This is a genomic window from Pseudomonas sp. NPDC089741 (genome assembly GCF_044748825.1).
GTDB classification, from domain to species: Bacteria; Pseudomonadota; Gammaproteobacteria; order Pseudomonadales; family Pseudomonadaceae; genus Aquipseudomonas; species Aquipseudomonas helmanticensis.
Genome location: NZ_JBIVGT010000024.1, coordinates 6,872 through 64,542, shown reverse-complemented (window position 1 = coordinate 64,542; position 57,671 = coordinate 6,872). Strand labels below are relative to the sequence as shown.

Here is a 57,671-nt window from a genome sequence, read left to right as displayed (position 1 = left end):
GTCGGTGAAAAGCCTGAGCAAACTGCTCAGCCTTGGCGCCCGTCGCGGTCAGGTGCTTGAGCTGATCGCCGAACCAAGTATCGCCGCCGATGCCTTGCCGGCGTTGCTCTCGGCTATCGAACAAGGCCTCGGCGAAGAAGTCGAGCCGCTGCCCACCGTCAGTCAGCAGCGCGAAGTGCTCGCCGACATCGCCGAAATGCTGATCGCTCCGGCGTCCGGCGCTCAGTTGCAGGCGATCCCGGCAGCGCCCGGAATCGCCATCGGACCGGCGCATATTCAAGTGCAGCAAAGCATCGATTACCCGTTGCGTGGCGAGTCCGCCGCCATCGAGCGCGAACGTCTCAAGCAAGCGCTCAGCGATGTGCGCAACGACATTCAGGGGCTGATCGAACGCAGCAAAGCCAAAGCCATCCGCGAGATTTTCATCACCCATCAGGAGATGCTCGACGACCCGGAACTCACCGACGAAGTCGACACCCGCCTCAAGCAAGGCGAAAGCGCGGAAGCAGCGTGGATGGCGGTGATCGAAGCAGCGGCCAAACAACAGGAAGCGCTGCAGGATGCCTTGCTCGCCGAGCGTGCGGCGGACCTGCGGGACGTCGGCCGCCGTGTGCTCGCGCAATTGTGTGGCGTGCAGACGCCGAGCGAACCTGAGCAACCGTACATTCTGGTGATGGACGAGGTCGGCCCGTCCGACGTCGCGCGGCTGGACCCGGCGCGCGTCGCGGGGATTCTCACCGCACGCGGCGGCGCCACCGCGCACAGCGCTATCGTTGCGCGAGCCCTCGGCATTCCGGCGCTGGTCGGTGCTGGCGCAGCGGTGTTGTTGCTGGCGCCGGGCACGCCGTTGCTGCTTGACGGTCAACGCGGTCGCCTGCACGTCGACGCTGATGCCGGTACTCTGCAACGCGCCACCGAAGAACGTGACACTCGCGAACAACGCTTGAAGATTGCCGCCGAACAACGCCACCAACCGGCACACACCACCGACGGTCACGCGGTCGAAGTGTTCGCCAATATCGGCGAAAGCGCCGGGGTGATCAGCGCGGTGGAGCAGGGCGCCGAAGGCATCGGTCTGCTGCGCACCGAACTGATTTTCATGGCCCACCCGCAAGCGCCGGACGAGGCCACGCAAGAAGCCGAATACCGCCGCGTGCTCGACGGCCTCGGCGGTCGTCCGCTGGTGGTGCGCACGCTGGATGTCGGCGGCGACAAACCGCTGCCGTATTGGCCGATCGCCAAGGAAGAAAACCCGTTCCTCGGCGTGCGCGGCATTCGCCTGACCTTGCAGCGTCCGCAGATCATGGAAGCGCAACTGCGCGCGTTGCTGCGTTCGGCGGACAACCGGCCGCTGCGGATCATGTTTCCGATGGTGGGCAGCGTCGAAGAATGGCGCCAGGCTCGCGACATGACCGAGCGTTTGCGTCTGGAAATCCCGGTCGCCGATCTGCAAATGGGAATCATGATCGAGGTGCCGTCCGCCGCATTGCTCGCGCCGGTATTGGCCAAAGAAGTCGACTTCTTCAGCGTCGGCACCAACGACCTCACGCAATACACCCTGGCCATCGACCGTGGTCACCCGACCTTGTCGGCTCAGGCGGACGGCTTGCACCCGGCCGTACTGCAACTGATCGATATCACCGTGCGCGCCGCCCATGCCCACGGCAAATGGGTAGGCGTCTGCGGCGAACTGGCGGCGGATCCGCTGGCGGTGCCGGTGTTGGTCGGCCTCGGTGTCGATGAACTCAGCGTGTCCGGGCGCAGCATTGCTGAAGTGAAGGCGCGCATCCGTGAACTCAGCCTGACTCAGGCGCAAACCCTTGCTCAACACGCCCTGGCCGTGGGCAGCGCCAACGAAGTGCGCGCATTAGTGGAGGCCCTGTAATGGCCAAGATTCTTACCCTGACCCTCAACCCGGCGCTCGACCTCACCGTTGAGTTGCCGCGTCTGGACGCCGGTCAGGTCAATCGCAGCGACGAGATGCACACCCACGCCGCCGGCAAAGGCGTGAACGTCGCGCAGGTACTTGCCGACCTCGGCCATCAAGTAACGGTCAGCGGCTTTCTCGGCGAGGACAACCTGCAAGCGTTCGAAACCCTGTTCGCCAAGCGCGGTTTTGTCGACGCGTTCGTCCGCGTGCCGGGCGAGACGCGCAGCAACATCAAAGTGGCAGAGCAGAGCGGACGCATCACCGATATCAACGGCCCGGGGCCGGTGGTCGATGCGGCTGCACAGCAGGCGTTGCTCGATCGTCTGGTGCAGGTTGCGCCGGGTCACGACGCTGTGGTGGTCGCCGGCAGTTTGCCGCGCGGGGTCACGGCGCAGTGGTTGCGTGAACTGATCGAACGGCTCAATCAGCTCGGCTTGAAAGTCGCCCTCGACAGCAGCGGTGAAGCATTGCGTGCGGCGTTGCAGGCCAGTCCATGGCTGATCAAACCGAACACTGAAGAACTCGCCGATGCGCTCGGTTGCGAGGTGGTTTCTCACGCCGCCGAAGCGCAAGCAGCGGCGCAATTGCACGCGCAAGGCATCGAGCACGTGGTGATCTCCCACGGTGCCGACGGTGTGAATTGGTTCAGCGTCGGTTCGGCCCTGCACGCCACGCCACCCAAGGTCAGCGTCGCCAGCACGGTCGGTGCCGGCGATTCGTTGCTGGCCGGCATGCTCCACGGTTTGCTCAGCGCCGACACGCCTGAACAAACCCTGCGCACCGCCACCGCGATTGCCGCGATGGCGGTGACCCAGATCGGTTTCGGCATCAACGACCGCGCGCAACTGGCGCAGCTCGAACAGGGCGTGCGCGTGCGCCCCCTGACAGAACAATAAGAGGGTTTGTCATGAAGTTAGCCATTGTTACGGCTTGCCCGAACGGCATGGTCACCAGTGTGCTGTGCGCGCGTTTGCTCGATGCGGCGGCGCAGCGTCAGGGCTGGAGCACCAGCGTTGAAGTGGTCGATGCAGCGCACCCTGAGCGCGAATTGTCGGCGGCGACGATTGCGGCGGCGGAGTGGGTTTTGTTGGTCGCCACAGGTGCGGTCGACATGACGCGCTTTGTCGGCAAACGGGTTTTCCAGATTGCCCCGGCGCAGGCGTTGCAGGATGTTGAAGCAGTGCTGCGTCGTGGTGCTGAAGAGGCTGAAGTTTACGTTGCCAGCGAAGCTAAACCGCTTGCTGATGCGCCGCGTGCGCCACGCATCGTCGCCATCACCGCGTGCCCGACCGGTGTCGCCCACACCTTCATGGCCGCCGAAGCCTTGCAGCAAACCGCCAAGCGTCTGGGCTATGAACTGCAGGTCGAAACCCAAGGCTCGGTGGGCGCGAAAACCCCGTTGAGCGCAGCGGCGATTGCTGAGGCAGACGTGGTGTTGCTGGCGGCGGATATCGAAGTCGCCACCGAGCGTTTCGCCGGCAAAAAAATCTATCGTTGTGGCACCGGCATCGCCTTGAAGCAGTCCGAAGCGACGCTGAAAAAAGCCTTGGCCGAAGCTGTTGTGGAAAGTGCGGCAAGTGACGGCAAGGCACCGGCCAGGCAAGAGAAGACCGGCGTCTACAAACACCTGCTGACCGGCGTGTCGTTCATGCTGCCGATGGTCGTGGCCGGTGGTTTGATGATCGCGTTGTCATTCGTGTTCGGCATCACTGCGTTCAAGGAGGAAGGCACGCTGGCCGCTGCGCTGATGCAGATTGGTGGCGAGACCGCGTTCAAATTGATGGTGCCGTTGCTGGCGGGTTACATCGCCTATTCGATTGCTGATCGCCCAGGCCTGGCGCCGGGGATGATCGGCGGTTTGCTCGCGAGCACTCTGGGCGCCGGATTTATCGGTGGTATCGTCGCCGGTTTTATCGCCGGTTATGCGGCGAAGGCGATCAGTCGATATGTCGCGTTGCCGCAGAGTCTTGAAGCGCTGAAACCGATTCTGATCATCCCGTTGTTCGCCAGCCTGTTTACGGGACTGGTGATGATTTATGTGGTCGGTAAACCGGTTGCGGGCATGCTCGCGGCGCTCACGCATTTCCTCGACAGCATGGGCACCACCAACGCGATTCTGCTCGGTGTGTTACTCGGCGGCATGATGTGCGTCGACCTCGGCGGGCCGATCAACAAAGCCGCCTATGCGTTCTCGGTGGGGTTATTGGCCTCGCAGAGTTATGCACCGATGGCGGCGACCATGGCGGCGGGCATGGTGCCGCCGATTGGCCTGGGCATCGCCACGTTCATTGCCCGGCGCAAGTTTGCCCAGACTGAGCGCGAGGCCGGTAAAGCGGCGCTGGTGCTGGGGCTGTGCTTTATCTCCGAAGGGGCGATTCCGTTCGCCGCAAAAGACCCGTTGCGGGTGATCCCGGCAAGCATCGCCGGCGGGGCGTTGACCGGTGCATTGTCGATGTATTTCGGCTGCAAGCTGATGGCGCCGCATGGTGGCTTGTTTGTGCTGGCGATTCCGAATGCGATCAACCACGCGTTGCTGTATCTGCTGGCGATTGTCGCGGGGAGTCTGTTGACCGCCGTCGTCTATGCCACGGTCAAACGCCCCGAAGCCGTCGAGTTGGCCCTGGAACCCACCAAGGCCTGACCGCCCCCACAAATCCCTTGTAGGAGTGAGCCTGCTCGCGATAGCGGTCTGTCAGTGACATGAATATTGGCAGATAGACTGCTATCGCGAGCAGGCTCACTCCTACATTGGATTTGTGGTGTGGCAGGTGTCATTTGCGGGTAATGATGGCGTGCTTAAGTTTTCCTTTTTTCAGGGAGAACAGCATGAGCGATTTCAACCCCGGTCGCCGGCGTGTCATGCAGGTTGTCGGCGCCGGATTACTGATGCCTGGCTTGGCGCCGGCGGTGATTGCTTCGGTCAAGGATCGGCCGCAACTGACCGATGGCGTGCAGTCCGGCGACCTGCAAGGGGATCGCGCGATGATCTGGAGTCGCAGCGATCGCCCGGCGCATATGGTGGTCGAGTGGGACACCCGCAGCCAGTTCCGCAATCCACGCCGGCAGGTCTCGGCGCTCGCCGATGCCCGCAGCGATTTCACCGCCCGCGTAGAGCTCACCGGGCTGCCCGCCGATCAGGCGATTTTCTATCGCGTGTATTTCAAGGATGCCCGCACCGGTGTCGCCAGCGAACCATGGCTCGGCCACCTGCGCAGCGCACCGACGGCACGGCGCAATCTGCGTTTCGTCTGGAGCGGCGACACCGTCGGCCAGGGCTTCGGCATCAACCCGGACATCGGCGGCATGCGCATCTACGAAGCCATGCGCCTGCGTCTGCCGGACTTCTTTATCCACAGCGGCGACACCATCTACGCCGACGGCCCGGTGCCCGCTCAGCTCACCGCCGAAAACGGCCGCATCTGGCGCAACCTCACCACCGAAGCCAAGAGCAAAGTCGCGCAGACCCTCGACGACTATCGCGGCAACTACCGCTACAACCTGATGGATGAAAACATCCGCCGTTTCAACGCCGAGGTGCCGCAGATCTGGCAGTGGGACGACCATGAAGTGGTCAACAACTGGTCGCCGGGCAAGCAGCTCGACGAGCGTTATCAGGAGAAAGATATCCACACCCTGGTCGGTCGCGCGCGAAAAGCCTGGCTGGAATATTCACCGATGCGCCTGCAAGCCGCCGACGGTGGCGGACGGATTTATCGCAAGCTGAGTTACGGGCCGATGCTCGATGTCTTCGTGCTCGACATGCGCAGTTATCGCGGCGCCAATGACGACAACCTCGGCGCGGCGAAACCGTTCCTGGGGCGTGAACAACTGGACTGGCTCAAGCGTGGCTTGAAGCATTCCAAAGCCCAGTGGAAGGTCATCGCCGCCGACATGCCGATTGGCCTTGGCGTTCCGGATGGCGAGGTCAGCCCAGGTGTCGCGCGCTGGGAAGCGGTGGCCAACGGCGACCCCGGACCGGCGCAGGGGCGCGAACTGGAAATTGCTGAGTTGCTCGGATTCCTGCGCGCGCAGCAGGTACGCAATTTCGTCTTCCTCACGGCCGACGTGCATTACTGCGCAGCGCATCACTATCACCCGGACCGTGCGGCGTTTCAGGATTTCGAACCGTTCTGGGAGTTTGTCGCCGGGCCGTTGAACGCTGGCAGTTTCGGACCGAATCCGCTGGATAAAACCTTTGGCCCGGAAGTGGTGTTCGAGAAGGCGCCGCCGACGCAGAACGCATCACCGTTTGCCGGTTTCCAGTTTTTTGGCGAGGTGAATATCGAAGGGCAGAGCGGGGAGATGAGTGTGGTGTTGCGCGATTTGAATGGCATAGCCGTTTTCGAACAAAAACTACAACCGGTATGACCACCCCTGTAGGAGCTGCCGCAGGCTGCGATCTTTTGATTTTTTTTAAGGGCAAGATCAAAGGATCGCAGCCTGCGGCAGCTCCTACAGGGGTGTTTTCAGTAGACGTCGCGGCGGTAGCGGCCCTGTTCGATCAGGCGTTCGACTACGGCGCTGCCGAGGACGTCGTTGAGTACCTGGTCCACGCCTGAGGCCATGCCTTGCAGGCTGCCGCAGATATAAATCACCGCACCGTCCGTCAGCCATTTCTTCAGCTCGTCAGCCGACTCACGCAGGCGATCCTGCACGTAAATCTTCTCGGCCTGATCCCGCGAAAACGCCAGATCCAGTCGCGCCAGATCACCATTGACCAACCACTCTTCCAGCTCCGCACGGCAAAGGAAATCGTGCTCACGATTACGCTCGCCAAACAGCAACCACTGACGCTGCTGACCATCGGCAATCCGCGCCTTGAGCAGACTGCGCAGCCCGGCCAGACCGGTGCCGTTGCCCAACAGAATCATCGGCACCGGCGTGTTTGGCAGGTGGAATCCACTGTTGCGGCGCACGCGCAGGCTGATACTGCCGCCCACTGGCGCGTGTTCGGTCAACCAGCCAGAACCGATGCCAAGCGTGCCATCGGCGTGTTGTTCCTGACGCACGATCAACTCCAGCACACCGTCGGCGGCAATCGAGGCGATCGAGTATTCGCGCATGGCCAGCGGCACCATCGCATCGACCAGCGCCTGCGCGTGCAGACCGACCAGATGTGCGCGATGTTCCGGTAACTGACGCGAAGCCAGTGCGACTTCCAGCGGCTCGTCGAGGCCATTGATTTTCACCGGGGTCTCGCCACGAATGCCGAGGCCGTCGAGGAAATGTTCAATGGCCCACGGGCAGTTGCGCGGCAGCACTTCGACCAGATCACCGGCCAGCCAGCTGCTGGTGTTCGGTGCGCTCAATGCCAATAGATAAACCGGTGCACCGCTGCTGTCCGGGTTCATCAGTTCGCGGCGGGTCAGCGTCCAGTTGTCGTAGCTCGGCGCTTGCCAGGTATCGACCGGCGCTTGTCCGGTGAGCAGACCGAGTTGCGTCTGCCAGTGGCGCAGCGCGTATGGATCGCCGCTGTCGACTTCTACGGGGGCAAACAAGGTCTTGCCGCCGTGTTCGCTCAACCATTGATGCAGGCGTTTGGCGAAGCCGCAGAAGTTCTGATACTGACGATCACCGAGACCGAGTACGGCGTAGTTCAAGCTGCCGAGTGTCGAGGCTTTGCCCAGCACTTTGCGCTCGAAACCACGGGCGCTGTCCGGTGCTTCGCCGTCGCCAAAGGTGCTGACCACAAACAGCGCGTTGTTCGATTCACGCAGATCCTGCTCGCTGACATTCGCCAGCGGCTGCACTTTCACCGGCAACCCGGCGGCCTGCAATTGCCCGGCAGTCTGCCACGCCAATTGTTCGGCAAAACCGCTTTGGCTGGCGAAACCGATCAGCCACGCTGAAGCATCACCGGCCGGTTGTTCGAGACCTTTGCGCGCATCCTTGATCTGCTTTTTCTTGCGTCGGCGATCGAGATACAGCAGCCATCCGGTGATGAAAAACAGCGGCATGCACACCGCCGCGATCGAGATGATGATCCGTCCGACGAGGCCGAAATAGCTGCCGACGTGCAGCGCATAAATACTGGTCAGCAGTTGCGCCTTGAAGCTCTTGTCGGCGTAGCGGTCGACGCGTTTGACGATGCCGGTGGCCGGGTCGAGGGTGATCTGGTTCAACGCGCGATCATGCGGCGAGCTGTCGAGCAGGTAGAAGACCGTCGCCGGTTGGCCGGCGACTGGCGGCATGCGGATGTTGTAGGCAGACAGGCCCGGGCCGGCGGCGCTGTAGATGCTGCTCCACATCGCTGCGTAATCGGCGGTGGGTGCCGGGCCTTCCGGCGCTGGTCCGCGACCGCCGCGTACACGTTCGTTTTGCGGTGCGTCGGAAAGCAGTTTGGTCAGGCCCTTGTTGTACCACTCGTACGACCACGACAACCCGGTCAACGCCAGCAGCAGATAGACCAGCAGGCACCAGGTGCCGGCCACCGAGTGCAGATCCCAGTTGAACGCACGGCCGTTTTTCTTCCTGTCCAGCGTCAGCCACACGCGCCAGCTGTTCCACTGACGCGGCCAGCGCAGGTACAGGCCGGAGAGGCAGAAGAACAGCAGGATCAAGGTGCAGGCGCCGGTGATGTTGCGGCCGGTATCGCCCATCGCGAGGAAGCGGTGCAGTTGCAGCATCAGGCCGAAGAAATCCTGGCCGACGGCATCGCCCATGAACTCGCCGGTGTACGGATCGAAGTAGCGCATCTCGCCGCGACGTTCACCCTTGGGCGGCGTGAAGTAGACGCGCGCGGCGTTGCCGCTGTCGGTCTCGACCCAGAGCATCGACACGGTCTTGCCCGAGGTGGCTTCAATGCGCTCCACCAGCTCTACCGGAGGCAGTACCCCGGCAACCTGTTTTTCCACTTGCAACACGGACGGGTTCAGCGCCCGCAGGATCTCGTCCTGAAACGAATAGGTCGCGCCGGTGATGCCCATCAGGGCCAGCACCAGCCCTGCGGTGATGCCAAAAAACCAGTGCAACTGGAACAGGGTTTTCTTCAACACGTCACTCGCCGTCCGTTCGAAAATAGTCTTCACGGCGCGCATTATGCCGTGGGTTATCGAGAAGCGTTCTTTATTACGCAGAAAAGCCCCGTTCAACTGAATGAACGGGGCCGACTGTTTTTGTAGGAGCTGCCGAAGGCTGCGATCTTTTGATTTTGCTTTTAAAGATCAAGATCAACAGATCGCAGCGTGCCGCGGCTCCTACAGGATCAGAAGTGGAAGTTGGTGCTCAACAGTGCCGTACGGCCCGCCGCCTGGTTGGCGAAGTGGGTCGAGAAGGCTTTGTCGTAGTAGGTTTCGTTGGTCAGGTTCTGCACGTTGAGTTGCAGGTCGACGTTCTTGGTCAGCTTGTACGCGGCCATCGCGTCGTAACGAACATACGAATCGACCATGGTGGTATTGGCCACGCTGCCGAATACGTCATCAACATAGAACGCACCGCCGCCGATGGTCAGCTTCGGCGTGACCTGGTAAGTGGTCCACAGGCTGGCGCTGTTTTTCGGCGTGTTAGGCAGTTCATTGCCATCGTTGGCCCGGCCCAGTGGACCGCCGTCGACTTGTTCGCTGTCCATGTAGGCGTAACCGGCGAACACTTGCCACTTGTCGGTGATCTTGCCGCTGGCCGACAGTTCGACGCCTTGTACGCGGGTCTTGCCGGCGTTTTCGTAGGAAGTCGTATCGACTTGCACACGAGCGTTTTCTTTCTCGGTGCGGAAGATGTCAGCGGTCAGCGACAGGCGATCGTTGAGCAGATCCCACTTGGTACCGATCTCGTAGTTCTTGGTGGTTTCCGGCTCCATGTCGCTGCTCAGCAGGTTGCCGTTGCGATCCGCAGTGCCGCCCAACGGGTTGCCGTCCATGCCTTCGCCCAAGGTGTTGCCCGGCGGGGTGGCCGAGGTGGCGTAGGAAGCGTAGATGCTGCCGTTTTCCGCAGGCTTGTAGACGACGCCGAACTGGCCGGTGACGAACTCGCTGGTGTCAGCACCTTTGGAGGTGGTGTTGCCGGCGTTGTTGTAGCTCTTGTAGTCGGTGTCGAAGTGGTCGTAACGCAGGCCCATGTTCAGCAGCCATTGCTGGTTCAACTCCAAGGTGTCGAACACGTACAGCGCGTAAGTGTCGGCCTGAGTGTCGGTGCCGGCGTAATTGCGCGAGATCGCGCCGTTCCACGGATCGTTCGGGTTCGGGTTCGACAGCGAGGTGCAGTTGTAGCCACTGGCTGCGCCAATCAGCCCCGGGTTGCAGTTGGTGGTCACGGCGCTGGTGCGCGGCGTGGTGTCGGTGTTGACGTTGTACGAGGACTTCTGGCTTTCCTCACGGGTGTACTCGACGCCCGTGGAGAAGCTGTTCTTGAAGCCGGCCACGTAGAAATTGCCGAACAGATCGGTCTGGTTGGTGGTGGTCTCGGTGTTGCTCACCCGAGTGTTGGCACGACGCCAGACGCTGCCGTTGTTGACGTTGCCCTTGCTGTCGTCCGGCTGGGTGAGGATGTAATCCTGCATGCTGGTGCCGTGACGCAGGGTGTTCTTGATCGTCAGCGAGTCGCTCAGGTCATGCTCGATGGCGAAGGTCGCGGTGTCGGTACGACCCTTGCGGAAATCGCGATCCAGACCGTAGAAATTGCTGTGGTCGCCACCGGCGTAAGGCTTGTCCGGATTGGACTTGGTGCGTGCCGCAGAGCCGCCGGTCGGGATGGTGTAAGGGATGCCCGAATCCGGGGTGTCGTTGCTTTCGAGATGGTAGTAGTCGAGGTTGACGCGGGTGTCGGTGCCCAGGCCAAACGCCAGCGATGGTGCAATGCCCCAGCGGTCGTAGTCGACGCTGTCACGACCGGCGACGTTGCTTTCGTGGCTCATCAGGTTCAGACGGCCGGCAGCGGTGTCGCTGAACTGGTAGTTGCCGTCGAGGGTGTAGCGCTGGGTCTGGTCGGAACCCCAAGTGAAACCGCCGTCGAACGAGTTGCCCAGGTGCGCTTTCTTGCTCACCAGGTTGATGCTGCCGCCTGCCGCGCCACGCCCACCGATGGCGGAGTTCGGGCCTTTGCTGACTTCGATGTTTTCCACGGCGAAGATCTCGCGGCTCTGCGAACCGGTGTCGCGCACGCCGTCGAGGTAGGTGTCGCCCTGCGCGTCGAAACCGCGAATGAACGGACGGTCACCCTGCGGGTTGCCGCCTTCACCGGCGCCGAACGTGATGCCCGGTACGGTGCGCAGCGCGTCCTGCATGTTCAGGGCGCCAGTGTCTTTCAAGACTTGTTGCGGAATAACCGTCACCGAACGCGGTGTGTCGACCAGCGGTGCGGTGTACTTGGGCGAGGAGGCTTTCTCGACCTGGTAGGACGTTGGGTCCTGCGCTTCGCCGTTGATGGCGGTGGCGTCCAGTGCGATGGCATTGCCGGAGGCTTTGCTGTCGGTTTTTTCGGCAGCGAAGACCATGTGCCCGGCGGAGCCGGCGGTAATCGCTACGCCAATAGCCGAGGCGAGCAAACGTGGTGAACTGACCGGTAATTGTGCTTGTTGACGTGCCATTGTAATTCCCCTCCCCAAGGATTTGAGGCGGCGGAATATAGGTTAAACAGGTATCTGTATCAATTGCGAAATATTGCTAACTGCACTGAATTTACATTCTTTACAATTTAACCTTACGGTTTTTGCCAGTTCATTCGTCTCTCGGGTTTTACACGGCCAATAAGAATCAATACCATTGCCGCCTCTTTGCCATCAGGTGACATCGCCATGCTGCTGCACATCCCCGCACTGTTCGCGAAAGACGAGGTGCAGCGCATTCGCCAGGCACTGGAGCAGGCGGATTGGGCCGATGGCAAGATCACCGCTGGCTTTCAGTCGGCCAAGGCCAAGCACAATTTGCAATTGCCTGAAGGCCATCCGCTGGCCAAGGAAATCGGTGCGGCGATGCTTGAGCGGCTATGGAAAAATCCATTGTTCATGTCCGCCGCATTGCCGCATAAAGTCTTTCCGCCGTTAGTAAACTGTTACACGGCAGGCGGCAGCTTCGACTTCCATATCGACAACGCCGTGCGGCAGCCCAAGGGCAGCATCGAGCGCGTGCGCACCGATCTGTCGGCCACCCTGTTCTTCAGCGAACCTGAGGATTACGACGGCGGCGAGCTGGAAATCCAGGACACCTACGGCACCCAACAAGTGAAATTGCCCGCCGGCGACATGGTCTTGTACCCCGGCACCAGCCTGCACAAGGTCAACGCGGTCACTCGCGGCGCGCGCTATGCGTCGTTCTTCTGGACACAAAGTCTGGTGCGCGAAGACAGTCAGCGCGCGCTGCTGTTCGAGATGGACGGCGCGATCCAGCAACTCACGCACGACCTGCCCGATCATCCGTCGCTGATTCGCCTCACCGGCACCTATCACAATCTGTTGCGTCGCTGGGTCGAGGTATGAGTTTTCAGATTCGTCGTGAGGAAGTCCTCGACGGCGCGCAACTCAGCGCGATGCTCGAAGAAAGCCCGGCTCGCGCGGCACAGGCGATTTTGCTCGCAGCGGGTGAGGGCGTTGTCGAAGCGCAGGCTTTACTCGGACAGATTCTGCTGGATGGCCAAGGCATCGCGCAGGATCAGGCGCTGGCGCTGCGCTGGTTTGGCATCGCGGCCGGGCGCGGCCATCTGATGGCGCGCAACATGCTGGGTCGTTGTCATGAACATGGCTGGGGTTGCGCGGCGGATGCTGTGGTTGCGGCAGCGCATTATCGAATAGCTGCAGACGGTGGGCTGGATTGGGCGATGTACAACCTGGCGAATCTGCTGGCGACCGGTCGCGGTGTGGCGGTGGATCAACTTCAAGCGCTGGCGCTGTATCAGCGTGCCGCTGAAAGCGGGCATGCGAAGTCGATGAATCTGTTGGGGCGTTATCTGGAGGAAGGGCGCGAGTGCCCGGCAGATCCCGTCTGCGCGCGTGACTGGTATCGGCGTTCTGCCGAAGGTGGGGACTTTCGCGGGCAGTTCAGTCATGCGGCAGTGTTGGCGGACGACGGCCGAATCGATGAGGCGCTGCACTGGCTGCGCCAGGCACTTGAGGGCGGTAACCTGAACTTTTTGCGGGTCGGCAGCGATTCGCTTCTGGCTTGTGCGCATCCTCAAATGCGTGAAATGGCACACGCCTACCGCCGGCGGATGCTGCTGCTTGAGGCCAGCAGCGATGCCCTTCAAGAGCAATGAAGGGCATGCACTCTGATCAGCCGCGCAGCCAGCGTCCCTGTAGCTGATTGAGGTAATTGCGCAGCGCCTGGCTGTGTTTCAGCAGGTGTTCGCCGCGGATCAACAGTTCATCTTTGCTCGAAGTCTTAACGGCCGTGAGAAAGCTCGACAGCGCTTCAATCAGTTTGTTGACTTCACTGAGATAAATCTGCCGATGGGGCAACACTTTCTGCGTGTCCTGCAACTGTCGGGTCTTGTTGGCGTTTTCCTGCAATTGCTTTTTCAGTGAGATCACGCGTTCTTCACGTTGGACAATGCGTGTCTGGATGATTTGTCGGGCACTGATCAAGTCTTTGTATTTGATCAGCTCGTTAGCCTCGTCGAGAAACTTGTTGGCAACCGCCAGGCCGGCTTCCAGTGCCGCAGCTTCAGGAGTTTTGGGCTTGTTGCCGATCATCGAGCGCAACTGCTCGAGCAGTGGTTTGATCCGGTCAATGAAGCTCAGCTTTTCAAATTCGGTGATCGCCACATTCAGGACGGCTTCGTCTTGTTGCAATTCCGCCAGCGGGATTTGTTCGGCTGTGTGCTCGCGATCAAGATCGATTTTCGCGCTGGCCAGTTCGTCGATCCTGAAGCGATTGTTGCTGATGGTGACGCTTTCTACACCAAACACACTGTCTTTAAATGTCGAGTGCAGTTTTATCATTTGATCGGTACTCAGCTTCATCAGTTGCGTGACGGCTTCTGAGTATAACTTTCGGGCATTTTCAATTTTGGCAGTCGACTCACTTCCCTGAAGGCTGGCCAGAGACTGCAGGTTATCCTCCAGGTCATCTGTGTCGAGCGCAGTTATTGCCGAAGTGATGCTGTTGGCAGCCGTTTGGTCCATATCGTTGATCGCAGCGTTCAGACTGATCAGTTCATCGCTCAACGCTTTAATGTAGAGGTTGGCCGAGCCAGTGATTGCCTGATAACGAATAGCCTCACGGCTTTCTCGAACACGGCCAAGGTCAGGGAGTACGTAGTTAGTATTAGTCATGGAAGTATTTTCTTGATCAGGTAAATAAAGTTAATCAAATGCAATGATTAGCTGGTTGGCATTGAGTTGGACGGTTTTCCAGTTTTTTAGTACGACTTTTAAACTCGAGACGAAGCTTCTTAGGGTCAGGAAGTCATGCATGCTGATTATTTTGTTTTGTGAAGCCTTGATGTAATCGGTGATGGAGAGCCAGAGGGTCTCGAGTTGCGAGGTACTCTGGATTGCGCCATCCACGTAGATCGAAATACTGTCCAGTCCCGCCTGAAACTCCAGCAGAGTACCGGCGAGTACGTTTTTCTGTTTGACTTGTTCGGTCAGTAGCTCGCGCTGGGCAATCAGCGGTCTCAAGTGTGTTTTCTGTTGCATCTCAAGATGACGGTAATATATCGACGGAGGCGCGTTGATTCCGACGATAAAGCCAAGAATATTTTCGAAGAAGCCAGGATCGGTTTCCCGAGTCTTTTCTTCAATACGTTTTTGCGCTTCATCAATGGCGCGATTCAATTCGCTGATCTGTTGATTGATCTGCTCGTCGCCAGCCAGTTTCAGTTTTTCACCAATGCCCGGTGCAACCTTGTCGTTCAGCTCGGCCTTGAAATTCTTGAGTCGAGCGGCGACCTCCATACTGCTGAGTTTTTTATCGTCAATTGAAATTGCAATGAAACCGAGGAACTCCTGGATCGAGCCGAACCGGTTTTTCTCTTCTCTGCCAATCTCCAGCGGCGGCAGGCTGTTGATCTCTTCCTCTGTCAGCGTATCGATAGTACCGAGATAATTGATATAGCCAGGCATCGTCACGATCGCATCGATAACATCCTGGCCGAAGCTTTCCAGGTCTTCCGAAAATGTTGCCAGGCTTCCGGCCAGTTGCTTCATCGAATATTCGATATCGTTCCAGGAATTGGCATTGTTAATAATTGTGTGATTGAGTGTGACGATGTCAATCAGCTCAAGCCCGACAATACCGGTGTGCGTTGTTTTTAACTGGATCGCTACGTCTTCGACTGTGCGAGGCAAGTTTCTGGAGGCGCTGACGTAGTTTTTTATTTTACGAATGTCGTCTCTGGTGATAAGCGGGGTTGAACTCGATTGCACTTTATAATTCCTTTTTTAAGTGTTGTTTGAGTTCTCAGGTTATTCGTAGTTTTGCTCTTGAGTAAAATGATTGAGTGTGACTTGTTGTTGATGTGGGGCTTGTATTTTTCTTTAATGTTTTAGTGCTTGTGCTGGGTGATTTTTTACCACTAGGTTGTTTGCGGCGCTGATTAAGGATTTTCAGGTGATGAGAACTTCAGTGTCATGAGTAAATAATCAATATTAAATTTCCAAGAAGACAAGGAGTCTCCATGGACATCAAGATGAATAACAAGGTGATCGAAGCCGCCACCAAAGCCCCGATGATTTTTGTAAGTGCCTCTTTGGGTGAAGGTGAGGAGTACAACCGGGAAACCGGCATACAGCTGACGAAAGAACAAATCATCAGCCTCAGAAAATATGAAACTCTGGGCTTGTCCCTGCCGATTCAACTCGACGATGTTGCTGCTTACTTAAATTATGGCGCCGGTGATGACGGCGGCACAGGGCGTACTGCCCGCGATTTTCTGCGCACCTTCAGCATGACTTATCAGCATGCGCGACGCTGGTCGCCCTTGCGCGAGAAAATCATGCTGACGGGAACCGATCTGAAGATATTTGCCGGCAGCATTATTCGTACCGGTACAGCCATTGTAGAAGTGTATGAAGAGTTGAAAGTTTCGAAATACCTTGAAGCGCATGATATTTCCTCCGCTGAAGAATATCTGAAACTGCAACGACAGATCCCGGGACTTCCTGATCTTGAACTTGCACCAGGTGATGTCACCGACATCCGCAGTTATCTCAATGATCTTTTGAGCAAGATTCGGCTTTGTCACCAGAAAGCTCAACAAGTCCGCGGGGAGCTGGACAGCTTCGGCATCGATATGCGTGAAACCGTCCTGCCGGAAATCAAGCTGCGCCTGGAGTTCGTTTCGAGGAACACCTATGCGGCCGATATCAAAGCGCTGCAGGGGCAAATGGATCAGCGTTCTGCTGGAATCGATGAGTTGAACAAGCAGTACGAAAAGCTTGTTCAGGAAGCGATCAAGGCTGCGGCAAGCTTCAGCATTCCCGGCTTGGTCATGGGCATCTATCAAGGCGTCAAGGCAGAACAGATACGCCGTGAACGCAATGCGTTGAAGCTGCTGCAGCAAGCAGATAACCAGAAGATGGCCAGCAGGAATCAAACGCTGAGCTCTTTAAACAAGGTCCGCGACGATCTTCAAAACCTGAGTTATGTCGCGATCGAAGCCGAAGTGGCCACCCAGAATCTCATGCTGGTCTGGAATGCACTCAGTGATTATGTAAGCGGCTCTATTGCTGAGGTCGCAAAAATCGACGAGGCCGCGTCGTTGCGTCGATTCAAGAATCAGATCATCGATATCGTCGCGCCTTGGGAGCAGATCAAATCCAGTGCCGATCAGTTGCTTGCGGTGTTTGCAGAGGCCGATAAGGAGTACGAAAAAAATAATCTTGGAATTCGGAGTCGAACAGCAATGTATGGTTTATCAGTCAGCGCCGCTCAGCCAGTGTTCAATATGGGCAAGCTGCGCGGGAACAATGCTTCGGTGCAGCAACTGAATACTTCTGTGCAGATGCTTTACGAACAATTCGATTACATGCCGGGCATTGTTGGCTCCATGAATGGTGTGGCGCTGGCAGTGGGCAAGACGACTTTCGAGTTGCGCGACAAAGCTCAGAAAATCAGTATCAACATGGTCAACGCCGAAAGAAAACTGAAATCCTATCAGGCGGAACTTGGCTCCCCCGAAGATGCGGAGGAGGTGCGTGAAGATATGGAGGCGGAACTAAAAAACCTCTCCGCTAAAGTCAAAACGCAAACTCAGGATTTCCAAAGTATCCACAAGAGTTTTGGCGCACCCTATGATCGTAACGCCACGGCGGGACACCTGATTACCCTGGCCAGTGAACTTGCGGACACTGAGGAACTCAAGAGCGTCTCCGAGGATAAACTGGCAAAACTCGCTACCGAAATGAAGTCTGTCTCGGAAGCGATCGATCTGATCTCCAAAGCCGGCATCGAAAAAATCGGTGCGGAAGCCCGATTGTCGCTCGATAGTCTCAAGGCGCTCGGTCTGGCTCCGCCGCAGGTCCAAATCGCCCTGTTGGCTATCGATACCTTGAAAAAGTTGATTGCCGGTATTGGGGAGGCCATCTCCTTTCTGAACATGCTGGCCGCCTATCGCAGGCTCAACGAAAGAGCACTTGAACTGCGCGCGCAATTGCAAAAACACGACAACGATATGGCCCGCATTGCCGGGCGCATTGAGTTGGTCAATACACTGGACGAACTCGACGATGGGCGTTCGAAGTACGCCTCTGAATTCGCCAATCTGGTTGATGACTTCGAACTGCTCACGCTCGATTTCAGTCAGGACACTGCATTGCCGGTGGAAGATCGTGCGGACAAGGCCATTGCAAAAATCGCCGAGGCCGTTGCCTTTCTGAAGACCATTTCTCAATAACCAGGAGATGAGGAGGTGGGTGTTCAGACTTCCACCTCCTGCATAGGGAATAGGTTCAATGAGCTATGAGTTTTCTGCGCAGCAACGACGCGTGTTCGACCGCTATAGCCGCTGGCTCGGCATGTTGGTAGCGACGTTCGACAAGACCCCACAGGTATTTGAAGCACGCAGGCAAAGCGGCCACCAACGAGGTGCCTTGTCTTGGGATACGCGCCTGAACCGCGTGCACTTTTATGAGGAAACCCTGCAAGGGCACTGGAAGCGTGTTGGAAATATAAGGACTCTGGTCAGTCGTTACGTCGATGATCTGACGACATTTCGACGCGAGTCTTTGGAAATTACGCAGAGGAGCTCCAGAAGCGAGCCTCTCGCTCAAGTCGACTGCAGAATTTACAGCCTCTATCGCTCGACGAACTGGGGTGGAACTCCACCCAACAGCGTGAGATCTCTGGTCCAAGAGTTGGGTAGCCGCTTCTGGAGTCTGAGCGGACAGACAACGCCGACGCATGGCATGATCGACACGATGGGTGAGGCCATATTCGGATTGAATGCGGCATTTTTGCGAATCATGGATTCGCCGTCGTGTGCGTGTCATTCGCAACCGACTGTCGCACAAGAGTTGTTCAGGAATACTGTCACGACACCTGCCTGGGACATTGCTTACTCTTCTGCAGACCCTTCAATCAGAGCGAGGGAGTATCAAGCCGATGTGGCGCGGCTGTTCAACGATTTTGTATTGTTGAATACTCAAATGGGCGTGTTCGTCAAGGAGATCACCCTGCGCGCGACGGGCTTGGGCAATGAACTGTCGCAAACTGAAAATATGACCACCATGGGCATGCTGAACTTCAAGAACGAATCAGCTCTGGTAGGTGCGCAAGAGCTTTTGCAGATGTTGAATCACTTCGAAAACTGGTTCAAAAAATAAAAAAGGCCCAATCATGGGCCTTTTTTTCAAGCGATACCGATCACACGTAATACGACTTCAGCGGAGGGAAGCCATTGAACTCGACCGCGCTGTAACTGGTGGTGTAGGCCCCGGTCGACAACCAGTACAACCGATCACCGATCGCCAGGTTCAGCGGCAAACCGTACTTGTAGTTTTCGTACATGATGTCGGCGCTGTCGCAGGTAGGGCCGGCGATGACCACTTCTTCCATCTCGCCTTTCTTCTCCGTCCAGATCGGAAACTTGATCGCTTCGTCCATGGTTTCGATCAGGCCGGAGAACTTGCCCACATCGGTATAAACCCAGCGCTCGACGGCAGTGCGCGACTTGCGTGCAACCAGTACCACTTCGCTGACCAGAATACCGGCATTGGCGATCAACGAACGGCCCGGCTCGAGAATGATTTCCGGCAGGTCATCACCGAAGTCTTCTTTGAGGAAACGGATGATTTCTTCGGCGTAGGTTTCCAGGCTGTTGGTGCGGGTGATGTAGTTGGCCGGGAAGCCACCGCCCATGTTGATCAGCTTCAGATGAATGCCGTCTTCTTCTTTCAGTCGTTCGAAGATCACTTTGACCTTGGCGATCGCTGCGTCCCAGACGCTGATGTCGCGCTGTTGCGAACCGACGTGGAAGGAGATGCCGTAAGGCACCAGGCCCAGGTCGCGAGCAAGAATCAGCAAGTCCATGGCCATGTCGGTCTGGCAGCCGAATTTGCGCGACAGTGGCCAGTCAGCCGTGGTCGAGCCTTCGGTGAGGATGCGCACATAGACTTTTGAACCCGGTGCAGCCTTGGCGATGTTGCGCAGGTCGGCTTCGGAGTCGGTGGAGAACAGACGCACGCCCTTCTCATAGAAGTAGCGGATGTCCTTGGATTTCTTGATGGTGTTGCCGTAGCTGATACGGTCGGCGCTAACGCCGCGATCCATCACCTTGTCCAGCTCGTAGATCGAGGCGATGTCGAAGCTCGAGCCTTTGTCTTTGAGCAGGTCGATGATCTCGACGGCCGGGTTGGCCTTGACCGCGTAGTAGACCTTGGCGAATTCGAAACCGGCGCGCAGGTCATCGTAAGCCTGGCTGATCATCGCGGTGTCAATCACCACGAACGGGGTTTCCTGTTTGTCGGCGAACGCCTTCATTTTGTCAAAAGTGGCGCGCGCGAAATAGTCTTCGACATTGATCGACATGTTGGGAGCTCCTATGGGCAAACTCGTAAAAACAATGGGTGCAAATGAACGCCCTCCGTATCCCCACTTTGGTTCGCCTACTTCCCAAGGCATGTCGCCGAAAGCAAAAAGGCCATGGGGCGTAGCCCTTGGCCTTGCTGTCTCGTCGTCAGTACTTGAGCCGGATGGATCGTTTCCAGCATGGACGTTCGGCGCGAACTTTAGGGCGTGAGGGGCCTGAGATCAACTAAAAATGTCGCGTTTTTGCACGCTTCTGACGTGCGTCGCGTTCAGCACTCTTTGTAGCCGACCGAGATGACGGGCAGATGTTCCCCGAGAATTTTCCAGTGTTAAAAATACCTGCACGTTCGCGGATTATGTCGGCTAAGTCGTGGGTAAGTGTGATGGCGGCAACATCGGCGACGTTGGCGGCGAGGGGAGGGTGTGAGGGGGATTTTGATGGTCTGGACGGCCATCCAAGGCATGCTCTCCTGTTCTCAGGTGTTGAGATTCTTTTCCGCCTTGTGAATGACTGGGTATCGCCCTCGATCCTGTAGGAGTGAGCCTGCTCGCGATGACTTTTTTTCAGCCGACATCTTCATTGACTGATATTGCGCTATCGCGAGCAGGCTCACTCCTACAGGGTTTTGTGTTTTTAGCGGGTAATCAGGCGACTACGGCTTCAGCCGGAGAAACGATACTGGTCTTCATCCCGCGCGAACGGCCCGAGCTCAGATAAGCCGCAATCGACTCCTGCGTCACCTCACCGAGGAACACCCGTTCGGCATCCATCACCGGCAACCACGACCGATTGAACTCGTACATCCGCGACAGCAGGATGCGCAAATGCTCGTCGTATGCCGCCGTGGCGTTGAACTCACGCAGGAATTGCGCGCAAGTGCCGGTCTGACGGTGCAGATCACGGCGACGCACATACCCCAGCGCCTTGTTATCGGCACAGGTGACGACGACATAACGACGGTCATGCTCGTCCATCAACTCCAGCGCATCGGCCACCGGCGTTTCCGGGCTCACCGATGGCGCGTTGTCCGCCGCATCTTCTGCCTTCACCAACAGCAGACGCTTGAGCGTACTGTCCTGACCGACGAAGTTGCTGACAAAGTCGTCGGCCGGGTGCGCAAGCAACGTGTCCGGGTGATCGATCTGCAACAGTTTGCCGGCGCGGAAGATCGCGATCTTGTCGCCGAGTTTGATCGCTTCGTCGATGTCGTGGCTGACCATGATCACGGTCTTGTTCAGCGCGCGTTGCATCTCGAAGAATTCGTTCTGGATCATCTCGCGGTTGATCGGGTCGACCGCACCGAACGGTTCGTCCATCAACAGCAGCGGCGCGTCCGCCGCCAGTGCACGGATCACGCCGATGCGCTGTTGCTGGCCACCGGACAGTTCGCGCGGATAACGATGCAGATACTGCTTGGGCTCAAGCTTGATCATGCTCATCAATTCGCGGGCGCGGTCGTGGCATTTCTGTTTGTCCCAGCCGAGCAGTTTCGGCACGACAACGATGTTTTCTTCGATGGTCATGTTCGGGAACAGACCGATCTGCTGGATCACGTAACCGATGTTGCGACGCAGGGTCACTTCGTCGAGATCGGTGGTGTCTTCGCCGTTGATGAGGATCTTGCCCGAGGTCGGTTTGATCAGGCGGTTGATCATTTTCAACGTGGTGCTTTTGCCGCAGCCCGATGGCCCGAGGAACACACAGATTTCGCCTTCATTGACGGTCAGGCTCACCGAGTCCACGGCTTTGACGTCTTTGCCGTTGCTTTGGAAAGTTTTGCTGAGGTTTTGAAGTTCGATCATTTGAGCAGTCCTTTTGGAGTCAACGAGCGTTGCAGCCATTGGAGAAACAGGTCAGCGAAAATGGCCAGAAGACTGACCAGCAGCGCGCCGACGATGAGCATCGACATGTCACTGCGGCTGATGGAAGCGAGGATCAACACACCGAGGCCACCGGCGCCGATGGTCGCGGCGATCGTCATCACGCCGATGTTCATCACCACGGCGGTGCGCACGCCGGCGAGGATCACCGGCACCGCAATCGGCAATTCGACCATGCGCAGGCGTTGGCCGAAGGTCATGCCGATGCCGCGTGCGGCTTCACGGATGCCCGGTTCAACGCCGGTGAGGGCGAGGTAGGTGTTGCGCATGATCGGCAGCAGCGAATAGAGGAACACGGCGGTGATCGCCGGCATCGGGCCGAGGCCTTGGCCGAACTTGGAATAGAACGGCAGCAGCAGGCCGAACAGGGCAATCGACGGCACGGTCAGCAGCACCGTGGCGCTGGCTTGCAAGGGACCGGCGAGGGTCGGAAACCGCGTCATCAAAATGCCCAACGGCACGCCAACGACAATCGCCAGGGTCACGGCGATGCCGACGAGGGTGATGTGCTGCCAGGTCAGGTGCATCACCTGCTGCCAGTCGAGATGGGAAAAGGCGTTCAGGAATTCCATGACTTCTCCTCTCTTAATTCAACGGATGTTGGCGCAGGAAATCGGCGGCAACTTTCGATGGGCTTTCGTGATCGACATCGACCCGCGCGTTGAGCTGGCGCATGGTTTCGTCGTCGAACAGTTCGGCCAGCGGTTTGAGTTGTTCGGCCAGTTGCGGGTGTGCGTCGAGATAGGCCTGACGTACCACGGGTGCGGCGGTGTAGTCGGGGAAGTAATGCTTGTCGTCTTCCAGCAACTTCAGACCGAAGGCGTTGAGGCGACCGTCGGTGGTGTAGACCAGACCGGCGAACACCTGGCCGTTGCGCAATGCCGTGTAAACCAGCCCCGCGTCCATCTGGCGGATGTTGTTGCGGGTCAGGTTCATGCCGTAGAGATCGACCATGCCGATCAGGCCGTCGGAGCGGTTGGCGAACTCGGTGTCCAGCGCCACCAGATGATTGGTCTTGGCCTCGGCGCGCAGCACGTCGTTCAGCTGGCTGATGTTGTTGATCTGCGGATATTCCTCGGCGACCTTTTTTGGCAGCGCGAGGGCGTAGGTGTTGCTGAATTTCGACGGTGTCAGCCAGATCAGGCCTTTCTTCGCGTCGAGTTCTTTCACTCGGGCGTAGGACTGGGCGCTGTCGAGTTTCTCGGTGACATGGTTGTAAGCCACCAGCGACACGCCGGTGTATTCCCAAAGCATGTCCAGTTGCCCGCTTTCATGGGCGCTGCGGGCGAGGTTGCTGCCCAGACCACCGGTGATCTGCGCGTCGTAGCCTTTGCTGCGCAGGTACTGTGCGGTGATTTCGGCGAGCAGGGTCTGCTCGGTAAACACCCGGGCGCCGAGGCGGATAACCGGTTTTTCAGCGGCTTGGGCGACGCCTGCGAACAGCAGAATGCAGCCCAGAATCAAACTAAATCGTTTCATAGGTATTCCTTCGCAAAAGCCTTAAGACGTGCGCAAACCGCGTTCCAGCCAGAGTCGGCTGGCGAGGGTGACGACGCCATCGAGCAGCAAGGCCAGCAGCGCGGTGCACGCGGCGCCGAGCAGCAGTTGCGGCTGATTGTTCAGGGCGATGCCAGGGAAGATCAGGCTGCCGAGGCTGTTGGCACCGATCAGGAAGGCCAGCGGCGCGGTGCCGACGTTGATCGCCAAGGCCACGCGCACACCACCGACAATGATCGGCACGGCGTTGGGCAATTCGACTTTCCACAGCACTTGGCGCGGCGTCATGCCGATGCCGACGGCCGCTTCTTTCAGCGAGCCTTGGACATTTTTCAGGCCTTCGTAGGTGTTGCGCACGATCGGCAACAGGGAGGCGAGGAACAAAGCGAAGATCGCCGGGCCACTGCCGATGCCGAGGACGCCCAGGGCAATCGCGAGCACGGCCAGCGGAGGCACGGTGTTACCGATATTGAAGATCTGCATGAAGCGTTCAGCGCGGCCGACCATGGTCGGGCGACTGAGGAAGATGCCGGCGGGGATGCCCACGACAAGGGCGGCCAGCATTGAAGCGAGGACGAGAATCAGATGAGCTTGCAGGTAAAACAACAAATCGTCGCGGTAGTGTTCGATCGTGTTGATGCCGATCCAGTGGACCAGCAGGGCCAGGAGCGCGATCACCACCGCACCTCCCATCAGCCCTTTGCCATAGCGGATAGCCACAGGCGGACTCCTTTTTTTGTAGTCGGCGAGCGCAGTCCCGTGTGGCATGCCAAGCCTTGGCTGCCGGGAGCGTCGTTCGCGAAAAGTAGCCGTTTTTCAGGACCGGCAAAGCGGTCTGAAAGCGAGCCATGAGCGCAGCCTCGTCAGGCTAACTTGCTGATTTTTCAGCCCCTGACGAAAATTCGTAACAGGGGATGGACGTCTCCGTGCTTTAAAAGGTTCCCATCTGCGGCAGCATTTGGCCACCCTTAATGTGCTCAACGGTTCGGTTATTGCATCGAGTTGGGCTATAATCGCGGCCCTTTTTTGAATCACCGCCAGGCGATTTCCCATGACCAACCAGGCCGCCGAAGTCGCGAAACGCCGCACTTTCGCCATTATTTCCCACCCCGATGCCGGTAAAACCACGATCACCGAAAAGCTCCTGTTGATGGGCAAGGCGATTGCAGTGGCCGGTACGGTGAAATCCCGTAAATCCGATCGCCATGCGACATCCGACTGGATGGAGATGGAGAAGCAGCGGGGTATTTCCATTACCACGTCGGTCATGCAGTTCCCGTATCGCGAACACATGATCAACCTGCTCGACACCCCGGGCCACGAAGACTTCTCCGAAGATACCTACCGCACCCTGACGGCGGTCGACTCGGCATTGATGGTTCTCGACGGCGGTAAAGGTGTCGAGCCACGGACCATTGCGCTGATGGACGTCTGCCGTCTGCGTGACACGCCGATTGTCAGTTTCATCAACAAACTCGACCGTGACATCCGCGACCCGATCGAACTGCTCGACGAAATCGAAGCGGTCCTGAAGATCAAGGCTGCGCCGATCACCTGGCCGATCGGTTGCTACCGCGACTTCAAGGGCGTGTACCACCTGGCTGACGACTACATCATTGTCTACACCGCCGGTCACGGTCACGAACGCACCGAAACCAAGATCATCGAGAAGCTCGATTCGGACGAAGCCCGCGCGCACCTGGGCGACGAATACGAGCGTTTCATCGAGCAGCTGGAACTGGTTCAAGGCGCCTGCCACGAATTCAACCAGCAGGAATTCCTCGACGGTCAGCTGACTCCGGTGTTCTTCGGTACGGCTTTGGGCAACTTCGGTGTTGACCACGTCCTCGACGCCGTCGTTGATTGGGCGCCGCGTCCTCTGGCCCGTGTGGCCAACGAACGTACCGTTGAGCCGATCGAAGAGAAGTTCTCCGGCTTCATCTTCAAGATTCAGGCGAACATGGACCCGAAGCACCGCGACCGTATCGCCTTCATGCGCATTTGCTCCGGCAAGTACGAAAAAGGCATGAAGATGCGCCACGTGCGCACCGGCAAGGACGTGCGCATCGGCGATGCCCTGACGTTCTTCTCCTCTGAGCGTGAGCAACTGGAAGAAGCCTTTGCCGGCGACATCATCGGTCTGCACAACCACGGCACCATCCAGATCGGCGACACCTTCAGCGAAGGCGAAACCCTCGGTTTCACCGGCATTCCGCACTTCGCCCCGGAACTGTTCCGCCGCGTTCGCCTGCGTGACCCGCTGAAATCCAAGCAACTGCGTCAGGGCCTGCAACAGCTGGCCGAAGAAGGCGCAACGCAGGTGTTCTTCCCGGAGCGCAGCAACGACATCATCCTCGGCGCCGTCGGTGTGCTGCAGTTCGACGTGGTCGCCAGCCGTTTGAAAGAGGAATACAAGGTCGAGTGCTCCTACGAGCCGATCACCGTGTACTCCGCGCGCTGGATCGAATGCGGCGACAAGAAGAAGCTCGAAGAATTCTCCAACAAGGCAGTAGAAAACCTTGCGGTCGACGGCGGCGGTCACCTGACCTACCTCGCCCCGACGCGGGTCAATCTGGCGTTGATGGAAGAGCGCTGGCCGGACGTGAAATTCCGTGCGACGCGTGAGCATCACTAAGCGCTGAACCGCTGTACCCAAAACCCTCGAAGCGAAAGCCTCGAGGGTTTTTTATTGCCTGCCAATAACCCGCTGCAAAAATACTCCCTGTAGGAGCTGCCGAAGGCTGCGATCTTTTGACGTTGGTTTTTAAAAACAAGATCAACAGATCGCAGCCTGCGGGAGCTCCTACACGGGGGGGGTAGGGCGGCTCTGTTTTTCTGGTGTCAGGCATTTTGATGCGCGACAACGGCAGTGTTGACCGTTAGTGTTCCGGTTCCACGCCAGCCGCTTTCAGAGGTCAACGGAATGACGGGTCGATTGATTCACCTGCTACGTCTCGACGGCTATTTCAGCCTGATGGCCTGGGTGCTCGCCGCGTTGCTGTTCATCAATCGCCTGAGCAGCATGGTCAAGCTGTTCATGGCGTTGTATCTGCGTCAGGAGCTGGGGCTGGCGATCGAGACGGTTGGCTGGTTGCTGGCGACGTATGGCGCCGGTTTGCTGATCGGCTCGATGCTCGGTGGCTGGCTCAGTGATCATGTGCGCACCGCGCGGCTGACGGCGGCATTGTTCTTCGTTTCGATGTGGGTGCTGATCCTCCTCGGGCTGGTGACGCAGGTGCCGCTCTTGGCCGGGTTGCTGTTGCTTAGCGGCACCGTCGATGGCGCGATTCGTACGTTGCACCAGCGCTTGATCATGGAGTATTGCGAGCCTGCGCAGCGCCCCCGCGCTCAGGCTCTGAGCCGGGTGGCGCGGAACCTCGGCATGGCTGCCGCCGGTATTGCCGGCGGGGTGTTGGCGCAGACGGATTTTCGCTGGGTGTTTTTTGCCAGTGCGGCGATGACGCTGCTGGCGTTGCTCTGGTTTGTGCGCACCACCTGGCGCCGGCCCGTGCTGAAATCTGACGAGGTAGCCGAGGCGGGCACAGGCACTGGAGCGCCGTTACGTGACACCGCGTTTCTCTGGCTACTGGCGGCGGCGGTGTTGCTCGGGATGGCTTTCGACACGGTCTACAGCACGCTGGGCAACTACCTGCGCGACTACTATCACCTGAGCACCGAAGCCATCGGTTGGCAGTTCGGGCTCAATGCGATGCTGGTGGTGGCGCTGCAAATTCCACTGACGCACTGGGGCGAGCGCTGGGGCGCACGGCGGCAACTGCTGGCAGGTTGTGTGCTGCTGGCGATCGGCTTGGCAATGCTGCCGTTTGGCTCCGGTTTGCTTTACGTCTGTCTGTCGACGGTGATCTGGACACTGGGTGAAGCTTTTTTCATGCCGCCGATGAATGTGCTGGTCATGCAGCATGCGCAGGGCGGTAAAAGCGGCCAATATTTTGGCCTGTTCTTTATGAGCTGGAGCGCGAGCGCACTCTTGTCGCCGGTGCTGAGTGGTCAGCTGTATGGGCGCTTCGGCGGGCACAGCGTGTGGTTTGCCAGTGCGACGCTGGCGCTGATGACGTTGCCGCTGATCTATCTGGCGACCCGTTCATCTGTCCAAGCCAAGGCGCTCGATACCCGCAAAGGAAGGCCTTCACTTAGCTGATTCGGTTATAGCGGTTATTCACAAGTGATCTGCCAAACCGGGGCATTTACCCGCGCTCATTAGCGTCCTATCTGGTGAACCCGGCTGATCGGAACTAGATTTCATTCAGCGCCGGATCGGCACTCCAGGCTTCAATCACGAAAGGATGGAAATGGCTATGAGCATTTTTCAACGCATTGTGCTGTTGCTGAAGGTTTTGGTGATGCTGTCACTCGGTACGTCTGCAGCCTGGGCGAGTACTGCCGGTCCAGCGCAGGGTTTTAATGCGCCACATGGTCACGGCGGTGTGATCGTGCTGGCCAAGTCCGAGTCCGAACCGGGCGATCAGGATCAGGGCGGCAGCAAGGATGATGATGACTCGACCACGGACGAGCCGGACACTGACGATGACGACGGCGATAGCCAGACGTAGATCGCAGGCAAAAGAAAAAACCCCTCTGCTGCGATTGATTCACCAGCAGTGGAAGGGGTTGTTATTTGTGGATGTGGAATCACACGCAGAGGCCAGGTTTTACCGGTACCTTGATATCTACTGATTCTATCGTAAGGCTTGTTTCTGGTTCATATGCTTTTTTACAAGGCTAATTAATATATTCAGTTCAATTTGATCGGTGGTACCTGTCAGAAGTGACAGTGGCTGACTCGTCTTGGCGATGGTTTAATTTTATGGCTTTTAAATTAAACAGAGAGGAGCTAGCCATGACTGCGCAACAGAATGTTACGACGGGTAAGTTTAAAGTCAAAGTAAGCGGGGACAAGGGGTTTGTTTCTGAAATAGTGCGTTGTGATATGCATAGTCCGAGGTCTCTTGTTCTTCAAAGTTGGGGGGATGAAGGTCTGGAGTTGAAAATACATATCGCAGAGGAGCATGCAATTGAGCAGGGCGTCGATTATAAAGTTGATGGGTCAAATCAAAACAGCGCCTATTACAAAAACCAGCACGGACAATTTAAGGTAAAGAGTGGGAGCGTCAAACTCACGACTTTTGACCTGAAAGAAAAAACTGTCCTTTTCAGTTTCAATTTTACAGCTTCAGACAATAACGACGTATTGAAGATTTTGAGTGGTGACGGGGCTTTTCAAGGCATCAACCAATTGTCATGAAATACCGCGGCGGTCTGCAGCAGTTTCGTAATTTGCAGGCAAAAGAAAACCCCTTCTGCCTCGACTGATGCGCAATCGAAGTGGAAGGGGTTGGGTTAACACATCATTTGCGGATAAACACGATCCCTGTAGGAGCTGCGGCACGCTGCGATCTTTTGCTCTTGATTCTGAAAATCAAAAGATCGCAGCCTCGTTGCACTCGACAGCTCCTACAGGTTTTATAGCTACTCGACAGCTGCTACAGGTTTTGTAGCTTACGCGGCGCCGTCGAGGAACTGCTCGGCGTAGTGGCAAGCCACCTGGCGACGGTCAAGCAGGCGCAAGGCCGGCTCTTCCGTGCTGCAACGCTCGGTCGCATACGGGCAGCGCTTGTGGAAAGCACAGCCCGATGGCGGGTTCAGCGGGTTAGGCAGTTCGCCGACAATCTTGATTTTCGGCTTGTTCGGGTCCGGGTGAATGGTCGGGGTCGCCGACAACAGCGCCTGGGTGTACGGGTGCAGCGGACGCTCGTAGATATCGTTCTTCGGCCCCATTTCCACCGGGCGACCGAGGTACATCACCATCACGTCATCGGCCACGTGTTGCACCACCGCAAGGTTGTGCGAAATGAACACGTAAGCGGTGTTGAACTCCTGCTGCAGATCCATGAACAGGTTCAACACCTGCGCCTGAATCGACACGTCGAGCGCCGAGGTCGGTTCGTCCGCCACCAGCACCTTCGGTTGCAACATCATCGCCCGGGCCAGGGCGATACGCTGGCGCTGACCGCCGGAGAACATGTGCGGATAACGCTGGTAGTGTTCAGGGCGCAAGCCGACCTGCTTCATCATCGCCTGGACTTTCTCGCGACGTTCGGCAGCGGACAGGTTGGTGTTGATCAGCAAAGGTTCGCCGAGCTGGTCACCGACTTTCTGCCGTGGGTTCAATGAGGCGTACGGGCTTTGAAAAACCATCTGCACGTCTTTGCGCAATTGCTTGCGCTGGGACTTGTCAGCGCCAGTCACTTCCTGGCCAGCGATTTTCAGCGAACCGGAAGAAGGTTCTTCAATCAGCGTCAACGCACGGGCCAGCGTGGATTTGCCGCAGCCCGATTCGCCAACAACCGCGAGGGTCTTGCCGGCTTCCAGTTCGAACGACACACCGTTGAGGGCGCGCACGGTCGCATGGCCCTTGAACAGGCCACGGGAGACTTCGTAGTGACGGGTGAGGTCGCGGGCGGTAAGTACGACGGCCATTACGCCACCTCCTGGTTCAGCGGGTAGAAGCAGCGGGCGAGGCTGTGGGCTTTCGGATCAAGGCCTGGACGCTGGGCGCGGCAGCTGTCCTGCACGTACGGGCAGCGCGGCGACAGCAGGCAACCCTGCGGACGGTCGTAACGGCCCGGGACGATGCCCGGCAACGTCGACAGGCGTGAGGCGCCGAGGCTGTGCTCGGGAATCGCCTTGAGCAGCGCTTCGCTGTACGGATGCGCCGGGATGTCGAACAGTTGCGGCACCTGACCGACTTCAACGGCCTGGCCCGCGTACATCACGCAGACGCGCTGGGCGGTTTCCGCCACGACTGCGAGGTCGTGAGTGATCAGCACCAGGCCCATGTTCTGTTCTTTCTGCAACGCCAGCAGCAGATCCATGATCTGTGCCTGAATCGTCACGTCGAGCGCCGTGGTCGGTTCGTCGGCGATCAGCAGTTTCGGCTCGCCGGCAATCGCCATGGCGATCGCAACGCGCTGGCTCATACCGCCGGAGAGTTGATGCGGGTAGGCGTCCATACGGCTGGCGGCGCCGGGAATTTCGACTTTTTCCAGCAGCTCGATCGCACGTTTGCGCGCTTGCTTGCCGGACATTTTCAGGTGCAGGCGCAGCACTTCTTCGATCTGGAAACCGACGGTGTAGCTCGGGTTCAGCGCGGTCATCGGATCCTGGAAGACCATCGACAGATCTTTGCCGACGATTTGCCGACGCTGACGGTTGCTCAGCTTGAGCATGTCTTTGCCGTCAAAGTTGAGTGAGTCGGCGGTGACGATGCCCGGATGCTCGATAAGGCCCATCAGGGCCATCATGGTCACGGATTTGCCCGAGCCCGATTCGCCAACGATGGCCAGCACTTCGCCTTTGTCGACTTTCAGATCGAGGCCGTCGACCACCGGGGTCGCGGTCTTGTCGCCGAAGCGAACGTTGAGATTCTTGATTTCTAGCAGTGACATGGGAATCTCCTCAGGCGGCGTTCTTGAGTTTCGGGTCCAGCGCATCGCGCAGACCGTCGCCCATCAAGTTGATTGCCAGCACGCTGAGCAAAATGGTCAAACCAGGCAGACTGACTACCCACCAGGCACGTTCGATGTAGTCGCGGGCCGAGGCCAGCATGGTGCCCCACTCAGGGGTTGGCGGTTGTACGCCAAGGCCGAGGAAGCCCAGTGCGGCAGCATCGAGAATCGCCGAGGAGAAACTCAGGGTTGCCTGCACGATCAGCGGCGCCATGCAGTTGGGCAGCACGGTGATGAACATCAGGCGCGGCAGACCGGCACCGGCCAGGCGCGCGGCGGTTACGTAGTCGCGGTTCAGTTCGCCCATCACGGCGGCACGGGTCAGACGCACGTAGGACGGCAAGGACACCACGGCAATGGCGATCACGGTGTTGATCAGGCCAGGGCCGAGGATGGCGACAATCGCCACCGCCAGCAGCAGCGACGGCAGGGCCAGCATGATGTCCATCAGCCGCATGATGGTCGGGCCGATCATCTTCGGGAAGAAGCCGGCGAACAGACCCAGAAGGATCCCCGGAATCAGCGACATCACTACCGACGACAAGCCGATCAGCAGCGACAGGCGCGAACCCTGGATCAGGCGCGACAGCAGGTCACGACCCAATTCATCGGTACCGAGCAGGAACTGCATCTGCCCGCCTTCAAGCCACGCCGGTGGCGTCAGCAGGAAGTCGCGGTATTGCTCGCTCGGGTTGTGCGGGGCGACCCATGGCGCGAACAGCGCGCAGAAAATCACCAGCAACATGAACAGCAGGCCGGCAACCGCGCCCTTGTTCTTCGAGAAGGCTTGCCAGAACTCTTTGTACGGCGACGGATACAGCAGGCTTTGATCCGCGTTGGAGGCGGAAGTCGCTACTGAGGAAGTTGGAGTGCTCATTGAATTGGACCTCAGCGCTGATGACGGATGCGTGGGTTGGCAAAGCCGTAGAGGATGTCCACTACGAAGTTGACCAGAATCACCAGGCAGGCGATTAACAGGATGCCGTTTTGCACAACCGGATAGTCCCGGGCGCCGATGGCTTCGATCAGCCATTTACCGATGCCGGGCCAGGAGAAAATGGTTTCGGTCAGAACCGCACCGGCGAGCAAAGTGCCGACTTGCAGACCGACCACGGTGAGGACCGGAATCAGCGCGTTACGCAGACCGTGAACGAACACCACGCGCGACGGCGACAGGCCTTTGGCCCTGGCGGTACGGATGTAGTCTTCGCGCAATACTTCGAGCATCGACGAACGGGTCATCCGCGCGATTACCGCCAGCGGGATGGTGCCGAGCACGATGGCTGGCAGGATCAGGTGATGCAGGGCGTCGAAGAACGCACCGACGTCATCGGCCAGCAACGTATCGATCAACATGAAACCGGTGCGCGGCTCGATGTCGTAGAGCAGGTCGATCCGTCCGGAAACCGGGGTCCAGCCCAAGCTCACCGAGAAGAACATGATCAGGATCAGGCCCCACCAGAAGATCGGCATCGAATACCCCGCGAGGGAGATGCCCATCACCCCGTGGTCGAACAGGGATCCTCGCTTGAGTGCCGCAATCACCCCGGCCAGAAGCCCGAGAATGCCGGCGAACAGCAGGGCGGCCATGGACAGTTCCAGGGTCGCCGGGAATAGGGAGGTGAACTCGGTCCATACGCTCTCACGCGTACGCAGGGATTCGCCGAGATCGCCGTGGGCCAGTTTGCCGATGTAGTCCAGATACTGGGCATACAGCGGCTTGTTCAGACCTAGGCGTTCCATTGCCTGAGCGTGCATTTCGGGGTCGACCCGACGTTCGCCCATCATCACTTCCACGGGGTCGCCAGGGATCATGCGAATCAACGCGAAGGTCAGCAAGGTGATGCCGAAAAACGTGGGGATCAACAACCCCAGTCGGCGGGCAATAAAACTAAACATCTTGTGTGGTACCTCATCAGCCGGTTAGGCGTGCCCGGCGTCTCTGGAGTCAGGGACGCCGGGAGTTTCTTATCTACTTCACCTGGGTGGTGGCGAAGTTATTAGTGGTGAGAGGGCTGATGTGATAGCCCTCTACGTTGTTGCGCATTGCAGTGAACATCCTGGTGTGAGCCATGCTGATCCATGGCTGATCCTGATTAAACAGTACCTGAGCCTGTTCGTAGAGCGCGGCGCGTTCGGCCGGATCTACTTTAGCCCGTGCTTCATCCAGCAGCGTCTGGAATTTCTCGTTGCACCAGCGTGCGTAGTTTTCGCCGTTCTTGGCCGCTTCACAACTGAGCATAGGCGTCAGGAAGTTATCCGGGTCGCCGTTGTCGCCCGCCCATCCGGCAGACACCATGTCGTGCTCGCCGTTCTTGGCGCGTTTGAGCATCTCGCCCCATTCCATCACGCGGATGTCGATCTTGATCCCGACTTTCGCCAGGTCAGCCTGCATCATTTGCGCACCGAGCATCGGGTTCGGGTTGGTCGGACCGCCGCCGTTACGGGTGAACAGGGTAAACACGGTGCCGTCCGGAACCCCGGCTTCCTTGAGCAGGGCGCGGGCCTTGTCGAGGTCACGTGGCGGGTTCTTCAGGTCGTGGTTGTAGCCCAGCAGCGTCGGCGGGTACGGGTTGACCGCGACCGAAGCGTTGCCTTTGCCGAACAGGGCGTTGACGTAGGCTTCCTTGTCGAAGGCGATATCGATCGCCTTACGTACGCGCACGTCACTCATGTATTTGTGCTGGGTGTTCATGGCGATGTAGGACACGGTCATCGCGTCCAGTTCGTCGACTTTCAGGTTGCTGTCTTTCTTGATGCTCGGGATGTCATCCGGTTTCGGATACAGCGCGACCTGGCACTCGTTGGCCTTGAGCTTTTGCAGGCGCACGTTGTTGTCGGTGGCGATGGCCAGGATCAACGCGTCAGCCGGCGGCTTGCCACGGAAATAGTCCGGGTTGGCCTTGAAGCGTACCTGGGCGTCTTTGGCATAACGCTGGAAGATGAACGGGCCGGTGCCGACAGGCTTGTTGTTGAGGTCGCTGGTCTTGTTGGCCTTGAGCAACTGGTCGGCGTATTCGGCCGGGTAGATCGAGGAGAACGCCATCGCGATGTCGGCCAGGAACGGCGCTTCGCGGCGGGTCAGGGTGAACTTGACCGTGTTGTCGTCGACTTTTTCTACGCTTTTGAGCAGTTCCTTGAAGCCCATTCTTTCAAAGTACGGGAAGCCCACGCTCGACAGTTTGTGCCACGGGTGATGCGGGTCCAGCTGACGCTGGAAGCTCCAGACCACGTCGTCGGCGTTCATGTCGCGGGTCGGCTTGAAATATTCGGTGGTGTGAAACTTGACGCCTTTGCGCAGGTGGAACGTGTAGTTCAGGCCGTCTTCACTGATGTCCCACGACTCGGCGAGTGCCGGGATCACTTCAGTAGTACCGGGCTTGAAGTCCGCAAGGCGGTTGAAGATGGTTTCGGCCACCGCATCGGCAGTGACTGCAGTCGTGTACTGGACCATATCGAAGCCTTCCGGACTGGCTTCGGTGCAGACCACCAAGGGTTTGGCCGAGACGCCAACAGCGACACTCAGCAACGCAGCCGCGATGGCCGCACGTAGGGGAAGCATTTTCATCGATAACCCTCTGCAATCGGTTGAAGACAAAAAACCGTACGGCCGACTCCTCATGAGTCAGCCGACGGTTGGAGTTTTTACAGAATGTTGAATGGAATCGTGGTCACGAGACGGAACTCGTTGATGCTGCCGTCAGCCTGGTTTTCGCTGGCACGGTGAGTGGTGTAGGTCGCGCGAACAGTGGTGGCCTTGAGTGGACCACTCTGCACGGCGTACGAAGTACCGATGCCGTATTCGTAGTGATGTTCGCCGTCCATGTTGCGTACGTCGTATGCGGTGCCGACGTAGTGAGTACCGTCGATGCCCCAGCCGCGAGCGGTGTAGGCGTTGAACTTCAGGCCCGGGATACCGTATTCGGCCATGTTGATGCCGTAGGCGATCTGGAAGGATTTCTCGTTCGGTCCGTTGAAGTCGGACAGCAGGGAGTTGGCCAGGTAGATGCCGTTGGTTTCGTGCAGGTAGTCGAAGTACTCGTTACCGTTCACTTCCTGATACGAGAAGGTCAGGGTGTGTGCCTGGTGAGTCAGACCGAACGACAGCGAGTAGGTGTCGTTGTCGATGTTACCCATCAACTTTTTGCCTTCGTCGACGGTCTTGTAGTAGTTCAGGCCGGTGGTCAGGCTCAGCACCGAGCTGTCGCCCAGTTCGTGAGTCGCGCCGAAGTAGTACTGGTTCCAGAAGTCTTCAGCCTGGGTCGCGTAGAGGCTGGTTTTCAGGCTCTTGAGCGGCTGATAGTTCACGCCGGCAGTGTTGACGTGATCGGTTTCGACACCGGTGTTGCTGTATTCCGTGCGGAATTTCGACAGGCTCTGTTCGGTACGTGGCGACACGCGGTCGAAGGTGGCGAGGTCGAACGACAGGTTGTCGAATTCTTCACTGTGGATCGCCACACCTTCAAAGCTCGAAGGCAGCGGACGGTTGCCGATGACGTCGACGATCGGGCTGCTGAAGTTCATGCGGCCGGCGGTCAGGGTGGTGTTGGAGATACGTGCCTTGACGTTGGCCAGGCCGAGTTTGCTCCACTGGTCGACGGCGTCACCGTTGGAGTGGGCGAGGGTACGGTTGGAACCGCCCTTGATGTCTTCGCGGCTGCGATCCAGTGCGATGGCGTTGTAAGCCGCAACTTCGGTGCTGATCCCCACGGTGCCCTCGGTGAAGCCCGAGGTGTAGTTGAGGATGGTGCCCTGAACCCAGTTGATCCGGCGCGAACCGGTCAGGGTTTCGCCATGGCGCTCGTATTTGAAGGTACCGCCGCGCTGTTTGTCTTCGTTGGCGTACCAGTTACGGGTCGAACCCGACAGGCTTTGACCGTCGATGAAGCCTTTGGCTTCGGACTGGGCGCTGGTGCTGGCCAGTTGAGTCGGGACGAATTCCTGGCTGACGCTTTCAGCGTGGGCTCCGGCGGTGATGCTGCTGATGGCCAGGGCCAGTATCGCGGTGCTGCTCAGTTTCATGGGTGAAGCTCCTTTACTTTCTTTTTATGCCGGCTTTTTTTGGTATGCCGGTTATTGGTTTAGAACTCATTCACACATCGCAAACGTTTGCTAAAGGCCGGACTGGCGAATTTCGGCAAAGCGCTTGCGTGAGGGGCTAGACAGCGCCCCTCAGCGTTGCGGCTAATCGGTTGGGTTAATCGATACTGACACCCGAGAACACGTTGCGACCGAACGGGCTGACCTTGAACCCTTCGATCCTGGTGCTCAGTGGCTGGTTGACGGTCGAGTGGGCGACAGGCGTGATCGGCACTTGCTGTTTAAGCAATTGCTGGGCCTGTTTATAGAGCACGGTGCGCTGGTCGCGGTCGGTGACGACCTTGGCCTCTTTGATCAGCTTGTCGTAAGCCGGATCGCACCACATGGAGTAGTTGTTGCCGCCGATGGCGTCGCAGCTGTACAGCGTGCCGAGCCAGTTGTCCGGGTCACCGTTGTCACCGGTCCAGCCGATCAGGCTGATGTCGTGCTCGCCATTCTTGGTGCGCTTGATGTACTCGCCCCATTCATAGCTGACGATTTTCACCTTCAGACCGATCTTGGCCCAGTCTGCCTGGAGCATTTCGGCCATCAGCTTGGCGTTCGGGTTGTACGGACGCTGCACCGGCATCGCCCACAGAGTGATTTCGGTGCCTTCCTTGACCCCCGCAGCCTTGAGCAGCTCTTTGGCTTTTTCCGGGTTATAGGCAGCATCTTTGATGCTGTCGTCATAGGACCACTGGGTCGGCGGCATGGCGTTGACGGCCAGTTGCCCGGCGCCTTGGTAAACGGCGTTGAGAATCCCTTGTTTATTCACCGCCATGTCCAGCGCCTGACGCACTTCGAGCTGGTCGAAAGGTTTGTGGCGCACGTTGTAGGCGATGTAACCGAGGTTGAAACCCGGCTTGGAGATCAGTTGCAGCTTCGGATCGCTTTTCAGCGCTTCAACGTCGGCCGGACGCGGGTGCAGCGTGATCTGGCACTCATTGGCCTTGAGTTTCTGCACGCGGACCGAGGCATCGGTGTTGATCGCGAAGATCAGGTTGTCGAGTTTGACCCGGCTCGGATCCCAGTAATGCTTGTTACCGGTGAAGCGGATGTTCGAGTCTTTCTGATAGCTCTTGAACACGAACGGCCCGGTGCCGATCGGCTTCTGATTGATATCGCTCGGCTTGCCATCGGCCAGCAATTTGTCGGCGTATTCGGCGGACAGGATGGCGGCGAAGCTCATGGCGAGGTTCTGGATGAACGCGGCGTCGACGCTGTTGAGCGTGAACTCCACGGTCAGCGGCCCGGTCTTTTCGACCTTGGCGATGTTCTTGTTTAGGCTCATCCCGTTGAAATACGGGAACTCGGTGGGATAAGCCTTTCGGAATGGCTGCTGTGCATCAAGCATGCGGTTAAACGTGAACAACACGTCGTCGGCGTTGAAATCGCGACTCGGCTTGAAGTACGGCGTTGTATGAAATTTCACACCTTCACGCAGGTGAAAGGTGTACTTGAGACCATCCTCGGAAATGTCCCACTTGGTGGCCAGACCCGGTACTACATTGGTTTCGCCTTTTTCGAACTCGACCAGACGGTTATAGATCGGTTCGGCGGCGTCGTTATCGGTCGCTGTCGTGTACTGCGCGGTATCAAAACCCGCCGGGCTGCCTTCGGAGCAGAACACCAGGCTTTTACTGGCGGCGAAACTGGCGGACGAAGCCAACAGGCCGGCGCCCAGCAATGCGGAAAAAACCAAGGTATGGCGCATGACGCTCCCTCTTATTTTTTAGTGTTGTGCAATGCGCCGCGTCTCATCCCTGGACGTTGTGGTCGCATTGAGCTCAATCCAATACGTACGGCAAACCGGTGGCCCACGCAGAAACTGGTCAGAACCCGACGGTAAGTTCCGCGGGACCGGCAGTAAATGCGTAATTGCCTGAAACTGCGTAGGAAAAGTCGACACGCCTATACCGCTGCAGTTACCTGCAATGGCATTGGCTGAAGGAAATTTCCTGACTTCCCGGCAGGTAAGGCAACGGCGACGTCAAAAACGTCGCCGTTGCCGTGCCTTATTTGCTGACGCTGACGCCGTAGAAGGAGTTCAAGCCGAATGGGCTGATCTTGAAATCCTGCACGTTGGCGCGCATGGGTTGATACACCGTCGAGTGAGCGATAGGTGTCATCGGGACTGCATCTTTGAGGACGTGTTGTGCCTCTTTGTACAGTTCGGTGCGCTTACCTTGGTCGGTTGTGCGCTTGGCTTCCTTGACGAGGCCGTCGAACTTCTTGTCGCACCACTTGGAGAAGTTGTTGCCGCTGAGCGAGTCGCAGCCGAACAGCACGTTCAGCCAGTTGTCCGGATCACCATTGTCACCGCTCCAGCCAATGATCATGGCCTGGTTCTCGCCACCTTTGGAGCGTTTGATGTACTCGCCCCACTCGTAGCTGGTGATCTTCACTTTCAAGCCGATCTTGGCCCAGTCGGACTGGAGCATTTCGGCCATCAGTTTGGCGTTCGGGTTGTATGGACGCTGAACCGGCATCGCCCACAGCACGATCTCGGTACCTTCCTTGACGCCGGCTTCCTTGAGCAGCTGTTTGGCTTTCTCAGGATCGTACTTGGCGTCTTTGATGGTGGTGTCGTAAGACCACTGCGTCGGCGGCATGGCGTTGACGGCCAACTGGCCTGCGCCCTGATAAACCGAGTCGATGATTTGTGGCTTGTTCACCGCCATGTCCAGCGCCTGGCGGACGCGCAGGTCAGCCAGCGGGTTGGCCTCGTTGCTGCCCTTGACCTTGTCCATCACGTTGTAGGCGATGTAGCCGAGGTTGAAGCCAGCCTGGTCAGGCATCTTCAGGGTCTTGTCTTCTTTCAGCGCCTTCAGGTCGGCCGGACGCGGGAACAGGGTGACCTGGCACTCGTTCTTTTTCAGCTTCTGAATACGTACCGACGGGTCGGTGGTGATGGCGAAGATCAGGTTGTCGATCTTGACGTCTTCAGGCTTCCAGTAGTCCTTGTTGCCGGTGTAACGGATGTTCGAGTCTTTCTGGTAGCTCTTGAACACGAAAGGACCAGTGCCGATCGGCTTCTGGTTGATGTCGGCAGCCTTGCCTTCCTTGAGCAGCTGGGCCGCGTACTCGGCGGACTGCACCGAGGCGAAGCTCATGGCCATGTTCTGGATGAACGCGGCGTCGACTTCTTTCAGGGTGAACTTGACGGTGTGGTCGTCGACTTTATCGATCTTGGTGATGTTGGTGTCCATCCCCATGTAGGTGAAGTACGGGAATTCGGTCGGGTACGCCTTACGGAACGGGTCATCCTTGTTAATCATGCGATTGAAGGTGAACAGTACGTCGTCGGCGTTGAACTCACGAGTCGGCTTGAAATACGGGGTGGTGTGAAACTTGACGCCTTCGCGCAGATGGAAGGTATACGTCAGGCCATCGTCGGAAATGTCCCACTTGGTCGCCAGACCAGGAATCACGGCGGTGCCGCCGCGCTCGAACTGGGTCAGACGGTTGAACATGGTTTCAGCTGAGGCGTCGAAGTCGGTTCCGGTGGTGTACTGGCCCGGGTCGAAACCGGCCGGGCTGCCTTCAGAGCAGAACACCAGGTTAGTCGCAGCGGATGCGAAAGGTGCGGAGGCTAACAAGCCTGCGCCGACTAGAAACGGAATGACCGCGTGTTTAAGCATGTTGGCCTCATGATTTGTTGTCATTTTTTAGTTGTGAGGTACGACCTCGTGAGTCGTGCCTGCGGATACTTATGCAGGGGCCATACCCATTGCAAGATCCAGAGTGTGAGCGAGCGTTAAACGGTGGCACGTACGTACCTTAATGTCGCATCTGTATAACTTTTGACGCATTTGACCGTTTGCGAGTGATTTTTACGGTGCAAACGAAGCCCCAAAACGGTGCGCCGGTCACGTTGTGCGCGCCGCCTTGGGGCTCGGTGTTACTTATTTATACCGACGCCGTAGAAGGGCGTCAGACCAAACGGGCTGATCCGGAAGTCAGTGACTTCCTTGCGCAGCGGCTGGAACACCGTGGAGTTGGCGATCGGGGTGATCGGCACTTGCTGTTTAAGAATCAGCTGGGCCTGTTGATAGAGTTTCACCCGCTGCGTCTTGTCGGTGGAGACCTTGGCCTGTTGCACCAGCTTGTCGTACGCCGGGTCGCACCACTTGGCGTAGTTGCTGCCTTTGACCGCCGCGCAGCTGTAGAGCACGCCAAGCCAGTTGTCCGGGTCGCCGTTGTCGCCTGTCCAACCATAGATCATGGCGTCGTGTTCGCCATTTTTGGCGCGCTTGATGTACTCGCCCCATTCATAGCTGACGATGTTGGCCTTGATGCCGATTTTCTCCCAATCCTGCTGGATCATCTGCGCCGACATCCGCGCATTCGGGTTCGAAGCGCGCTGCACTGTCATCGCCCAGAGGTTGATGGTTGTACCCGGTGCAACCCCTGCTTCTTTAAGTAGCACCCGCGCTTTGACCGGATCGTAAGGGGCGTCCTTGATATTCGGGTCATACGACCATTGCGCCGGCGGCAGGGCGTTCTGCGCCAGTTGGCCGGCACTTTGGTAGACGGCTTTGATGATTGCCGGTTTGTCGATGGCCATGTCCAGCGCCTGGCGTACCTTGAGCTGATCGAGTGGCGCGTGGGTGGTGTTGTAGGCGAGGAAACCAAGGTTGAAACCGGCTTGCTTGAGCACGCGCAGATTCGGGTCTTTTTCCATTACTTCGATGTCGGCGGGGCGCGGGTAGCCGCTGACCTGGCATTCGCCGGCCTTGAGTTTTTGCAGACGCACGGCGGCGTCCGGGGTAATCGAGAAGATCAGGTTATCGATTTTGACGTCTTCGGGTTTCCAGTAGGCCGTGTTGGCGGCGTAGCGGATCTGCGAGTCCTTCTGGTAGCGCTTGAACACGAACGGGCCGGTGCCAACGGGTTTCTGGTTGAGGTCGGCGGCTTTGCCTTCCTTCAACAGTTGCGCTGCGTATTCGGCCGATTGCACCGAGGCGAAGCTCATGGCGAGGTTTTGCACGAACGCGGCGTCGACGTTGTTGAGGTTGAAGCGCACGGTTTGCTCGTCGAGTTTTTCTACCGATTTGATCGTGGTGTTCAGGCCCATGTCGGTGAAATACGGGGATTCGGCGGGGTAGGCCTTGCGGAAGGCGTTCTCCGGGTCGAGCAGGCGCTGGAAGGTGAAGAGGACGTCGTCGGCGTTGAAGTCGCGGGTCGGGGTGAAGTATTCGGTGGTGTGGAATTTCACGTTTTGGCGCAGGTTGAAGGTGTATTGCAGGCCATCCGGGGAGACGTCCCATTTTGTCGCCAGGCCGGGTTCGATGTCGGTGCCGCCGCGCTGGAATTGGGTGAGGCGGTTGAAGACGGTTTCGGCGGAGGCGTCGAAGTCGGTGCCGCTGGTGTATTGGCTGGGGTCGAAGCCTGCCGGGCTGGCTTCGGAGCAGTAGACCAGGGTGGTGGCGGCGTTTGCCAGCGGGGCTATGGCTGTTAGGGCGAGGGAGATCAAGAGCGGTTTTAGGGTGGATCTTGGCATGGAGTCCCCGGAGGATTTGGAGGTGGTTGTTGGTTGAGGGTAGCGGGGATTTGGGGGTGTTCGGAAATATCGTTTTTCCTGTTGGAGTGTCTATCTCGGTATATGTGGGGGGCTTTTGTCGGGGGCATATCCGTTGCTGCGGTGATGGCGGCTTAGGGTTCCGCCCTTACGGCGGGTCACTTTTGACAAACGCCTCAAAAGTAACCAAAAAGGCTTGCTCCTACGTGCGGCCCGCTCGCTGGGGCTCGGGGTTCCTTCGCTGCGGGATCGATCCGGGGGGCAGCGCCTACGGTTTGCTTCGCTGCACCTCCTCTCGCTGTGTTTGGCTGCGCCAAACGGTCGCTGCGCTCCCACCCCCGGATCAATCCCTCCACTCAGCCTTCCGACGTCGCCCTACAGATCAAGATCAAGATCTGCAGCCGAGCTTGCGCTCATCCTGCGAGTGGTGCGGCTGCGCCGCGGGATTTATGTAGGAGCTGCCGCAGGCTGCGATCTTTTGATCTTGCTTCTGGTGTTGAAAGGTCAACGTCAAAAGATCGCAGCCTTCGGCAGCTCCTACAGGGGGGTGTTTAAAAGTGTTTCGAAATGGGTGAACCTTCCCACAAGGTTTTCAGGTTGTCCGTCGGACGTGGGCGCTCTAGGCTCTGGGTGTCGCTGAATGATCAGCGGACGGGTGTGAGAACCCGCCGACTTGAAACTAGCACCAGTAAGACCATAATTGCGGCCGGCTTATTAGCTGTCGCAATGCCTTATGGCGGCTGTGTGCGGGCAGACTTCGGTCTGGCCGGTTTTCTGCTCACCGGTTTCTCACTCCGCACATAGCTGCCACCCTTTGCCACGTGAGAAATGGCTGAGGGCGGCTCGAATGACGAGCAGATTTTTATGAAAGATAAAATTGTCCCCGATCCACCCCTCGAATCCACAACCCCGCTCGAAGACGCCCTCCGCGCCGACGATCAATTCAAAAACCGCGAAGCGATAAAACGCGCCCTCGATTTCTACCTCAGCCCCGATCCCTGCAAACCGCGTCTGCCCAGCACGATGTTCCTTGTTCATCCGAACATCGACACGGAAAGTCTGCTCGCGCATGCCTGCGAATCACTCGCCTCGGCCAATGTCATGGCGGGCGATTTCGCTGATCAGCTCAGTCGCCCGCAACGCAGTACGGCGTTGGCGATTCAGCAGATTGTGATGCTGGCGGAGCTGGCGGTGAATCGGGCGCTGGATCGGGTTGATCCGCGTACCTGATTCGTCGGGATACCATGTCATCGTTCATCGCGGGCAAGCCCGCTCCCACAGGGTTACAGGCAGTTTTCAGAACCACTGCAGAACCTGTGGGAGCTGGCTTGCCAGCGATGGCGGCAGATCATTCACCACAAAAATCAGGCACAAAAAAACCGGCGATCATTCACTGATCGCCGGTTTTTCATTCAGCCAAAATTCAAATCACTGCATCAGCACTTCAATCGAGCCATCAGCCGTCATGCTCACCTGGCTGGTGCCCGCTTCAACGTCCGGCGTCACTGGTGCCGAGTCCATCGCTGCCGCTTTCATCATCATCGGTGCGCGCAGGTACGGTTGTGGGTAACCGTTGCTGTTGAGGTTCAGGTTGACGATTTTGTAGCCCTTGCCACCCAGTGCATCGGTGGCCAGTTGCGCGCGGGCCTTGAACGCGGTTACGGCTTCTTTGAGCAGGGCGTCTTCGCTGGTTTTGCGGGTCGGGTCGGCGATGGCGAAGTCCATGCCGCCCATTTTCAGATCGCCCAACAGTTCGCCAGTAAGTTTGGACAGGGCGGCGAAGTCGGAGCTTTCCAGGCGCAGTTCGGCGCGTTCACGCCAGCCGGTGATCTTCTGGCCTTTGGTGTCGTAGATCGGGTAGCTGTTGCGGCTGCCCTGGCGCAGGGTGATGTCTTTGACTTGCTTGGCCTGGGCCAGGGCCTTGTTCATGGTGATGCTGACGTCGGCGGCGAGTTTGGCCGGGTCGGTGTTTTGTTCTTCGGTGTAGAGGGTGACGATCATCAGATCGCGGGCAACTTCCGTGCTGACTTCGGCGCGCAGGGAAATCTGGTTGTAGTGCAGCTCATCGGCGGCCAGGGCCGGAAGGCTGGCGACGCTGCCGACGGTCAGGGCGAGAAGGGCGGCGCTGCGGCGGAATGTGTGCATGAAAGCTCCTTGATGAGGGCGCAGGTGATGGTTCGGGGGCCTGCGTGAAACCATCAGACTCTAGCTTTAATGATCCGGTTCGCCCAGTTACAACTTCTATACAGATACCGCGTCCCACAGAACCTGAGTCGAATGAGCTTTTGTGGCGAGGGGATTTATCCCCGTTCGGCTGCGTAGCAGTCGCAAATCCGGCTGATGCGGTATGTCTGGTTAAATGAGGTCGCATGATTTGGGGCGGCTACGCCACCCAGCGGGGATAAATCCCCTCGCCACAATTGATCTCCGGTAGCCCCGGAATTTTTTTCAACTCAGATGAATTCTCCATCGTCGCCATGTGGTCGTTTGCCGCACTTTCGCCTCTCAAGGGCGCGGCTTGGTTATACTCCGTGCGATCCGCCTGGAGCGCTCATCAGGAGAGCTCATGCTCGCCCCCGTACAACTGACTTCCGCCACTCGCCAGAACCTCTGGCGGCTGACTTTCATCCGCACGCTGGTGCTCGCCGCGCAGGCCGGTTCCGTGGGCCTGGCCTACTGGCTGCAACTGTTGCCGTTGCCGTGGGTGCAACTGGCGATGACCCTCGGCTGTTCGATTCTGCTCTGCGTGTTCACCGCCGTGCGCCTGCGCACTTCGTGGCCAGTCACCGAGCTTGAATATGCGCTGCAACTGGCCTGCGACCTGGTGATCCACAGTGCGCTGCTGTATTTCTCTGGCGGTTCGACCAATCCGTTCGTTTCCTATTATCTGGTGCCGTTGACCATCGCCGCCGTGACGCTGCCGTGGCGCTATTCGGTGATCCTGTCGGGCATCGCGCTGGCGCTGTACACGGTGATGCTGACGCGTTTCTATCCGCTGGAAACCTTGCCAGTCGCCCGCGAGAATCTGCAGATCTACGGCATGTGGCTGAGCTTTGCGCTCGCCGCTGCGGTGATCACGTTCTTCGCCGCGCGCATGGCTGAAGAGCTGCGCCGTCAGGAAGAATTACGCGCGATCCGCCGCGAAGAGGGCCTGCGCGATCAGCAGTTGCTCGCCGTCGCCACCCAGGCCGCTGGCGCTGCGCATGAGTTGGGCACGCCGCTGGCGACCATGAGCGTGTTGCTCAAAGAGATGCAGCAGGATCATCCCGACCCGCTGCTGCAGGACGATCTGAAGGTGCTGCAGGATCAGGTCAAGCTGTGCAAGCAAACCTTGCAGCAACTGGTGCGCGCCGCCGAAGCCAATCGACGTCTGGCGGTCGAGATGCAGGACGTCACCGACTGGCTCGACGAAGCACTCAACCGCTGGCACCTGATGCGCCCGGAAGCCAGTTATCGCTTCCACCGTCTCGGCCAAGGCACGGTGCCGCGCATGGCGCCGCCGCCGGACCTGACCCAGGCGCTGCTGAATCTGCTGAACAATGCCGCCGATGCCTGCCCGGAAAATCTTCAGGTCACGCTCGACTGGGACGTGGAAAACCTGACCATCAGTATTCGTGACCACGGCGCCGGTGTGCCGCTGGCCATCGCCGAGCAGATCGGTAAACCATTTTTTACCACCAAGGGCAAAGGTTTCGGCCTGGGCCTGTTTTTGAGCAAGGCCAGCGTGACACGCGCCGGCGGCTCAGTGAAACTCTATAGTCATGAGGAAGGCGGCACGCTCACCGAGCTGCGCCTGCCCCACGGCGCCCGAGGAGACCAACATGAGTGAAGAAATCCAAGTCGAAGGCGAAGAACTGCCGCATTTGCTGCTGGTCGACGATGACGCAACATTCACCCGCGTCATGGCCCGTGCCATGGCTCGTCGTGGCTTTCGCGTCAGCACCGCAGGTTCCGCCGAGGAAGGTCTGACCATCGCCCAGGCCGATTTGCCTGATTACGCCGCGCTCGACCTGAAAATGGACGGCGATTCCGGCCTGGTGCTGCTCCCCAAACTGCTGGAGCTGGACCCGGAAATGCGCGTGGTGATCCTCACCGGTTATTCGAGCATTGCCACCGCCGTCGAAGCGATCAAGCGCGGCGCCTGCAACTACCTGTGCAAACCGGCCGACGCCGACGACGTGCTGGCTGCGCTGCTGTCCGAGCACGCCGACCTCGACAGTCTGGTGCCGGAAAACCCGATGTCGGTCGATCGCCTGCAGTGGGAGCACATCCAGCGCGTGCTCACCGAACACGAAGGCAACATCTCCGCCACTGCCCGCGCCCTGGGCATGCACCGCCGCACCCTACAGCGCAAACTGCAGAAGCGCCCGGTTCGTCGCTGAAGATTGATGGCTCGGGTCAATCACATGAGTGCCATGAGACTTTGAATCAAAAGCCGCTACCCGGTGCTAAAGGGCAGCGGCTAGGGTTCAAGCTACAACGGTAAAGAGAGTTTTTGGCGAAGTGATAACGTCGCCATTTTGAATCGCGTTGCATTGTGCGAAGAGTTGCAGCCCTAACCAGGTCTCGATAACGGCTTTTGAAATCGTAAAAGAGACTTCACTCTTTTTAGTCTATTGCTCTTCGATTTTTTGTTCGTTGGCTTGTTTGATCCAGAAGCTTCCGATATGGACTTTCGGATCATTGGATGAAAGCTTGAAGGTCGCACCCGCTGCATCCAGCTTGCTGATGGACAGTTTTCCGTTTTCGATGGATTCGCTGGCTGGCGCGTTGAGTGGATTTTTTGCTGCAGTCATGATCAATTCCTTTCGATGCCAAGGTTGGGTAGGGTTCTCCTGACGCTCACGGAAGTTGAGTGCAGGAGGCCACGGCAGTTGATCATCGAGAGCAGCAGGTCTCTACTGTCAACTCTGACAGTCACGACGAACGGTGTTGCCCATATGCCTGATACGTTTCTGAAGCTGAACATTTCCTGAATGGGCCGGACTAGCCCTCGCGATAAAACGCACCGATCAACTATGATCGGTGCGTGTCTGTTCTTTTCTATATCGAGCCTTATCCATGAATCAGAACGCTGAATACTCCGCGGTCAACGATGCTGTGCGCGGGCAGTTTTTTCGCAAGGTGTGGGCGATCATCACGCCTTACTGGCGCAGTGAAGAGAAGGGCAAGGCCTGGACGCTGCTGATTGCGGTGATCGCACTCTCGCTGCTCAGCGTGGGCATCTCGGTGTGGTTCAACACCTGGTACAAGGATTTCTACAACGCCCTGCAAAAGAAGGATGAAGCGGCGTTTTGGCAGTTGATCCTGTACTTCTGTGCGATTGCCGCCGTGGCGATTATCGGCGCGGTGTATCGGCTTTATCTGACGCAGATGCTGACGATTCGCTGGCGTGCCTGGCTCACTGAAAAGCATTTCTCCCGTTGGCTAGCCGACAAGAATTACTACCAGCTGGAGCAGGGCGGTTACACCGATAACCCGGACCAGCGGATTTCCGAAGACCTCAATAACTTCACCTCCAACACCCTTGAACTGGGGATCGGGCTGCTGCGCAATATCGTCAGTCTGGTGTCGTTCTCGATCATCCTGTGGGGCGTGTCGGGCAGCATCGAAGTCTATGGCATCACCATTCCCGGCTACATGTTCTGGTGCGTGCTGCTTTATGCGGTGGTGGGCAGTTGGCTGACGCATTTGATCGGTCGTCGCTTGATCGGTCTGAACAACCAACAACAACGCTTCGAAGCGGACCTGCGTTTTTCCATGGTGCGGATTCGCGAGAATGCCGAAAGCATCGCCTTGTACAACGGCGAGCCGAATGAAAATCGGCGCCTGAGCGGCCGCTTCGGCAACGTCTGGCACAATTTCTGGGACATCATGAAAGTGTCCAAGCGTCTGACATTTTTCACCGCCGGTTACAGCCAGGCAGCGATTATTTTCCCTTTCATTGTTGCGTCGCCACGTTACCTCGCCGGCAAGATCGAGCTGGGTGAGCTGATGCAGATCAGCTCGGCATTCGGCAACGTCCAGGAAAGCTTCAGCTGGTTCATCAGCGCCTACCAGAGCCTCGCTTCGTGGCGCGCCACCTGTGATCGTCTGCTGAGTTTCCGTCAGGCGATGACCGATAACGAGCAGCGCGTGCCAGCGATTGATGTGCAGAATCAGGGCAGTGAATTGCAGGTGCATAACCTCGGCCTGGACCTGGCCGACGGTCGTCATCTGTTGACCAGCGCCGACATGACCGTCGAGCCAGGTGATCGCGTGATGCTCAGTGGCCGTTCGGGCAGTGGCAAGTCGACGTTGCTGCGAGCGATGGGGCATCTGTGGCCGGCGGGCCACGGCAACATCCGCTTGCCGGCGGCGCGTTACCTGTTCCTGCCGCAGAAACCGTATCTGCCGATCGGCACCCTGCGCGAGGCATTGAGTTATCCGCAACCGGGCGACACCTACGGGCCGGAGCGCTACGAACAGGTGCTGGAAACCTGCCGTCTGCCGCATCTGGTCAAGCGCCTGGACGAGGCCAATCACTGGCAACGCATGCTCTCGCCGGGTGAGCAGCAACGCCTGGCTTTCGCCCGCGCGCTACTGTATGCACCGCAGTGGCTGTACATGGACGAAGCGACTTCGGCGATGGATGAAGAGGACGAGGCGACGTTGTATCAGGCGCTGATCGATCAGTTGCCGGGGCTGAGTATCGTCAGCGTCGGCCATCGCAGCAGCCTCAAACGTTTCCACCCACGGCATGTGCGAATCGACAGCGGTCACCTCGTCGAACAACCCGTCACCGCCTGACCACCTCCACTGTAGGAGCTGCCGCAGGCTGCGATCTGTTGATCCTTCTTTTGATTTAAAAGACAAAGTCAAAAGATCGCAGCCTGCGGCAGCTCCTACAGGGGGATGTGTGATCGTACAACCTGCTTGCGCTATGATGCCCCCACGCCGAATTTTCGAGACAAGACGCACACCATGGAAAACCTGATCGACACCCCGCGCCTTCCGCGCAAGCGCCGCAGCCTCGCTCAGGAGCTGGTGACGGTGCTCAGCGAGCAGATCCGCGATGGCCTGCTCAAGCGTGGCGACAAGTTGCCCACCGAGTCGGCGATCATGGAAGCCCATGGCGTCAGCCGCACCGTGGTGCGTGAGGCGATTTCCCGTTTGCAGGCTGCAGGCCAAGTGGAAACCCGCCATGGCATCGGCACCTTTGTGCTCGACACGCCGAGCCCGAGCGGTTTCCGTATCGACCCGGCGACCGTCGTGACGCTGCGTGACGTCTTGGCGATTCTCGAATTGCGCATCAGCCTCGAAGTGGAGTCTGCCGGCCTGGCCGCGCAACGCCGTAGCGCCGAGCAACTGGCAACCATGCGTGCCGCCCTCGATGCGTTGAAGGAAAGCGCCGCGCACGCCAGCGATGCTGTCGCGTCGGACTTTGCCTTCCACCTGGAAATCGCGCTGTCCACCGGCAACCGTTACTTCACCGACATCATGACCCACCTGGGCACCAGCATCATTCCGCGCACCCGGCTGAATTCTGCGCGACTGGCGCATGACGACCAGCAGCACTACATGAATCGCCTGAGCCGTGAGCACGAAGAAATCTACGAAGCGATCGCCCGTCAGGATTCCGATGCGGCGCGTGCGGCCATGCGCTTGCACCTGACCAACAGCCGCGAACGATTGCGCCAGGCGCATGAAGAGGCTCAGGCGCAGCGGGGCTGAGTAATGTATTGACTGACACATCGCTATCGCGAGCAGGCTCACTCCTACAGTAATTGATGTCGTGCACAAGATCTGTGCTCAACAAATAACCATGTAGGAGTGAGCCTGCTCGCGATGGGGCCTTTAAATTAACTCTGCAATATCGAGCGATCAACCCGCACCGCCAACGCCACTTTCCCCGGCTGCACTGCAAACACAACATCCCCGCGCTTATCCACAACCCCGCGCGCAATCGCCTTGCCATCCGCCAGCAACTCCAGCGGCGCACCTTCCAGCGACTGTCCCGACGCCAGTTCCAGTTTCAATTTGATCGTCATTTGAACTCTCCTTGGTTGGTGTTACCGGTTGGCTTGTAGTCCTTGAGCAACAGATAAGTGCTCCAGCCCCACCAGTCATCAATGGTCGCGGTGTCGTTGAGGTTATTCACATCCTTGCGCCGCAGCACCTTGCCGCCCTCGACCCGAAACAGCGGCGAGAAGTTGTTGGAAATATTCAGCACGGCGCTGAGATCCGGCAGTCGTTGCAACGCGGCGAAGCCCGATGGTGCGGGCACAGTGCCGCTCAAGTAAGCGGCAAACACCTCATCCGCCGATGCTTGCACGGCTTGACTGACCTGACTCCGGTTGTCGGCATCGCTGGCCTCGAAGTAGCGTTTGTCGCCGAACGCGCGCCACTGAGCACCTTGGCTGTTGCGTACCTTGAGGCCGAATTTGCTGTCCTCGTCGTGCATGAAGCGGGTCACCAGCGAACCGAGATCACTCGGCGTCACCACCGCGGCCATTTCCTTGCGAGGGACGCGCAAGTGCCCGGAGGAAAACAGGTCGGTGAGAAAGTGGTCGGCAAACGCGTTCATCGCATAGGCGCGTTCCAGCAGTTGTAGATCCTGACGGGGACGTGCGGCGACAGCGGTTTGCAGGGCAGCGGTGTGGCCGGCGATGTAGGCGAGTTTCGCCCATTCGCCGAAGTGGTCGGCGTTGTTCGCTGCCAGTTTCAGATAGCGACCGAGGGGAAACAGCGCGGAGACGAAACTGCCGCCGCCGGTGATTTTGTTCCACTCTTCGGACAACGTATCTCCCAATGCATCGTAGGCTTCATGCGCGGGCTTACCGTCTTTGATGGCCTTCTTCACGGCATCGATTTCTTTCTGCATGACCGCAAGAATCTGCGTCGCTTCAGCACGTGAGGCCGGGGTCACTGCGAGCGAATCGAATGCGGCATTGAAGCGTTGCAGGCGATCGACCGGGGTCGCGCCTTCATTGATTGGTCGGTCGACGATGCCATAGAAGTCGCCGCCCAGTGACAGGACCTGGCCGTAGGTGAGGCCCAGCCCGTTCGGCAGGTGCAAAGGTACGTTTTGCGCCAGCAGCGGCTCGGCGTCTGTAACGAAGCGCAACAGGGTGTTATCGCCGATCGCCGTGTGTTCTGCGCCTTCGAAGCGCAGCGACGGCTTGCCTTTGCGGGCTGCAATGGCCGGCGCGGAGGCCGGTTCGACATCGCTGTGGGAGTCGGCGATGTGCAACAGCAGATGAGCATTGTCGGCGCTGAAGGTGATGCCGCTTTCGCTGAAAAGATCATCGAAACGCGCGATGACCGGTTTGGGTTGTTCCTGAGGTTTTGCCTGTAGACCGGACATTTCTGGCTCCTTGATATGTCGTCGGTGGTTTTTTATTTAGCTGTATGTATATACAGCTAAAAAGACCTTAGCCGAGAATCTTCCTACGTCAAGAAACGATCTTGTCCGACAAAAAAGCCCAGTCAGCGATGAAATGCAGTTGACGGTTATCTTTTAAGTTGTACGATGACCTACAACTTCAGCGAAGGCTGAACGGTCCAATCACAAAAAACGTTGCTACCAGGGTGTTCGAATAATGAATCCACAAGAACTGAAGTCCATCCTCTCTGCCGGCCTGCTTTCTTTCCCGGTGACCGATTTCAACGCGCAGGGTGATTTCAACCGCGCGGGCTACATCAAGCGTCTGGAATGGCTGGCCCCGTATGGCGCTTCAGCTCTGTTCGCCGCTGGCGGCACTGGTGAGTTCTTCTCCCTGGCGGCCAGCGAATATTCGGAAATCATCAAGACTGCCGTCGACACCTGCGCCACCAGCGTGCCGATTCTCGCCGGTGTCGGCGGTTCGACTCGCCAGGCCATCGAGTACGCTCAAGAAGCCGAGCGCCTGGGCGCAAAGGGTCTGTTGTTGCTGCCGCACTACCTGACCGAAGCGAGCCAGGACGGCGTTGCCGACCACGTTGAAGCAGTGTGCAAATCGGTCAACATCGGTGTGGTCGTCTACAACCGCAACGTTTGCCGCCTCAACGCGACGCTGCTGGAACGTCTGGCCGAGCGCTGCCCGAACCTGATCGGCTACAAGGACGGACTGGGCGATATCGAATTGATGGTGTCGATCCGTCGCCGCCTCGGTGATCGCTTCAGCTATCTGGGCGGTCTGCCGACCGCCGAAGTCTACGCCGCGGCCTACAAGGCGCTGGGCGTGCCGGTGTACTCCTCGGCGGTGTTCAACTTCATCCCGAAAACCGCGATGGATTTCTACCACGCGATCGCTCGTGAAGATCACGCCACCGTCGGCAAGATCATCGACGACTTCTTCCTGCCATACCTCGACATCCGCAACCGCAAGGCCGGTTACGCCGTGAGCATCGTCAAGGCAGGCGCAAAAATCGCCGGCTATGACGCCGGCCCGGTGCGGGCGCCGCTGACTGATCTGACGCGTGAAGAGTACGAAATGCTCGCCGCGCTGATCGACAAGCAAGGTGCGCAGTAACACCCGATTAAAGCGAGGCCGCTGAGCAATCAGCGGCTTTTTGCGTGAAGGCTTTGAGATCTGAGGGCTGCCCCTGTGACAACTGCAAAACGCTACGACAACTACATCAACGGCGAATGGCTTGCCGGTGCCGACTACTCGGCCAACATCAACCCGTCCGAGCTGAGCGACACCATCGGCGACTACGCCAAGGCTGATCTGGGCCAGGTTCACGCCGCCATCGACGCCGCCCGCGCAGCCTTCCCGGCGTATTCGACGTCGGGCATTCAGGCTCGTCATGATTCGCTGGACAAAGTCGGCACGGAAATCCTCGCCCGTCGCGAAGAGCTTGGCACCTTGCTGGCGCGGGAGGAGGGCAAGACCCTGCCCGAAGCCATCGGCGAAGTGACCCGCGCCGGCAATATCTTCAAGTTCTTCGCCGGTGAATGCCTGCGTCTGTCCGGCGACTATGTGCCGTCGGTGCGTCCGGGCGTCAACGTCGAAGTCACCCGTGAAGCGCTCGGCGTGGTCGGTCTGATCACCCCGTGGAACTTCCCGATCGCCATTCCAGCGTGGAAGATTGCTCCGGCGCTGGCCTACGGTAACTGCGTAGTCTTGAAACCGGCCGATCTGGTGCCGGGCTGCGCCTGGGCTCTGGCGGAAATCATCTCCCGCGCAGGCTTCCCGGCCGGCGTGTTCAACCTGGTGATGGGCAGCGGTCGTGTGGTTGGCGATGCGTTGGTGCAGAGCCCGAAAGTCGACGGCATCAGCTTCACCGGTTCGGTCGGCGTTGGCCGGCAGATCGCGGTCAGTTGCGTCTCGCGTCAAGCCAAAGTGCAACTGGAAATGGGCGGCAAGAATCCGCAGATCATTCTCGACGACGCCGACCTCAAGCAAGCGGTCGAGCTGTCGGTGCAGAGCGCGTTCTACTCCACCGGCCAGCGTTGCACTGCCTCCAGCCGTTTGATCGTCACCGCCGGAATTCACGACAAGTTCGTTGAAGCCATGGCCGAGCGCATGAAGTCGATCAAGGTCGGCCACGCGCTGAAATCCGGCACCGACATTGGTCCGGTGGTTTCCCAGGCGCAGCTTGAACAGGACATGAAGTACATCGACATCGGCCAGTCCGAAGGTGCGCGTCTGGTCAGCGGCGGTGGTCTGGTGACCTGTGACACCGAAGGTTACTTCCTCGCGCCAACGCTGTTTGCCGACAGTGAGGCGTCGATGCGCATCAGCCGCGAAGAGATCTTCGGGCCGGTGGCCAACATTGTTCGCGTGGCCGATTACGACGCGGCGCTGGCGATGGCCAACGACACCGAGTTCGGTCTGTCGGCGGGTATCGCGACCACCTCGCTGAAGTACGCCAACCACTTCAAACGTCACTCGCAAGCCGGGATGGTCATGGTCAACTTGCCGACCGCTGGCGTCGATTACCACGTTCCGTTCGGTGGCCGTAAGGGTTCATCCTATGGCTCACGTGAGCAAGGCCGCTATGCGCAAGAGTTCTACACGGTCGTGAAGACCAGCTACATCGGCTCCTGAATGCAGCACCCGGTGTCGACCCTGACACCGCAATCCCTGTAGGAGCTGCCGCAGGCTGCGATCTTTTGATCCTGTTTTCAAGGTCAAGATCAAAAGATCGCAGCCTTCGGCAGCTCCTACAGGGAACCCAAAGTACGGATACCCAGGGACACCCGGAAAACCGGGGACCAAAGAAGATTCACCCGCGCATAAAAATAATCAGTGGGAGTACATCTACATGCAATCGTCCAAGCCGACTCACGTCCGCTATTTGATCCTGCTCATGCTGTTTCTGGTGACCACGATCAACTACGCCGACCGCGCCACGATCGCCATTGCCGGCTCCAGCCTGCAAAAAGATCTGGGCATCGACGCAGTCACCCTCGGCTACATTTTCTCCGCGTTCGGTTGGGCCTACGTCGCCGGGCAAATTCCTGGTGGCTGGTTGCTCGATCGCTTCGGCTCGAAAAAAGTCTATGCCCTGAGCATTTTCACCTGGTCGCTGTTCACCGTGCTGCAAGGCTTTGTCGGTGAGTTCGGCATGTCCACAGCGATTGTTGCGCTGTTCATGCTGCGCTTTCTGGTCGGTCTGGCTGAAGCGCCTTCGTTCCCCGGCAATGCGCGCATCGTTGCCGCATGGTTCCCGACCGCTGAACGCGGTACCGCTTCTGCAATCTTCAACTCGGCGCAATATTTTGCCACTGTGCTGTTCGCGCCGCTGATGGGCTGGATCGTTTACTCCTTCGGCTGGGAACATGTGTTCATTGTCATGGGCGTGTTCGGCATCGTCTTCTCGGGCATCTGGCTGAAGGTTATCCACAGCCCGCGCCAACACCCGCTGGCCAACGAAGCGGAAGTGCAGTTCATCGCCGACAACGGCGGCATGGTCGACATGGACGTCAAGCAAGGCAAAAAAACCGACGGCCCGAAATGGGATTACATCCGTCAGTTGCTGACCAACCGCATGATGCTCGGTGTTTATCTGGGTCAATACTGCATCAACGGCATCACCTATTTCTTCCTGACCTGGTTCCCGGTGTATCTGGTGCAAGAGCGTGGCATGACCATTCTCAAGGCCGGTTTCATTGCCTCGTTGCCGGCAATCTGCGGCTTCATTGGCGGCGTGCTCGGCGGGGTGATTTCCGATTACCTGTTGCGCAAAGGCCACTCGCTGACCTTCGCCCGCAAAGCACCGATCATCGCTGGCCTGCTGGTGTCGAGCAGCATCGTTGCCTGCAACTATGTCGATGTGGAGTGGATGGTGGTTGGCTTCATGGCGTTGGCGTTCTTCGGCAAAGGCGTTGGCGCACTGGGTTGGGCGGTGGTTTCCGACACCTCGCCAAAACAGATCGCCGGTCTGAGCGGTGGCCTGTTCAACACCTTCGGCAACATCGCTTCGATTACCACGCCGATCGTGATTGGCTACATCATCAGCTCCACCGGTTCGTTCAAATGGGCGCTGGTGTTCGTCGGTGCCAACGCACTGGTCGCGGTGTTCAGCTATCTGGTCATCGTCGGCCCGATCAAACGTGTGGTCCTCAAAGAGCCGCCAACCAACGGCGGTACTGAAGCCACCGGTAAATTGTCTCAAGCGCATTCCTGAGGAGCGGCGTCATGCAGTTGATTGAACATTCCGACTCGCCGCGCTACATCCGCCTGCACGAGCGGGACAACGTAGTGGTAGTGGTCAACGATCAGGGCGTGCCGGCCGGCACTGAATTCGCCGATGGCCTGGTGACGCTGGATTTCGTCCCGCAGAGCCACAAGGTCACCCTCGAAGACATTCCCGAGGGCGGCCAGGTGATTCGTTACGGTCAGGTGATTGGCTACGCGTTGCAGTCGATTCGCCGTGGCAGTTGGGTCAAGGAAGATCAACTGCGCATGCCGACCGCGCCGCCGCTGGACAGCCTGCCGCTGTCGACCGAGGTGCCGGCCGCGCAGGCACCGCTGGAAGGTTTCACCTTCGAGGGTTATCGCAACGCTGACGGTACCGTCGGCACGCGCAATATTCTCGGCATCACCACCACCGTGCAGTGCGTCACCGGCGTGCTCGATCATGCGGTGAAACGCATCAAGGACGAGCTGCTGCCGAAATACCCGCACGTCGATGACGTGGTGGCGCTGACCCACAGTTACGGCTGCGGTGTGGCGATCACCGCCACCGACGCCTACATTCCGATTCGTACCGTGCGCAATCTGGCGCGCAACCCGAACCTCGGTGGCGAAGCGTTGGTGATCAGCCTTGGCTGCGAGAAATTGCAGGCCGGGCAGGTGATGCACGAGGACGACGCGTCGGTGGATCTCAGCGATCCATGGCTGTATCGCTTGCAGGATTCCAGTCACGGTTTCACCGAGATGATCGAACAGATCATGCAACTGGCTGAAGTGCGCCTGAAGAAACTCGACCAGCGCCGCCGCGAAACCGTGCCGGCGTCCGAGTTGATTCTTGGCATGCAATGCGGCGGTAGCGATGCGTTTTCCGGGATCACCGCCAACCCGGCGCTGGGCTATGCCTCGGACTTGTTGTTGCGCGCGGGGGCCACTGTGATGTTTTCCGAAGTCACCGAAGTGCGCGATGCGATTTACCTGCTGACTTCGCGCGCCGAGACCAAGACCGTCGCCGAGGAACTGGTGCGCGAGATGGACTGGTACGACCGTTACCTGGCCAAGGGTGAGGCGGATCGCAGTGCGAATACCACGCCGGGGAACAAGAAGGGCGGGCTGTCGAACATCGTTGAGAAGTCGCTGGGGTCGATCGTCAAATCCGGCAGCAGCGCGATCAATGGCGTGCTCGGTCCGGGCGAGCGCTTCAAGCAGAAGGGTTTGATTTTCTGCGCGACGCCAGCGAGTGATTTTGTCTGCGGCACGTTGCAGTTGGCGGCGGGGATGAACCTGCATGTGTTCACCACCGGGCGTGGCACGCCGTATGGGTTGGCGATGGCGCCGGTGGTGAAAGTCTCGACGCGTACGGAATTGGCGCAGCGCTGGCCAGATCTGATCGACATCGACGCCGGGCGGATTGCCACCGGGCGCGCGACCATCGAGGAGTTGGGTTGGGAGTTGTTTCACTACTATCTGGATGTGGCGAGCGGCAAGCAGCAGACGTGGGCGGAGAAGCACAAGCTGCATAACGACATTACGCTGTTCAACCCGGCGCCGATTACCTGACGGTTTTTGGGTAGGGCAAAAGCTGCCCTCACCCCAGCCCTCTCCCGGAGGGAGAGGGGGCTGACCGAGTTGTCTGGCGCTATACATCGACTTGAAATACCGAGTTGATTATGGATTCAACGATGTCATTTCAGGTCGATGGATTTCTGCAATATCCCCCGATCGACCCCTCTCCCTCGGGGGAGAGGATTAGGGTGAGGGGCCTACCGAGTTGTCTGGCGCTATACATCGACTTGAAATACCGAGTTGATTATGGATTCAGCGATGTCATTTCAGGTCGATGGATTTCTGCAATATCCCCCGATCGGTCCCCTCTCCCTCGGGGAGAGGGTTAGGGTGAGGGGCTGATCGAGTTGTCTGGCGCTATACATCGACTTGAAATACCGAGTTGATTATGGATTCAACGAAGTCATTTCAGGTCGATGGATTTCTGCAATATCCCCCGATCGGTCCCCTCTCCCTCAGGGAGAGGGCTAGGGTGAGGGGCTGATCGAGTTGTCTGGCGCTGTACATCGACCTGAAATACCGAGTTGATTATGGATTCAACGATGTCATTTCAGGTCGGTGGATTAATGCAATATCCCCCGATCGGTCCCCTCTCCCTCGAGGAGAGGATTAGGGTGAGGGGCTGATCGAGGTGTCTGGCGCTGTACATCGACTTGAAATACCGAGTTGATTATGGATTCAACGAAGTCATTTCAGGTCGATGGATTTCTGCAATATCCCCCGATCGGTCCCCTCTCCCTCGGGGAGAGGGCTAGGGTGAGGGGCTGATCGAGTTGTCTGGCGCTGTACATCGACTTGAAATACCGAGTTGATTATGGATTCAGCGATGTCATTTCAGGTCGGTGGATTTCTGCAATATCCCCCGATCGGTCCCCTCTCCCTCGGGGAGAGGATTAGGGTGAGGGGCTGATCGAGTTGTCTGGCGCTATACATCGACTTGAAATACCGAGTTGATTATGGATTCAGCGATGTCATTTCAGGTCGATGGATTTCTGCAATATCCCCCGATCGGTCCCCTCTCCCTCGGGGAGAGGGCTAGGGTGAGGGGCTGATCGAGGTGTCTGGCGCTATACATCGACCTGAAATACCGAGTTGATTATGGATTCAACGAAGTCATTTCAGGTCGATGGATTTCTGCAATATCCCCCGATCGGTCCCCTCTCCCTCAGGGAGAGG

At 58.4% G+C, this 57,671-nt stretch carries 43 protein-coding genes (1 of these 43 cut by a window edge); 21 read left to right on the top strand and 22 right to left on the bottom strand.

Annotated features, from left to right (window positions below; translation table 11 throughout):
* The 4 genes from ptsP to ACIPZE_RS20515 form a co-directional block, all read left to right on the top strand.
* A protein-coding gene (gene ptsP / locus ACIPZE_RS20530; protein WP_400774933.1) for a phosphoenolpyruvate--protein phosphotransferase crosses the window boundary here: on the top strand, positions 1-1,885 show its 3' portion. Its footprint begins 977 nt before the window's first position; only the last 1,885 of its 2,862 coding nucleotides appear in the window; its start codon lies beyond the left edge, outside the window; its stop codon occupies positions 1,883-1,885.
* Entirely contained in the window at positions 1,885-2,826 is a 942-nt protein-coding gene (gene pfkB, locus ACIPZE_RS20525; protein ID WP_400774931.1) for a 1-phosphofructokinase, read from the top strand. Before ptsP ends, pfkB begins: the two co-directional genes overlap by 1 nt.
* 11 nt (positions 2,827-2,837) lie before the next feature.
* The gene (locus ACIPZE_RS20520; protein WP_283437714.1) at positions 2,838-4,571 is read left to right on the top strand and encodes a PTS fructose-like transporter subunit IIB; all 1,734 of its coding nucleotides are present in this window, start codon (positions 2,838-2,840) and stop codon (positions 4,569-4,571) included.
* A 185-nt stretch (positions 4,572-4,756) separates the two neighbouring features.
* On the top strand, positions 4,757-6,298 hold the full coding sequence (locus ACIPZE_RS20515; RefSeq protein WP_400774928.1) for an alkaline phosphatase D family protein: 1,542 nt from the start codon (positions 4,757-4,759) through the stop codon (positions 6,296-6,298).
* Between the two features lie 98 nt (positions 6,299-6,396).
* On the opposite strand, the gene ACIPZE_RS20510 is transcribed toward ACIPZE_RS20515, so the two are convergent.
* Both ACIPZE_RS20510 and ACIPZE_RS20505 read right to left on the bottom strand, forming a co-directional pair.
* Positions 6,397-8,925, bottom strand: coding sequence for a PepSY domain-containing protein (locus ACIPZE_RS20510; RefSeq protein WP_400774953.1), 2,529 nt, complete (start codon positions 8,923-8,925; stop codon positions 6,397-6,399).
* Positions 8,926-9,134: 209 nt separating this feature from the next.
* A complete protein-coding gene (locus ACIPZE_RS20505) occupies positions 9,135-11,450 on the bottom strand; it encodes a TonB-dependent receptor (RefSeq protein WP_400774926.1) in 2,316 nt (771 codons plus the stop codon).
* Between the two features lie 207 nt (positions 11,451-11,657).
* Here ACIPZE_RS20505 and ACIPZE_RS20500 point away from each other — a divergent pair, with 207 nt between their 5' ends.
* Together ACIPZE_RS20500 and ACIPZE_RS20495 are read left to right on the top strand one after the other, a co-directional pair.
* Positions 11,658-12,338 (top strand): Fe2+-dependent dioxygenase, encoded by a 681-nt coding sequence (locus ACIPZE_RS20500; protein WP_129389024.1) that lies wholly within the window; start codon positions 11,658-11,660, stop codon positions 12,336-12,338.
* Positions 12,335-13,111 (top strand): tetratricopeptide repeat protein, encoded by a 777-nt coding sequence (locus ACIPZE_RS20495; protein WP_283437711.1) that lies wholly within the window; start codon positions 12,335-12,337, stop codon positions 13,109-13,111. Before ACIPZE_RS20500 ends, ACIPZE_RS20495 begins: the two co-directional genes overlap by 4 nt.
* 16 nt (positions 13,112-13,127) lie before the next feature.
* Here the strand turns inward: ACIPZE_RS20495 and ACIPZE_RS20490 are convergent, their stop codons facing one another.
* Entirely contained in the window at positions 13,128-14,129 is a 1,002-nt protein-coding gene (locus ACIPZE_RS20490) for an alpha-xenorhabdolysin family binary toxin subunit B (RefSeq protein WP_283437710.1), read from the bottom strand.
* A 30-nt stretch (positions 14,130-14,159) separates the two neighbouring features.
* Positions 14,160-15,224, bottom strand: coding sequence for an alpha-xenorhabdolysin family binary toxin subunit A (locus tag ACIPZE_RS20485; protein ID WP_400774921.1), 1,065 nt, complete (start codon positions 15,222-15,224; stop codon positions 14,160-14,162).
* A 251-nt stretch (positions 15,225-15,475) separates the two neighbouring features.
* Between ACIPZE_RS20485 and ACIPZE_RS20480 the strand changes: the two genes are divergently transcribed.
* Together ACIPZE_RS20480 and ACIPZE_RS20475 are read left to right on the top strand one after the other, a co-directional pair.
* Positions 15,476-17,692 carry an alpha-xenorhabdolysin family binary toxin subunit A gene (locus ACIPZE_RS20480; RefSeq protein WP_400774919.1) on the top strand — a complete coding sequence of 739 codons (2,217 nt, stop codon included), beginning with the start codon at positions 15,476-15,478 and terminating at the stop codon, positions 17,690-17,692.
* A gap of 58 nt (positions 17,693-17,750) precedes the next feature.
* Positions 17,751-18,620 carry a hypothetical protein gene (locus ACIPZE_RS20475; RefSeq protein ID WP_400774917.1) on the top strand — a complete coding sequence of 290 codons (870 nt, stop codon included), beginning with the start codon at positions 17,751-17,753 and terminating at the stop codon, positions 18,618-18,620.
* Positions 18,621-18,660: 40 nt separating this feature from the next.
* Here the strand turns inward: ACIPZE_RS20475 and ACIPZE_RS20470 are convergent, their stop codons facing one another.
* The 5 genes from ACIPZE_RS20470 to ACIPZE_RS20450 all read right to left on the bottom strand — a co-directional run bounded on the left by ACIPZE_RS20470 (position 18,661) and on the right by ACIPZE_RS20450 (position 23,895).
* Positions 18,661-19,824: a type III PLP-dependent enzyme gene (locus tag ACIPZE_RS20470; protein WP_071485924.1), complete on the bottom strand. Its 1,164-nt coding sequence runs from the start codon at positions 19,822-19,824 to the stop codon at positions 18,661-18,663.
* A 645-nt stretch (positions 19,825-20,469) separates the two neighbouring features.
* Complete coding sequence (locus ACIPZE_RS20465; protein WP_129389040.1) at positions 20,470-21,627, bottom strand: betaine/proline/choline family ABC transporter ATP-binding protein; 1,158 nt, start codon at positions 21,625-21,627, stop codon at positions 20,470-20,472.
* Positions 21,624-22,277, bottom strand: a complete 654-nt coding sequence (locus ACIPZE_RS20460; RefSeq protein WP_007915307.1) for an ABC transporter permease — start codon at positions 22,275-22,277, stop codon at positions 21,624-21,626. The genes ACIPZE_RS20465 and ACIPZE_RS20460 overlap by 4 nt, the downstream gene beginning before the upstream one ends.
* Before the next feature lie 13 nt (positions 22,278-22,290).
* Positions 22,291-23,184: a glycine betaine ABC transporter substrate-binding protein gene (locus ACIPZE_RS20455; protein ID WP_400774914.1), complete on the bottom strand. Its 894-nt coding sequence runs from the start codon at positions 23,182-23,184 to the stop codon at positions 22,291-22,293.
* A gap of 21 nt (positions 23,185-23,205) precedes the next feature.
* On the bottom strand, positions 23,206-23,895 hold the full coding sequence (locus ACIPZE_RS20450; protein ID WP_181429342.1) for an ABC transporter permease: 690 nt from the start codon (positions 23,893-23,895) through the stop codon (positions 23,206-23,208).
* Positions 23,896-24,253: 358 nt separating this feature from the next.
* Here ACIPZE_RS20450 and ACIPZE_RS20445 point away from each other — a divergent pair, with 358 nt between their 5' ends.
* The 4 genes from ACIPZE_RS20445 (at position 24,254) to ACIPZE_RS20430 (ending at position 28,465) form a co-directional block, all read left to right on the top strand.
* On the top strand, positions 24,254-25,837 hold the full coding sequence (locus ACIPZE_RS20445; RefSeq protein WP_129389052.1) for a peptide chain release factor 3: 1,584 nt from the start codon (positions 24,254-24,256) through the stop codon (positions 25,835-25,837).
* Between the two features lie 288 nt (positions 25,838-26,125).
* On the top strand, positions 26,126-27,361 hold the full coding sequence (locus ACIPZE_RS20440) for an MFS transporter (RefSeq protein WP_400774912.1): 1,236 nt from the start codon (positions 26,126-26,128) through the stop codon (positions 27,359-27,361).
* Positions 27,362-27,518: 157 nt separating this feature from the next.
* The gene (locus ACIPZE_RS20435) at positions 27,519-27,773 is read left to right on the top strand and encodes a hypothetical protein (RefSeq protein WP_164979406.1); all 255 of its coding nucleotides are present in this window, start codon (positions 27,519-27,521) and stop codon (positions 27,771-27,773) included.
* Positions 27,774-28,060: 287 nt separating this feature from the next.
* Entirely contained in the window at positions 28,061-28,465 is a 405-nt protein-coding gene (locus tag ACIPZE_RS20430) for a hypothetical protein (RefSeq protein WP_400774909.1), read from the top strand.
* Between the two features lie 254 nt (positions 28,466-28,719).
* Here the strand turns inward: ACIPZE_RS20430 and ACIPZE_RS20425 are convergent, their stop codons facing one another.
* From ACIPZE_RS20425 to ACIPZE_RS20385, 9 genes are all read right to left on the bottom strand, one after another.
* Positions 28,720-29,700: a peptide ABC transporter ATP-binding protein gene (locus tag ACIPZE_RS20425; protein WP_129389062.1), complete on the bottom strand. Its 981-nt coding sequence runs from the start codon at positions 29,698-29,700 to the stop codon at positions 28,720-28,722.
* Positions 29,700-30,668: an ABC transporter ATP-binding protein gene (locus ACIPZE_RS20420; RefSeq protein WP_129389065.1), complete on the bottom strand. Its 969-nt coding sequence runs from the start codon at positions 30,666-30,668 to the stop codon at positions 29,700-29,702. Before ACIPZE_RS20420 ends, ACIPZE_RS20425 begins: the two co-directional genes overlap by 1 nt.
* Positions 30,669-30,678: 10 nt before the next feature.
* Positions 30,679-31,605, bottom strand: coding sequence for an ABC transporter permease subunit (locus ACIPZE_RS20415; protein WP_283437701.1), 927 nt, complete (start codon positions 31,603-31,605; stop codon positions 30,679-30,681).
* Positions 31,606-31,616: 11 nt separating this feature from the next.
* Positions 31,617-32,627 (bottom strand): ABC transporter permease subunit, encoded by a 1,011-nt coding sequence (locus ACIPZE_RS20410; protein WP_075947650.1) that lies wholly within the window; start codon positions 32,625-32,627, stop codon positions 31,617-31,619.
* 73 nt (positions 32,628-32,700) lie between these two features.
* Positions 32,701-34,296 (bottom strand): ABC transporter substrate-binding protein, encoded by a 1,596-nt coding sequence (locus ACIPZE_RS20405; protein ID WP_400774905.1) that lies wholly within the window; start codon positions 34,294-34,296, stop codon positions 32,701-32,703.
* A 77-nt stretch (positions 34,297-34,373) separates the two neighbouring features.
* Complete coding sequence (locus ACIPZE_RS20400; RefSeq protein WP_283437700.1) at positions 34,374-35,750, bottom strand: OprD family porin; 1,377 nt, start codon at positions 35,748-35,750, stop codon at positions 34,374-34,376.
* A 175-nt stretch (positions 35,751-35,925) separates the two neighbouring features.
* Positions 35,926-37,521: an ABC transporter substrate-binding protein gene (locus ACIPZE_RS20395; protein ID WP_283437699.1), complete on the bottom strand. Its 1,596-nt coding sequence runs from the start codon at positions 37,519-37,521 to the stop codon at positions 35,926-35,928.
* A 301-nt stretch (positions 37,522-37,822) separates the two neighbouring features.
* Positions 37,823-39,448, bottom strand: coding sequence for an ABC transporter substrate-binding protein (locus ACIPZE_RS20390; RefSeq protein ID WP_400774902.1), 1,626 nt, complete (start codon positions 39,446-39,448; stop codon positions 37,823-37,825).
* Positions 39,449-39,708: 260 nt separating this feature from the next.
* A complete protein-coding gene (locus ACIPZE_RS20385; protein ID WP_400774899.1) occupies positions 39,709-41,310 on the bottom strand; it encodes an ABC transporter substrate-binding protein in 1,602 nt (533 codons plus the stop codon).
* Positions 41,311-42,192: 882 nt separating this feature from the next.
* Here ACIPZE_RS20385 and ACIPZE_RS20380 point away from each other — a divergent pair.
* A complete protein-coding gene (locus ACIPZE_RS20380; protein WP_283437697.1) occupies positions 42,193-42,558 on the top strand; it encodes a DUF6124 family protein in 366 nt (121 codons plus the stop codon).
* A 198-nt stretch (positions 42,559-42,756) separates the two neighbouring features.
* On the opposite strand, the gene ACIPZE_RS20375 is transcribed toward ACIPZE_RS20380, so the two are convergent.
* Complete coding sequence (locus ACIPZE_RS20375; protein WP_400774897.1) at positions 42,757-43,473, bottom strand: SIMPL domain-containing protein; 717 nt, start codon at positions 43,471-43,473, stop codon at positions 42,757-42,759.
* Between the two features lie 421 nt (positions 43,474-43,894).
* Between ACIPZE_RS20375 and ACIPZE_RS20370 the strand changes: the two genes are divergently transcribed.
* Positions 43,895-45,157, top strand: a complete 1,263-nt coding sequence (locus ACIPZE_RS20370) for an ATP-binding protein (RefSeq protein ID WP_129389090.1) — start codon at positions 43,895-43,897, stop codon at positions 45,155-45,157.
* A complete protein-coding gene (locus ACIPZE_RS20365) occupies positions 45,150-45,710 on the top strand; it encodes a response regulator transcription factor (RefSeq protein ID WP_085611319.1) in 561 nt (186 codons plus the stop codon). Before ACIPZE_RS20370 ends, ACIPZE_RS20365 begins: the two co-directional genes overlap by 8 nt.
* A 231-nt stretch (positions 45,711-45,941) precedes the next feature.
* Here the strand turns inward: ACIPZE_RS20365 and ACIPZE_RS20360 are convergent, their stop codons facing one another.
* Positions 45,942-46,124 carry a hypothetical protein gene (locus ACIPZE_RS20360; RefSeq protein ID WP_400774893.1) on the bottom strand — a complete coding sequence of 61 codons (183 nt, stop codon included), beginning with the start codon at positions 46,122-46,124 and terminating at the stop codon, positions 45,942-45,944.
* Between the two features lie 265 nt (positions 46,125-46,389).
* On the opposite strand from ACIPZE_RS20360, the gene ACIPZE_RS20355 reads away from it, so the two are divergent.
* Positions 46,390-48,117 (top strand): ABC transporter ATP-binding protein/permease, encoded by a 1,728-nt coding sequence (locus tag ACIPZE_RS20355; protein WP_129389096.1) that lies wholly within the window; start codon positions 46,390-46,392, stop codon positions 48,115-48,117.
* Positions 48,118-48,291: 174 nt separating this feature from the next.
* A complete protein-coding gene (locus tag ACIPZE_RS20350) occupies positions 48,292-49,041 on the top strand; it encodes a FadR/GntR family transcriptional regulator (RefSeq protein WP_129389099.1) in 750 nt (249 codons plus the stop codon).
* A gap of 128 nt (positions 49,042-49,169) precedes the next feature.
* On the opposite strand, the gene ACIPZE_RS20345 is transcribed toward ACIPZE_RS20350, so the two are convergent.
* Together ACIPZE_RS20345 and ACIPZE_RS20340 are read right to left on the bottom strand one after the other, a co-directional pair.
* Complete coding sequence (locus ACIPZE_RS20345; protein ID WP_400774890.1) at positions 49,170-49,358, bottom strand: hypothetical protein; 189 nt, start codon at positions 49,356-49,358, stop codon at positions 49,170-49,172.
* Positions 49,355-50,674 (bottom strand): phospholipase, encoded by a 1,320-nt coding sequence (locus ACIPZE_RS20340; RefSeq protein WP_400774887.1) that lies wholly within the window; start codon positions 50,672-50,674, stop codon positions 49,355-49,357. Before ACIPZE_RS20340 ends, ACIPZE_RS20345 begins: the two co-directional genes overlap by 4 nt.
* Positions 50,675-50,909: 235 nt before the next feature.
* Between ACIPZE_RS20340 and kdgD the strand changes: the two genes are divergently transcribed.
* From kdgD to garD, 4 genes are all read left to right on the top strand, one after another.
* Entirely contained in the window at positions 50,910-51,821 is a 912-nt protein-coding gene (gene kdgD, locus ACIPZE_RS20335) for a 5-dehydro-4-deoxyglucarate dehydratase (protein ID WP_129389108.1), read from the top strand.
* A 75-nt stretch (positions 51,822-51,896) separates the two neighbouring features.
* Positions 51,897-53,342: an aldehyde dehydrogenase family protein gene (locus tag ACIPZE_RS20330; protein ID WP_400774884.1), complete on the top strand. Its 1,446-nt coding sequence runs from the start codon at positions 51,897-51,899 to the stop codon at positions 53,340-53,342.
* Positions 53,343-53,559: 217 nt separating this feature from the next.
* Positions 53,560-54,924 (top strand): MFS transporter, encoded by a 1,365-nt coding sequence (locus ACIPZE_RS20325; protein ID WP_400774883.1) that lies wholly within the window; start codon positions 53,560-53,562, stop codon positions 54,922-54,924.
* Between the two features lie 11 nt (positions 54,925-54,935).
* Positions 54,936-56,489 carry a galactarate dehydratase gene (gene garD / locus ACIPZE_RS20320; protein WP_400774881.1) on the top strand — a complete coding sequence of 518 codons (1,554 nt, stop codon included), beginning with the start codon at positions 54,936-54,938 and terminating at the stop codon, positions 56,487-56,489.
* Positions 56,490-57,671 lie beyond the last annotated feature (1,182 nt).

What these genes read in the sequence shown, in the direction of transcription:
- pfkB (WP_400774931.1), top strand. Translation starts at nt 1,885, where the DNA reads ATGGCCAAGATTCTTACCCTGACCCTCAACCCGGCGCTCGACCTCACC.
- ACIPZE_RS20520 (WP_283437714.1), top strand. Translation starts at nt 2,838, where the DNA reads ATGAAGTTAGCCATTGTTACGGCTTGCCCGAACGGCATGGTCACCAGT.
- ACIPZE_RS20515 (WP_400774928.1), top strand. Translation starts at nt 4,757, where the DNA reads ATGAGCGATTTCAACCCCGGTCGCCGGCGTGTCATGCAGGTTGTCGGC.
- ACIPZE_RS20505 (WP_400774926.1), bottom strand. Translation starts at nt 11,450, where the DNA reads ATGGCACGTCAACAAGCACAATTACCGGTCAGTTCACCACGTTTGCTC.
- ACIPZE_RS20500 (WP_129389024.1), top strand. Translation starts at nt 11,658, where the DNA reads ATGCTGCTGCACATCCCCGCACTGTTCGCGAAAGACGAGGTGCAGCGC.
- ACIPZE_RS20495 (WP_283437711.1), top strand. Translation starts at nt 12,335, where the DNA reads ATGAGTTTTCAGATTCGTCGTGAGGAAGTCCTCGACGGCGCGCAACTC.
- ACIPZE_RS20490 (WP_283437710.1), bottom strand. Translation starts at nt 14,129, where the DNA reads ATGACTAATACTAACTACGTACTCCCTGACCTTGGCCGTGTTCGAGAA.
- ACIPZE_RS20480 (WP_400774919.1), top strand. Translation starts at nt 15,476, where the DNA reads ATGGACATCAAGATGAATAACAAGGTGATCGAAGCCGCCACCAAAGCC.
- ACIPZE_RS20475 (WP_400774917.1), top strand. Translation starts at nt 17,751, where the DNA reads ATGAGCTATGAGTTTTCTGCGCAGCAACGACGCGTGTTCGACCGCTAT.
- ACIPZE_RS20470 (WP_071485924.1), bottom strand. Translation starts at nt 19,824, where the DNA reads ATGTCGATCAATGTCGAAGACTATTTCGCGCGCGCCACTTTTGACAAA.
- ACIPZE_RS20465 (WP_129389040.1), bottom strand. Translation starts at nt 21,627, where the DNA reads ATGATCGAACTTCAAAACCTCAGCAAAACTTTCCAAAGCAACGGCAAA.
- ACIPZE_RS20460 (WP_007915307.1), bottom strand. Translation starts at nt 22,277, where the DNA reads ATGGAATTCCTGAACGCCTTTTCCCATCTCGACTGGCAGCAGGTGATG.
- ACIPZE_RS20455 (WP_400774914.1), bottom strand. Translation starts at nt 23,184, where the DNA reads ATGAAACGATTTAGTTTGATTCTGGGCTGCATTCTGCTGTTCGCAGGC.
- ACIPZE_RS20450 (WP_181429342.1), bottom strand. Translation starts at nt 23,895, where the DNA reads ATGGGAGGTGCGGTGGTGATCGCGCTCCTGGCCCTGCTGGTCCACTGG.
- ACIPZE_RS20445 (WP_129389052.1), top strand. Translation starts at nt 24,254, where the DNA reads ATGACCAACCAGGCCGCCGAAGTCGCGAAACGCCGCACTTTCGCCATT.
- ACIPZE_RS20440 (WP_400774912.1), top strand. Translation starts at nt 26,126, where the DNA reads ATGACGGGTCGATTGATTCACCTGCTACGTCTCGACGGCTATTTCAGC.
- ACIPZE_RS20435 (WP_164979406.1), top strand. Translation starts at nt 27,519, where the DNA reads ATGAGCATTTTTCAACGCATTGTGCTGTTGCTGAAGGTTTTGGTGATG.
- ACIPZE_RS20430 (WP_400774909.1), top strand. Translation starts at nt 28,061, where the DNA reads ATGACTGCGCAACAGAATGTTACGACGGGTAAGTTTAAAGTCAAAGTA.
- ACIPZE_RS20425 (WP_129389062.1), bottom strand. Translation starts at nt 29,700, where the DNA reads ATGGCCGTCGTACTTACCGCCCGCGACCTCACCCGTCACTACGAAGTC.
- ACIPZE_RS20420 (WP_129389065.1), bottom strand. Translation starts at nt 30,668, where the DNA reads ATGTCACTGCTAGAAATCAAGAATCTCAACGTTCGCTTCGGCGACAAG.
- ACIPZE_RS20415 (WP_283437701.1), bottom strand. Translation starts at nt 31,605, where the DNA reads ATGAGCACTCCAACTTCCTCAGTAGCGACTTCCGCCTCCAACGCGGAT.
- ACIPZE_RS20410 (WP_075947650.1), bottom strand. Translation starts at nt 32,627, where the DNA reads ATGTTTAGTTTTATTGCCCGCCGACTGGGGTTGTTGATCCCCACGTTT.
- ACIPZE_RS20405 (WP_400774905.1), bottom strand. Translation starts at nt 34,296, where the DNA reads ATGAAAATGCTTCCCCTACGTGCGGCCATCGCGGCTGCGTTGCTGAGT.
- ACIPZE_RS20400 (WP_283437700.1), bottom strand. Translation starts at nt 35,750, where the DNA reads ATGAAACTGAGCAGCACCGCGATACTGGCCCTGGCCATCAGCAGCATC.
- ACIPZE_RS20395 (WP_283437699.1), bottom strand. Translation starts at nt 37,521, where the DNA reads ATGCGCCATACCTTGGTTTTTTCCGCATTGCTGGGCGCCGGCCTGTTG.
- ACIPZE_RS20390 (WP_400774902.1), bottom strand. Translation starts at nt 39,448, where the DNA reads ATGCTTAAACACGCGGTCATTCCGTTTCTAGTCGGCGCAGGCTTGTTA.
- ACIPZE_RS20385 (WP_400774899.1), bottom strand. Translation starts at nt 41,310, where the DNA reads ATGCCAAGATCCACCCTAAAACCGCTCTTGATCTCCCTCGCCCTAACA.
- ACIPZE_RS20380 (WP_283437697.1), top strand. Translation starts at nt 42,193, where the DNA reads ATGAAAGATAAAATTGTCCCCGATCCACCCCTCGAATCCACAACCCCG.
- ACIPZE_RS20375 (WP_400774897.1), bottom strand. Translation starts at nt 43,473, where the DNA reads ATGCACACATTCCGCCGCAGCGCCGCCCTTCTCGCCCTGACCGTCGGC.
- ACIPZE_RS20370 (WP_129389090.1), top strand. Translation starts at nt 43,895, where the DNA reads ATGCTCGCCCCCGTACAACTGACTTCCGCCACTCGCCAGAACCTCTGG.
- ACIPZE_RS20365 (WP_085611319.1), top strand. Translation starts at nt 45,150, where the DNA reads ATGAGTGAAGAAATCCAAGTCGAAGGCGAAGAACTGCCGCATTTGCTG.
- ACIPZE_RS20360 (WP_400774893.1), bottom strand. Translation starts at nt 46,124, where the DNA reads ATGACTGCAGCAAAAAATCCACTCAACGCGCCAGCCAGCGAATCCATC.
- ACIPZE_RS20355 (WP_129389096.1), top strand. Translation starts at nt 46,390, where the DNA reads ATGAATCAGAACGCTGAATACTCCGCGGTCAACGATGCTGTGCGCGGG.
- ACIPZE_RS20350 (WP_129389099.1), top strand. Translation starts at nt 48,292, where the DNA reads ATGGAAAACCTGATCGACACCCCGCGCCTTCCGCGCAAGCGCCGCAGC.
- ACIPZE_RS20345 (WP_400774890.1), bottom strand. Translation starts at nt 49,358, where the DNA reads ATGACGATCAAATTGAAACTGGAACTGGCGTCGGGACAGTCGCTGGAA.
- ACIPZE_RS20340 (WP_400774887.1), bottom strand. Translation starts at nt 50,674, where the DNA reads ATGTCCGGTCTACAGGCAAAACCTCAGGAACAACCCAAACCGGTCATC.
- kdgD (WP_129389108.1), top strand. Translation starts at nt 50,910, where the DNA reads ATGAATCCACAAGAACTGAAGTCCATCCTCTCTGCCGGCCTGCTTTCT.
- ACIPZE_RS20325 (WP_400774883.1), top strand. Translation starts at nt 53,560, where the DNA reads ATGCAATCGTCCAAGCCGACTCACGTCCGCTATTTGATCCTGCTCATG.
- garD (WP_400774881.1), top strand. Translation starts at nt 54,936, where the DNA reads ATGCAGTTGATTGAACATTCCGACTCGCCGCGCTACATCCGCCTGCAC.